Below are 57,671 nucleotides of genomic sequence, written 5' to 3'. Positions count from 1 at the left end.
GAGGCGATACGTCCATTGAGCTAATAAATTTTTATGATGAGGAGCAGGCGCTGGTGAAGATCGAGCTCGATCCGCAGCTCACTCCATCGGATAACGCGCAACGCTATTTCAGAAGATATACGAAGCATAAGAACAGCTTGACAATCGTTGCTGAACAAATGGAGCTTGCCCGTGCAGAAATTCATTATTTCGAAGGCTTATTGCAGCAGATTGACAACGCGTCTATATCCGATATCGGTGAAATTCGCGATGAGCTGGTTGAGCAAGGCTATATGAAAGAACGAACAAGACGCGGGCCGAAGAAGAAAAAGGTGCTCAAGCCGACGCTGCTCAGCTACACCTCCTCTGAGGGAGTAACTATTTTTGTCGGGAAGAACAACACACAGAACGAATATCTCACGAACCGATTAGCTGCTGCATCCGATACATGGCTGCATACGAAGGACATTCCCGGGTCTCATGTCGTTATCCGCGGCGGCTCCTTCGGGGAAGCAACGCTCGAGGAGGCGGCTATGCTGGCGGCACACTTCAGTCAAGCACGTGATTCGAGCTCGATACCTGTCGATTATACAATCATCCGTCACGTTCGTAAGCCAAGCGGGGCGAAGCCAGGCTTCGTCATTTACGATAATCAGAAAACGCTGTACATCACCCCGAATGAACAACGTCTCAAATCATTACCGTCTGAAATGAAATAAACGCATAGCATCACATACAAAAAGCCTGACTTCTTAGCAAAGAGGTCGGGCTTTTTTAATCTAGATTATTTTCGTCTCAACTCAAATTCAGCGCTTGATTACATGAAACCCCACGCGGACGGGGCGGGGCCGAACTGGAACGAAAACTCGATTGATATCTATGCGTTTGAATGGAAAAGATCCAATCTAATAGGAAGCTAATTACCTTTTGTCTGCGGAACAGACGATTAGCTTGGATGAAATGCAGTCTGAGGGCAAACATGACGCTTTAATGTAAAATTGATTGTACGATATACAGTCAAACACTACAAAAGAAGATTAAACTTTTCAAGCTATCAGTCAACCGTTCTGTCAACCGCTGATTTCAGTTTTGAGCCTTATTTCCATGTTGGCATCAGCTGCTGCAAAATCTTCGCATCCACCGTTCGATTGCCTATCGCACCGTGAAATATTTGACCTTGTCGTTCACCATGAAAATCAGATCCACCGGTAACAATTCGATTAAATCGAGTAGCTAGCGCGCCATAGCGCTGCTCCTCTTCAGGTCCGTGATCGGAATGAAAAACTTCGATTCCTTGCACACCATAACGAATAATATCTTCAACAAGCTCGTCATTTCCGTATAAACCAGGATGTGCGATTACACTCGTCCCTCCTGCCTCCTTAATCCAATCGATTGCTTCATAAGGATGCAGTCGAGGCGGGTTCACATAAGCGGCTGCACCAGATGCCAAATAACGATCGAAAGCCTCTTTCATGCTAACTACGACACCTTTGCGGATAAGCAGCTCCGCTATATGAGGCCGACCAATGCTGGCAGCACTATTTTCCGATGTAACCTTATCGTTATCTCCATTTGCGGCAGCCCGCACCTCATCCATCGTAATCGGAATTCCAAAAGAGCGCAGCTTTTCTACAATCATGTCATTCCTCTGGTCTCGTACACCCCGGAGGCTCGCCAGACGCTTCAACCATTCCTCATTCTGATTATTTGTATAATAACCAAGAATATGTATATCGACACCGTTTGAAACCGTACTAACTTCTACCCCGGGTACAACCGAAATCCCGATTCTATCCCCTTCCAAAAGTGCCTCATCCACACCCGCCACGGTGTCATGATCAGTAATTGCAATCGCCGCAAGACCAGCCGCCTTCGCCAGTCTTACGTTCTCGGAAGGTGACTGCATGCCGTCAGATGCCGTTGTATGCGTATGCAAATCCGCCAGTCCATGAATTAGAGCCATTGCTGCAGGTCCCTCTCTCTCAAAAAAGTTAAAAACGTAACCGCCGAAATAGGCAACAATGCGGATTTCAAATAAATGGAGTAAAAATGCCGTTGGAATTTGGAGTCCGATACTTTAATCATTCGAATTAGATCCAATGCCACCTCATGCTTAACGGAAGAGGCAGAAACAAACGAGACACCGAGACCCGCTTCAACTGCTGATTTTACTGCACCAGTACTGCCCAGCTCCATTACGACCTTCATAGACGCAGGATCAATTTTCTTCTTCCTCAGTTGCTCCTCCATGACGAGCCGAGTCCCCGAGCCTTGCTCACGCAGTACAAAAGGATATTCCATCACTTCGTCCAGCGTAACCGATGGACGATCCGCAAGTGGGTGGTTTCTGGAAACGATCAGTCTTAGCTCATCACTCATCACGGCTTCCATATGCATGTCGGGATGATTTACAGGAGCCTCGATCAAACCAAAATTAAGCTGATGATTTAATATGTCCTCCATAATCTGCGAAGTATTCATAACCTTCATACTTATCGAAATATGCGGGTACTCTTGGCCAAATGGCCCAAGCAACCTCGGAAGAATGTATTCCCCTATCGTTAAGCTTGAACCCAGCTGCAGCCTTCCTTTTAGCTGTGTAGTGAAAGTGGACATCGCTTGGTCTGTATCACGGATAAGATCAATGCTTCGCTGAGCGTAAGGCATTAATGCCCGCCCTGCTTCAGTCAGCTCGATACGTTTCGTTGAACGCTGTAAGAGCTTCGTCCCAAAATAGTCCTCCAATGTTTGCACCTGCATCGTTACGGCTGGCTGGGTCATATGTAAGGATTGCGCTGCGGCTGAAAAGCTTCCTCGTTCGGCCACTGTATAAAAAATATGCAGCTGATGAAAATTAAGAGCCACTTTCTAACCACCCTTTCTTTTGTAGATATTATACAACAAACCTTATCGAGAATTGCATGATCCATAATAAAAAAGCATGCAATCTGATCAGATCACACGCTTTTTGTATCATTTCGTTCCTAGAATCCTTATTTGCGTTTCCTGCTGTTTTTTACGAGAGTCATTCTTCGAGAGTGACGCAACCACGAATAATAGGACTTTAGATCCCTAAGCTCTATCGTCTCCGACATACGCCCTAGGAAAGTGACCACTATCATTTTATGTAAAGGCTCCCCCGTTATATCCGTTTCTGTAAGTGACTCCGAAAATTCAGCGACAAACACGAGATCATCATCAATTAAATATACATCCTGTTCATTGCGATAATAAGGCTCGATCCGGCCTTTCTTCAAGCATTCCCATAAAAAATCAGCAATGTCATCAAATCCGGTATTCTCGCTTTCGATTCGATCTAACCAGCGGCTTTTCGCATGGTTCGTTATGATGATATCCGCTACTTTCTTATCACCCAAATCGATATAAAACGACTCGTATGTACTCCACCTTCTCGTCATTTTATCTTTCATTTCGCAACCTACTCCTCCCAAGGAACCAGGGCTATTTTACTATGAATTTAATTCCATTCTACCATGTCTTTCCGATATTACAACAATAAATTAAAGACAGACCATATATGTAAATTTATGGTTTTAATATACAAAAAAAGACGCTCCTCGGCGTCAATTTCCTACCAAGAAGCGTTTTCATTCATTTAAACACTATAAAATCTTGTTTTGTCTTCAGTGTCTTTACTGTATTCCGTCTTTATTTCATTACGATAAGAACGTTCAATATTGCGAACATATGGCAGCTTGCCCATTTGTCTGACTGATTCTTCAACCTTATCGGAATTCATATACAGAACAACATAATGCATTTTGCGCGACATATAATGAACCGTCCCGAATCTTTCCAGTGACCTTGCCGCTTTCAAATCACTCACCCATATAATATAACCCGTTCGCTCCGGTAACATTTCTTCCCTCCCAAAGGTTTGCGAAGCAAACCTAACTTCGTAAGCATTTACTTAGGTTTGCGAAGCAAACCTAACTTCGTAAGCATCCACTTAGGTTTGCGAAGCAAACCTAACTTCGTAAGCTGAATTATTTAACCGCAACCGCCGCTGCCACAGCTGCATGAACCGCCGCTGCCACAACTGCCGCCGCCGGACTTTTTCTCGTTGCTAGGTACTTTAATATTGTCCGATACCGACTCCGCGATCAGACGAGAAACATCATACAGCATCTCATCGACTACTTGTTCAGCATATTTAAAGCGGCGAACACTCTCGATCGCGTCAAGCTCTCGTTCAATCTTCTTAACTTTATCTTTTGCTTCGTTGTAATCGGGATGAAATCGACCGAATCGTTCACATTCAACAAACAGTTCCTTCGCTTTATCGAACTGTCTTGTCATTTGCTTCACTTCTTCGTCTACACTCACTTCCGACTTCCAATATAAATATTCGGCAACTTCCGCCGATTGATTAATCCAATCACCTAATTCATAAGCACAAAGCAGAAGCGAGGCCATGTCAAACGAAGAAACGCCTCCTTGCAATTGCTCTGACCGAGCAGTCATCAATCCTTCAGCAGTAGGCATTAAGCCACCCCATTTCTATACGCTAACTTCTACATTATCATATTATATAAACTTAGCCAATAGAAAGAACTTATAATGGATCTGGTTGTCCTGGAATAACTAGCCTCATCTCGTCCCACATATCAGGTGTAAGTCGAATGGGCTCGCTTTCCTCTTCATCCCGCAGCAATCCAATAACCGCCCAACTATCGTTCAATCGTTCTAGCTTCTCAGGCACAAACGCTCTTATGCCGTTATTTATTCGCAATTGAACAAGAGCTTGACATTGTAAGGCTTGCTCTATCAGCTCTCTCCTTGTCGAGTGATGGTATACGCGAAGCTGCTTTGTCCACATCGCAGGTACAAGCTCCCATAGCGGAGTACTGTTCACCTTCTGTTGAGGAGACTTGATTATTAATTCATATTGCTGCAGTGTGAATGGTTCATAAATAAACGAATAATTCGATTTAATCGCTCTAGTAAGCGGCAGCTCTATAAGACTTGGATCAATATTTGCTATACCCAGCATAGGATATTGATTTACATCCATCGAATCTGCTGTTTGAACAGCCTTCCGCGGCGGATACCCCGCTTGCAGCAGCAAGTTTCGGAGCGGTTTAATATATTCCTTGTCCACGATAAAATCAAGTGGACCGATCCGCTCCAGCACTAACTTCGCAATTGCTTCATTATTTTGCACAACGGCCGCCATCTGCTCACTATCACAGCGCAGTAATACGACCTCTGCAAAAGCAGTTCGGCACGCACGGTTAGTCCATTCTAACAGCATATCTGCAACAGTAGCTGGAATTGCTAACCCGCCAGCTGCATTTTCCAAAAAAGCTTGAATGGAAGCTCGCGTTCTTCCTAACTCTAATGATTGAGTTACCGAGGACATCTCCAATCGATATACGGATACCATTTCGTCCGAAACTCTCTCAGCTATGAGCTCCAATTCCCAACGGATTGTAAACGGACAATGAGGCTCCAAAATAATCTCACCATTTGGTTGAATAGATAAGGCACGATTCGCTAGACTCTCAGCATTCCCTTCATTGTCCCCCGCTGCCGAAGGCATTTTCCAGCGTATGAGCATCTCCTCTTCTATTCCCTCTCCGAACTCCACTACATCCATCCAGCCAAAGCTATGTAACAGTCCGTACCAATTACGGTTTTTGATTTCTGGTCTCACCGCTGCCACAGTTTGACTTAAACGATTATAGGCTAGCCATTGTTGAATCGGTTGAACAGCATACCATTGACCATCATTCAATAAATCTAGAGCTGCAGCAACATGAGCGCTGCTACCGCTTGCTGGCAGCAATAATTCAAAGCACCATTGCAGTAATTGCCGTTCCCGTTTCTCTTCCGTAAGCATTAACCACGCAATTAACTTCTCCTTATCCCATCTCAACGTTTGATCAGTGATATACAAAAGACCAAAAGCAGAGCCCACCTCCAAAACAAAAGCTGCTGGTAGTGAATAATGCTCTCGATGCGGCCATTTTAAATCAAAACCTTGCAGCCATTGCTCGTCAAAATCTACAGCTTGTACAACTTTAGCAATCGTCTTCTTTGAAAGCACGCCTTTCGTTGTCAGTTCCAATCCACAACTCGCCAATGTGGTAAAGGCTGTTAACAATTGTCTGCCGAGCGGTCTATTTCCTTCTCTAACCGTTCCGATGAGCAATCCTTCTCTTACAGTGGATGTGTCTCGAGTCATTTCAAGTGGAAACAATACCTGCTGCCAGACTGTAAAACAATCGTACGGCAAAAAATAGATCCGCTCTCCCCACACTTTGCTTACCGCAAATAGGATGCCGGCATCCTCCAATTCATCCAGTCCAAGCTGGCATTCAGCACCTGATAATGTTGTGTTTCTTTGCAAATCTCTCACTAAATGCTCCGCATTTACTGGCTCCGCTCCATATATACGAAGCATCTCCCTCAGGACAGATGCTGCGAGCACCGACATTAATGAGACAGCTTCAAGTACAGCTTGTCGGTCTACAACAGCTTCTTGCCATGATAACCCTCTCCGCACAGCCTCCCGCCATATGGCTGTATCCATATAACCTGCAAGCCTTTCTGCAGACAGCTTCTCAATTAAAGCTGGGATCTTCATTGAACTGCGACCTCCTTTAGAGCGTTAGGGATTGGCATTTCGCTCCTTCTTTCATATTGATAGCCCTGCTCAAGCATGAATAGCTGCCTTCTTATAGCAAATTCCGTTTCCTTCGTTTCATCTGTAACAATCGTGTAAAACCACGCCTGATTACATTCCTTCTTCGGTCTTAGCAGCCTTCCAATCCGCTGTGCTTCCTCCTGCCTTGAGCCGTAACTTCCCGATAGCTGGATCGCCACAGCAGCGTCAGGCAAATCGACCGCAAAATTCGCCACCTTAGATACGATGAGGACGGAAATCTCTCCGGCCTTAAATTGCTCATATAAACGCTGCCGATCCTGCTGAGGAACCTCACCTGTAAGCAGAGGTGCCTTTAAAATCTCAGCAATTGCATGCAGCTGATTTAAATACTGTCCGATTATCAGTGTTGGCTTGCCCGAATGCTCCCGCAACAACTGCTGCATAATGCGAATTTTCTCAGGATTTTCAGCTGCAAGACGTATTTTTGATCGTGCGCTCGCATCACGGTATAACATCTCCATTTCCTTATCCATAGGCACTCTTATTTCCATGCATGACACAGAAGCTATATAATCTCCCGCTTCAGCATCCTTCCATTGCATATCGTACTGCTTAGGCCCAATTAAAGAATATACGTCCTCAGCACAGCCATCCTCACGAACGAGTGTCGCAGTTAATCCGAGTCTTCTTGTCGCTTGTATATCGGCTGTCATTCGAAATACCGGGGCTGGCAGCAAATGAACCTCATCATAAATGATAAGACCCCAGTCCCTCTCCGAAAATAGCTTCATATGAGAAAAAGGAGCAGCCTTGGATTTCCGATGTGTCAAAATGTTATAAGTCGCAATGGTCACCGGTCGAACTTGCTTGTGTACTCCACAATATTGACCAACATCCGCATCCGTCAGTGACGTTTTATCCAGCAGCTCATCCTTCCACTGCTTTACAGAGGTGCTGTTAGACGTCAATATCAATGTTGCTTTCATAAGTCTCGAAATAGCAGCGATACCTACAATTGTCTTGCCGGTTCCGCATGGCAGCACGATAACTCCGCTTCCGCCCTGTACAGTCCCTTCTCTATAAAACAAATCTACAGCCTTACTCTGATACTCTCTTAAACGAAACCTTTCATTACCTGCTGTCATATCCTTTAAAACAACCGACAGCTCTTCACCCGCGTGGTAGCCAGCGAAATCAATAACTGGATATCCAAGACGCGTCAGCTCTTGTTTGAGCATGCCTCTTCCGTTCACTTTAAGCAGCCATTCATCAGGCTTCAGCTGCTCTTCAATCCATTCCATTACTGTTTCATATTCCGCCAATTCCTTCATTAGCCTTGCATCGCCGCGCAGCAATAACTTATCCAAGCTCGTGGAAAGCTGGAGCTTGCCATATCTATCCATTAGCTTTCTTACTTTAGCCTCTACTTGAAAGGGAAGCTCATATCTTCCGTAAACGGATAGCCATTTTACAATGTCGTCTGATTTTATTTCAAAGGCCGCTGCATTCCACAGTGATAATGGTGTGATACGGTACGTATGTATCGTTCCAGCTCTTCTTACCGTATCTGCAAAGAGCATCAGCTTCTCGTGCGCTTCTTGCGCGCCAGACCTGCTCTCATCGAGCAGCACAGTCATATCCGTCTGTACGATTAGTGGTCCATCCTGATCATATAACATGCGGATTCCTCCCTTTTCAGAATATGCCTTTTATTCAGTATGAAGATTTTTGACTATTTTTATGCCCACGATTAAGGACGATCGCTATTTTCAATATCATTTTGTGTTATAATAAAATGATCATTCTTTAGACCATCTACCAGCTGGAGGTATCGCATCAATGAAAAAGAACTTTATTATTCTCCTGCTGCTTTTTTGCTTGCCTATGGCCGGTTGTTCGGCAATGTCCGAGCTATCCTCGAATTTCATCCAAACGAATCAGTGGTACACCGTTTCTGATTATGTCGACGGAGACACATTCAAAATAAAAACAGGCAGTAATGTAACGACCGTTCGTCTTCTTAATGTCGATACACCGGAAACAGTAAAACCGAATACTGAAATCGAGCCATTTGGGCCAGAAGCGTCTGCCTTTTCAAAAAAGCTTCTTTCCGAGTCGGGTGAAGTAAGGTTAACGTTTGACAAAGAGATGACTGATAAATTCGGGCGGACTTTAGCGATCGTTGAATTAAAGGACGGACATATTTTAAATGAGCTGCTCCTTGAGCAAGGCCTAGCTAAAGTATTAATCATCGAACCTAACGTAAAAATGGAAAACGTTTACAAGAAAATCGAACAACAGGCTAAGCAAAATAAGCAAGGCATTTGGAGTAATGCTTCTGAGGTAAGCCGTAGTGATTTACCTGCTAAGAAAGCACCTTTATCAGGTATTACAATCGAAGTCGACAAACGAGCGGAGATTGCTACAATTACCAATACCACCGAAGAGGCTTTTAACTTAACGGGCTGGAAGCTTGTGAGCGTGCGAGGAAATCAGATCTATTCATTCAAAGATTTCACTTTAAATCCACTTCAAAAGGTTATCGTCTCCTCATCGGAGGAGCCAATCAGCTCTTCATCCACCGTATTCCAATGGGGCGAGGAAAACATTTGGAACAACGGAGAGTCAGATCCGGCAGAGTTGTATAATACATTTAACGAGTTGGTTTCGGTTTGGGAAAATTGATTCGTTGATTAAACTAGACCACACTAAAAAGGACTGTCCAAAGTGCTCCTAAGCACTTCGGACAGTCCTTTTTGTTATTTGCTTATTAATGCAGCTGCGAATGCTCTTGCTCGGATATAGCGCTAAGCGCTTCACCCGCTTCATTCACAAAAATTTCCCGTACCGCTAAATCACCGATAGCGAGCACTCCTATTAATTCTCCATTATCTACTACCGGAAGCCTTCTAATCTGCTTTATCGCCATTAGGTTAGCCGCTTCATCAGTAGTCGTTGTGGATGTAATCGTATCGACATCCGACGTCATCACATCTGCCACTGCTGTAGAGCCAGAATGCTTCTCCGCATATCCGCGAACGACCAAATCTCTATCCGTCACGACTCCGATCAGTTTTTTTCCATCAATAATAGGAATAAAACCGATGTCATATTGTTTCATTTTTACAGCAAGCTCGTACAGATTGTCCTTAAGTGTAGCTGTCACGCAATCTGTCGACATGATTTGCTTCACTGTCTTCGCTTGATTATTCATACTCATTATAACGACCTCCTCGATGTTTGATCCGAGGATTAGTCTATCCCAGCGCTTAACCGTTCATTCACTTCGTCACTTATGAACCTGAAGCATGCTCCCAAGCATAATCTTCAGCCATTGCGATTAAAAGTCGCGCAGACTGAAGCATGGAGCTCTCATCGATATCGAACTGAGGATGATGATGAGAAAAAGAAGCACCGCAGTGCTCATTGCCCGCACCAACAAACATGAAGCAGCCTGGTACCCGTTCCAAATAATAAGAAAAATCCTCAGCCACTGTTATTGCTTCTGAATGCGTGACTGCCGCTTCTCCGAACAATGCTGCCCCAACTTTAAAGAAACGCTTCGCTTCTATTGCATCGTTTACAACAGGCGGATAACCAATACGCATTTGGTAATCGAATTTTGCTCCATGCATCATACATGTATTTGTAACAAGAGCTTTCAGACGATCATGGATCATCATTCTTGTCTTCTCATCAAATGATCTTACAGTTCCTTTTAGTCTGCATCTTTCTGCAATTACATTGTTTGTAGTGCCGGCCTGGAAAGAACCAATTGTGACGACTGCCGGATGCAGTGGATTTACATTGCGGCTAACAATGGTTTGAACCGATTGAACAAGCGAGGCTCCGATCATAATCGCATCAGTACTCTGATGCGGCAAACCACCATGGCCGCCTTGGCCGATGATGTCAATAACGAACTCATCTGCTGCGGACATAAAAGCCCCCGCCTTCGATGCAACCAATCCACTGGCAAGAGGAGTCCATAGATGTACACCGTATATGGCATCTACACCATCAAGGGCGCCGTCCTCGATCATCGGCATAGCTCCGCCTGGTGTAACCTCTTCCGCAGGCTGAAACAGCAGTCTGCGTTCTCCGGATATTTCGAAATGATTGGCACTATAGTAAGCCGCTATGGCCAGCAATGAAGCAGTATGAGCATCATGGCCGCAAGCGTGCATGACATTTGGAACCTTCGAGGCATAGTCGCAGCTCTTCTCGTCCTGTATGGGTAATGCATCAATGTCCGCTCTTAGAGCGACAACGGGTCCTGGCTTTCCTCCCTTAATCGTAGCAATTAAGCCGTGTCCACCTACATCTGTCCGAACCGAGCAACCCATATCCAGCAGTTGACTCTTGATCCAGCTTGAAGTTACTCTCTCATGAAAAGACAATTCTGGATATTGATGAAGATGCCTGCGCCAACGGATCATATCCGGATAAATCTGACGTAATTTTTGATCCACGATATCTTCTGTCTGCATATCGCAAGCCTCCTAACGTTTTATCTGAAAAATGCACTCTTGAATATACGTATCTAAAAAGTGAAGCTGCTCTGCATATAGTTTACCAGATTTACGCTATATTAAGGAAGTACAATAAGAATGGAATCCATGCATCCTATACATTTCTTTAAAATGTCACTTTTATTAGCTGTCCAAGGCTGGAGTAAGGGTTGCGCTGGCTGGGGAAACATACTATCATGAGTAAAGAATGTACAACTCTGTCTTTTGAATTGGAAGCATGTGCTGAAGAAGTAAGATTTGCTTCACTAAACCTTGGGAGGAACTACCATGATTATTGAAAATACCGGATTAAACGGTGTTAAAAGCGATTTAGAGCATTTAGACGAGTCCGCTGAACAAGTTGGGTTTGTCCGTTGGCAATGGGAATATTATCGCGCTACATACGATCTGAAACTAGAGGACCGCGCTAGCGGCTCTGACTATTATTTGCGGATTTCGACTCGTGCAATCGAAGGCAAGCTTGAATCGCCGCACGCTGTGCTTGTTATTGAATCTGTATATATTGGTCGCTCAACGTTCCCTCATGGGCTTGAATATGAATCTCCGGTTCCTCAGCCTATATTAACTACAGCAACGCAAAGACTTCAGCAGTTGAAACAACTACTCGCGTAACGGGGGCGGGCTATGAAAGCTACGCAGAACGGTAGTCGTGGAAGACCGGACTTTCTGCTGCTCATTTTAACGTTGCTGCTCGTCGGCTTTGGGCTTGTCATGGTGTTTAGCGCAAGCTCGAGCGTGGCGCTTGTACAGTATGACGATGCGCTTTATTTCACCAAACGCCAGTTCGTATGGGCTGGCCTCGGTGTATTGGTTATGTTATTTACGATGAATTTGCGTTATTTGGTATTTAAACGCTATTTCATGGTTTTTTTTCTACCTGTTGTCGTCATGCTTCTCCTCGTCCCTTTTGTAGGCAAAGAGATAAATGGTGCTAATAGTTGGTTTGGAATAGGGTCTCTCGGGATACAACCGACGGAGCCTGCTAAGCTAGCTATTATCTTATATCTTGGCGCTCTAATTGCAAAAAAAGGCGACAATTTCAGAAGCTTCAAAAAAGGTTTGCTTCCAGTTATAATAATCGTCGGCTTCATATGCGGCCTTATTATGTTGCAGCCCGATCTCGGTTCCTGCCTTGTTCTTGCAGCCAGCGCATCGATCATGATTTTTGCCGGCGGCGCGAATTTAAAGCAGGTATTCATGTCTGGAATGATTATTGCCATTATTGTTACTGTCGTATTCAGCATTTCAATGGCTATTTCACCGAAAGCATGGGAATATAGAATTGATCGATTGACCGTTTTTAGAGATCCGCTTAGCGACGCTCAGGATACTGGCTGGCATCTTGTCTCTTCGTTACAAGCACTTGGACATGGTGGTTTAACTGGTGCTGGGTTTGGCGAAAGCGTGCAGAAGCTGCATTATTTAAAATATCCTTATAATGATTTTATTTTTGCTGTCATTGCTGAGGAATTTGGATTTATCGGCAGTACTATCTTCCTGCTCTTCTATTTATTTTTCCTATGGCGAGGCCTAATAGTCGCGCTGCGATGTCCTGATCAATATGGTACTGTCGTTGGAGTAGGAATCGTAGGATTAATTGCGATTCAGGCCTTTGTTAACATTGGGGGAGTTACATCCGCTATACCTCTTACCGGTGTTACACTGCCATTTATCAGCTACGGCGGCTCGTCCTTGCTCTTTTGCCTCATGTCGATAGGCGTACTGCTAAGCATATCAAGGGAATCGAATAAAATAGAAAAGACAAGCAACCAAAGAACTCAAACAAAAAAGAACGGCATCTCTGTTTTATAAGAGATGCCGTTCTTTTTTTGAAAATCTCCGTGAAACGAATGCTTTTGCCGCAAGGACAGCGACATCCGTTTACGCTTTGCAACCTATTTCAATCTATGTTGCTGTTCCTCGATCTCGTCTTCTTTGAAAGCAACGCCTTCCACCTTCACATTCACTTCTACAACGTTCAGGCCAGTCATATTCTCTACCGATTCACGTACATTCAATTGAAGTTGACGGCAAACCTCTTGAATAGGAATACCATAATGGACAATAATACGAAGATCAATAGCTGCTTCTAGCTGACCTACCTCTACCGAAACGCCCTTTTGTACGTTTTTTCCGCTTAAACGCTTGGCCAGACCTTCGGATATGCCACCAGACATTGCTGCTATACCTGGAGTCTCAAGCGCTGCTAGACCAGCTATCGTTGCTACTACATCATCTGAAATTCGGATAAGACCTGTTTGAAGTTCTTCGGTCATGTGACTCACTCCTCATTTTGCCATATATGTTTATTGTAATTGATGGAAAGCCTTGAAGCAAGAAGCTGTCATTGATTAGAATAATGAATACCTAAATAAATGGTTAAGTTTACACATCCATCGATTTCCTATATAGTATTAACAGGTTTTCAGCAAATTAAAAAGAGGTGAAATTATTGAACAACAAAATGTTTTTTACCGGCCTATTGGTTATGTTTGCGCTCAGCGCGATCGGACATTTTGCACATTGGGACATGACCGTACAATTTATTATTTCGGCAATCGCCATTATTTTTGTGGCGGGTTTTCTTGGGAAAGCGACAGAGAGTGTTGCTCATTATGCGGGTCAACGCTTAGGTGGATTCTTAAATGCGACCTTCGGCAACGCTGCTGAGCTTATTATTGCGATTTTCTTGATAAGAGCGCAGCAATACGAGATGGTTAAGGCCAGCTTAACAGGAGCTATTATAGGTAACCTGCTGCTCGTGCTTGGTCTTAGTATTTTGCTCGGGGGACTGAAATACAAGGAGCAGACCTTTAACGGCCGCTTGGCTACACACAATTCAACGCTGATGATCATGGCAGTCATTGGTCTTTTCGTACCTGCTGTATTCGTTGTTTCTCAAAACTTCACGTTTGAGAAAGATCAGTTTTTGAGTCTTGCGGTAGCCGGCATTCTGATTTTAGCATATATATTGTGGTTGATCTTCTCCATGATTACACACAAGGATATGCTTTCTGATGAAGTAATGAACGCCGATCATGGCGAAGAACCAGCTTGGTCCAAAAGGAATTCAGTCATATTCCTCTTTGTTGCCACAGTGATGGTTGCATTTGTCAGTGAATGGCTAGTCAATACGCTTGATACATTCAGTGCCAAATTTGGCTTGTCTGAATTGTTCATTGGGGCCTTCGTCATTGCAATCGTCGGGAATGCGGCTGAGCATAGCGCAGCTATTATGCTGGCAATGAAGAACAAGATCGGCGCAGCTGTCGAAATTGCTATCGGCAGCAGCCTACAAATCGCATTGTTTGTAGCTCCTGTTCTTATCATCATAAGCGCGTTTATGGGCAACACGATGGATATTGTATTTACTCCCATTGAATTAACAGCTATAGGTGTTTCCGTCTTTATTGCAAAATCAGTTTCACGTGACGGACGTACCAATTGGTATGAAGGCGTATTGCTGCTCATGGTATATATCATACTCGGCATCGCATTCTATCTGGTGTAGTTTTGGCATCAGTTCTAAAAAAACATGTTTTAGTATAAAAAAAGGAGTAGTCTCCAACTGGAGGCTACTCTTTTCTATCCAATGCTTCGTATAACAGAGCTAAATTCCGCTCTAAACTGCTCACAATCTCTTTGCCTGCCTGCTCAACAATTAATCCAGCACGAACGGCAAAGTCAACCTCCCGCGAAAAACCGTACATTTGCGTATCTAGTACTTCTTCGTACAGCGGACATTGACGAGTGGTCAAGTTTTCCATCTGAACTTCAATTAGCTTCTCTATTTTACTCGCATCTTCCTGAAGGAGACGAAGCGCTTTCTCATGCAATTGAACAGTTACTTCCAATGAAGACATCGTTTCCCCCCCTATGCGCGTATCCGCAGTCTTCTATAACCTTTATATTAGACGAAAAAGAGGGAATATACAAGGACAAAACAGAAAGAGCACTCCTTGCTTTCGCAAGGGGTGCTCTTTCTTAAAATCAATCACTACTAATCAGTAATAACAGTAACGTTAAGGTTATGCTTAGCAAATACATCAGCCATAGCTGTTTTTGCTTCTTCAGCGTCAGGACCGTGAACATGAAGCTCATATGCATGTCCGCCTATTAGAGTAGTGAATAGACCGAGAATACTTTTTACATCGATATATTTGCTCTCGGCTTGTAGTACGATAGATGAAGTGAATTGGCTAGCCGTTTGTGAAATTTCTACGATAGCTGCATTGTTAGACATGGGATATCCCTCCAGTTTTTTAATTGAAGCCTTGCTTGACATCATGATAACCTGAAATGTAACATCCAGCAAGAGGAAATATTAAAAACGCTTCTATTTCATTTACTTCAAGTTTTCGGAATTTAATGCTTCCAGCTCAGGAATAACAAATATTCCATCTTTTCGAATCAGGACATCATCAAAATAGATTTCTCCCCCGCCATATTCCGGACGTTGAATAAGTACTAAGTCCCAGTGAACGGAGGAACGATTTCCGTTATCTGTCTCTTCATATGCTTGACCAGGCGTAAAATGCAGGCTTCCGGCAATCTTCTCATCAAACAAAATATCGTTCATCGGATGTAAAATATGCGGATTAAATCCAATTGCAAATTCACCAATGTAACGTGATCCTTCATCCATATCCAATATTTCGTTAAGCTTTGCAGTGTCATTGCTTTCTGCTTTAACGATCTTGCCATTTTCAAACGTGAAGGATATATTTTGGAACGTTACTCCCGAATAAACGCTTGGCGCATTGTAGGTAATTGTTCCTTGTACGGAATCTCGCACTGGAGCTGAGAAAACTTCGCCATCAGGGATGTTGCGATGACCCGAGCATTTTTTCGCGCCTATTCCTTTTATTGAAAAGGCTAAATCGGTGCCCGGCGACACAATTCGAACGCGGTCCGTTCTGCTCATTAATGCTTGAAGCGGATCCATCGCTCTGTCCATTTTGGCATAATCTAAATTACATACATCGAAGTAGAAGTCCTCAAATGCCTCTGTGCTCATATTGGCAAGCTGCGCCATTGAAGCATTCGGATAACGCAGCACAACCCACTTTGTACGTTTAACACGCTGCTCCATATGTACAGGGTTTCTGTAAATCTGCTCGTACAATCGCATGTTTGCATCAGGCACGCCCGCAAGCTCATTCACGTTTTCGCCTGCCCGAACTCCAATGTAGCCCTGCATATTTTTCATACGCTCCAAATCAAGCGCTGACCACAGCTCTATTTGCTCCTTCGATGCGTTCTTGAGCAAGGCACGGAGTATTGTTCGGTCGCTTGTTTCTACGAATGGTCTTCCTCCACGCTTTGCTACCTCTTCAATTAAACATTTAACGAGCTCACGTTCAGAGCCAATCATATCAATTAATACATTTTCTCCAGGCTGAACGTCAATTGAGTATTGAACTAAATTTTTTGCTAACTTTTCTAATCTTGAATCGCGCATGAGTATTCCTCTCCTTCAACCCTCTTTGGCTTACCATTTAATCGTAACATGATCAAACTCTATTGAAAAGTATGGCTCAAAGAGCCATCGAAGGATTGAAAGCGGACTGTCGCATGCCTTGTCTCAGTTGCCAATTGATTGCCATGCTTATAATTAAAGGTCGTCTTCTCGTCCATTTTCAAAGGCAGCAGCCTATTTCTATCAATAACTAGTTCATAATTGGTAATTACTTGCATGGATGAGAGCATATCGTCTAGCTGCTTCCGAGAACGAGTTAGCTCTCGCTCCCACTCTTCCTTGTATTTCCCTTCCTTCGCGGGTTTGTTTAACGCCAATTGATCGACCTGCTGAACGAGCAGCTGCTCCCATCTGCTTTTAGAGACAGATTCATCCTCAGTGATTAGTAAAGTCACCGTTTCCTTATTAGCTGACTCGCTTGCGATGACCACCTTTTTATTCGCGCGGTTCAAGGCTTCTAACACCTGCACTGGATTCCAATGCAGCGGATCCTGACTATCTGTCTGGACAGTTAGCTGCTTATGGTCTACAACCTTGCCCTCAAAAGTTTTTGGCTTCAGCTCCGTGCCTCCAGCGGCTTTGATGCTTAGAGACCCCGTAAACTCATATTGATCCATTGCTGCCAATCCTGAATAGGCTAGTGATAACCACTTCTCCGGCGTTCTGTGATCAGCCATATAGCCGCAGCTGGATAGCAGAATCAAAAAAATAATCATCACACTAAATTTCAATCTTGCTCGTCTACGATTCACAATCATTCCTCCTGTACCTTCGGCTTCTTTTGTCTATCGTCCCCTTTCATACCCGTTCTTTATTCCAATATGTTCGCAAAAAGAAAAGGACATCACAGTAGATGTCCTTTCGTTACGCTAGGTTATGCGAATAATATCGTTCATTTAATCTTTACCTACTAGATGTCCTTTCGTTACGCTAGGTTATGCGAATAATATCGTTCATTTAATCTTTACCTACAAATATGCAATTTCTTCCGTTGTTTTTCGCTTCATAAAGCGCCATGTCTGCGCGATAAAATAGCGATTCAACGCTAATCCTCTCATCCTCGAATGTCCATTCCGATACACCGCATGAGACGGTCACAACGGGATCCGTTTCCTTCTCGACTTCCATTCTAATCCGTTCCGCGATACGGTAGGCTTGTTCCATTCGAATACCTGGCAAATAAACCGCCAGCTCTTCGCCGCCCCAACGTGCAGCAATGTCGCCAGACCTGATTGTTGCTCGAATAATTTGACTGACCTGTATCAAAATTCGATCTCCAACCTGATGGCCAAATGAATCGTTCACTCGTTTAAAGTAATCAATATCAACAAGTATGAGTGAACCAAATGGGTCTTTGCGTTGACGATCATGAATTTGTTCATTCAAATAATGACGAGCATGCAGTCCTGTAAGGTTATCGGTTATTACCATCCTTCTAACTTCAGCATGCAGAGAGGCGTTCGTAACCGCTAGCCCAATATGTGTGCTCATAACCTGCAAGAGCTTGTAATTATCATAAGAAAAGTAATTAGCCGTTTTGTGCGTCACGAGGATGACACCAACAGCCTCTTCACTGACTATGATTGGTGCCGCTATTAATGACCTTGAGCCTGTATTATCCATTAGCTTTGATGTTACGACTCGCGCATTCCAATAGTCCGATATAATTAAAGGCTCCTTCGTTCGGTAAACCATACCGCAAAAGCCGTACTCTGCTGTAAATTCCTCACTCATTATTGATGGCAAATTGCTGGACATGACTACAAACTGATTTGTGTCCTTATTCAACTGCAATACGCAACAATAATCAGCATCAAATATGGTCAAAAACTCGCTAGTTGCAAATTGAAATATTTCTTTCAGTTTCAGTGACTGATTTAATCGTTTTGTAAGCTCATTAATTAATCGAAGCTCATTAATAAGTAAATTCGATTGCTCGTATAGCTTGGCGTTTTCGAAAGCAGACCCCGCAGTGTCTGCTAACAGCAGAAAAACGGGTAAATTCGCTTCATCCCAGTTATCAGAATCTATTGACATGCAAAGCACTCCGTATGCAGCCTGCTTGCCCGTCATCGGCACAGCTAGGCGAATGGTACCATCACGCGCTTTCTCTGAAGCCGTCTTCCCGTTCAAGAACGCTCTTGCTACAAGATCATTCTCTGCGTTTTTGAACACAAGCGGCTTCACGCGAGGATCTCCATTCAAATGATCCTGCGACAAGTACAGATGTACTTCCGAGCTTGGATACAACTCCTCAAGACTGTGCAGCAATTCAGAGAGCAATGAAGCAACGTCGTTTTGATCGAAAAGACGTTTAGCCGCATGAAATAATGCTTCTCTCCTTGCAGCTTCCTTCTCTGTGCGTTGTTCTTGAATCAACAGATCCTTCACAAACAACTGTTCAAAGCTTCGATAGAAAAAACTGCGATAATGATATGCGTATATTTGCAGCTGTTCTATAGAATGTTCAGACCGTGCGTCTGTTATATAAACAAGAACGCAAAATACTGCCTGATCCTTCCGCCTTTGTATAGGGACAGCCGACGTAGTTACACCATTATAATCATAAGAGATGGCAAAATTATTGATCAGAACCGACGGAACTACTTCATGAAAAATAGCCTCCCGCTCATGGCGCTGTACATTCGCTTTCTGGCCTGCAGACGCTATTTCACTTCCATCTTTGTTTATTAAAATAAACTCTCCTATTTCAAACGATGCTAGCCCAGCAGCCTCAATTGCCCAAAGATCAAAACTTTCCAACATGAGAGACGGCAGCAATGGCTCGTCCGCATCACGAATATCTTCATTAGCAAACCAAACCGATTGTATTTCTGCCGATGCTTTCACGTCTGTTGATGATTTACGACGCGTAACATCGCTATTCATTCGATCAACCATGCAGCTCCCAACCCTTCCATCTATAAATCAAGGAGATGAGCCTATAATTTTCAAATAATGTTACAAACATCATACTTCATATTTGAGAACTTTGCACTAGTTAATCCACATAATGCAGGACTTTAGACTCCTCTTCTCATTGCTTATTATTCTCTTATATTACTTGACAAGTTAGGTGCTTTTCATATAATATTTATTGTTGAATAGATGGGCGTACGGTTTTGTGTCACCCTCAGGAAATACGTTCACTGGAGGCCAGCGGCTGACTAGCTTCTCAGGGACGAGCATGCTCGGACATTGAACGTATTCGGCGAAACACAACCCCATTCACAAATTTATTTGATGAAGGAGTTAACAATACTCATGTCACGTTATACAGGCCCTAAATTTAAATTAAGCCGCCGCCTTGGAATTTCCCTAAGCGGAACAGGTAAAGAACTTGCAAAACGCCCATTCCCACCAGGTCAGCACGGAAATAACCAACGCAGAAAGATCAGTGGTTATGGTCTTCAATTGCAAGAGAAGCAAAAGCTTCGTCACATGTACGGTTTGAACGAAAAACAATTCCGCAACTTGTTTGACAAAGCGGCAAAAATGAAAGGTATCGCCGGTGAAAACTTCATGGGTCTCCTTGAAAGCCGTCTTGACAACCTTGTTTACCGTCTTGGCCTTTCCAACTCACGTGCAGGCGCGCGTCAGTTAGTATCTCATGGTCACGTACTTGTAAACGGCAAGAAAGTGGATATCGCTTCTTTCAGCGTTTCTATTGGCGATGTAATTGGCTTGCGTGAGCGCAGCCGCAGCCTTAAAACAATTAAAGAAGCTATGGAAGGCCGTCATCACCTTCCAAACTACTTGGAATTTGATGCGAATGCAATGGAAGGTAAATTCGTTCGTATGCCAGATCGCGGCGAGCTTTCCCAAGAAATCGACGAGAAACAAATCGTCGAATTTTACAGCCGTTAATAATCAGAAAACCCTTGAACCTATCGGTTCAAGGGTTTTTTATTAGAAAAACAATAATAAACTATATTATGTCCGGGAGCTTAGGGGACACCGTCATTGCTTCAGGAGCTTTACTTGCAGCCACAGGGGCTGGAATCGCTCTGGAGGTCAAGCCTTTTATTAATGCATTCACATCGAGACCGGATACACTCTTGAGCATCTCTGGCGCAGTAGACATAAGTGAAGTGACGTAATTGCTTAGACGAGCCGCTCCCTCGCCATTACCTGTATCAACAACGGTAAGCTTGTCAATGTTACCGATCGGTGCTGCTACCTGAGCAGCAAGTTCAGGCAACATTTTAACGATAATATCAAGTATAGCAGCCTCACCGAATTTCTCGAACGCTTCCGCTAGCTTCTCCTTCGCTTCTGCTTCCGCTAAACCGCGTAACCGAATAACATCCGCATCGGCGGTACCTTTCGCTCTCTCAGCTTCTGCAACAGCCAAACCGTCCAGTCGCTTCTGAGTCGCGTGCGCCTTCGCTTCCGCTTCGATCTTGTACTGCAAGGCATCCGCTTCACGAAGCATCTTCGCTTTATTAGCCTCTGCCGCCTGCTCAACAGCATAACGATCCGCGTCAGCTTTCTTCTTCACTTCCGAATCATATTGCTTCTCACGACGCAAAATCTCTTTCGCCTCGAGATCAATTTCACGATCCTTGCGAACGATCTCAACCTTCATTTGTTCCTCGACTACATTTTGCTTAGCGCGAGCCTCATGGATGGAATAAGCCTGATCCGCCTCTGCTCTAGCTGTATCCTGGTCACGCTTAAACGATGCGACCTTCATTTCTTTGTCCTTCTCCGCTTCTGCAATGTTCGTGTCACGAAGAAGCTCTGCTTTCTGTCCTGCCTCTGCCGCAAGTGCCTTCTGAATTCTAGCATCTCTAATCGCTTCAGCCTCGGCAATATCCGCATCACGCTTGACAGCAGCAATACGTGGCTTACCTAGCGCATCTAAGTAACCATGCTTATCACGCAAATCCTTTATCGTGAAAGAAACAATTGAAAGTCCCATCTTCTTCAAATCCTTAGCCGCAACTCCCTGCACCTCTTGAGCAAATTTATCACGATTGCGGTAAACCTCCTCGACAGTCATTGAGCCGAGTATTGCCCGCAAATGCCCTTCGAGAACCTCCTGCGCTTCACTTTTCAAAGCTTCTGTCGGTTTGCCAAGAAACTGTTCTGCTGCTGTTGCTACATCTTCTATAGCGCCGCCAATCTTAATAATCGCGACACCATCCGCCATTACGGGCACACCTTGTTCCGTATAAACCTCAGGAGTAGAAACATCGAGCTTATGAGACAGTAAAGACAAATACTCCGCTTTCTGGAATATAGGAAGGATAAATGCGCCCCCGCCTCGAATAATTTTCACTTTCCGTCCCGAGTCATCCGTTTGCGCGTTCCGGGTTCCAAGGAATGAACCAGTTACAAGCATCGCTTCATCTGGACTCACCGTTTTGAAGCGTGCCCAAAACGCAAGGCCCAACACAACAATTACTCCGACAACAATAGAAGGTATAACAAGAAAAGCTGGCATAAATATTTTTCCTCCCGTCTGATTGAGTTAATTAAAGCTTACCTCGGATACATAAAGCGTGCTGTCCTTCACTTCTACAACTACTACCTTTGTACCACCGGCTATCGCTACTCCATCGAAACTCGCAGCGATCTGATTCGTAATCCCTGCCCCAACTTTCACCATCACCTCACCGTAGCCAGAGGCTGGTATAGGTACGAGAACCTCAGCAAGCATACCGGATAGACTCTGCATCGAAAATGCAATTGAATTCTCACTTTCCTCCATCGGCTTGACGTACAGAAAAAAAATAGCAGCGGCTAAAATGATAGCTATTAGCAGCGCGATAACGATAATACCTATCGCGCCAAACGCAGTGTAACGAAGAAGTAGAAGTCCTGCTCCTCCGAACACAGTAACACCGCCTACTATTGTAGTAGGCTGAAACCAGGAGTGACCCTCCAGCGATAAAAAATCGAGAGCTCCGTCCAATGCGACACTAAGCCAATCTCCAAATAATACGCTGACGAGAGCATACAATATACCACCGATGAGACAGGCTAAAAAAAGTGTCTCCAACTTCCTCCTCCTTTCTTTTTATCCAGAACTTTCTTACGCTTCCGATATTTATTACGTTTGTAAATGATTAATGTTTCTAAATAAAAGTCCGCATGCTGAAATATTTTGTTTTTCAGCAGAAGCCGAGGTATGTATGAAACGCATTTTTTTATTCTCCAGCCCCTTTTGGAAGATCAAATTTCGCTAATTTCCTACTTCCTTTGGTGTTTTATGTTATAATAGATCTGCTATTTGGAGGAGGAATCATAAGGATGCAAGAAGATAGTCAACCATCAAAGGCCAAACGGAGCAAATGGCGAACATTCGGAATTGTAACTTTTATAACAGTAAAATGGATGGTTTATTTCGGCATTTTCATTGGATTGCTAGCCGGCGGTGCAGTAACAGGCTACGTTGCCTCGCTCGTGAAAAATGAAGAAGTTAGACCGCGCACAATTATTGAAGAAAAGGTTAGTGAAAATGCAATAACAGGATATGTCTATTTTAATAATGAATCGCTAATCGGCCAGCTTCGTACATCCGAGGACCGTATGATTATTACATACGACGAATTGCCGCCCCAAGTAATCAATGCTGTTCTTGGTATCGAGGACAATAATTTTTTCGAGCATAAGGGTGTTGACATTAACGGTCTGGGACGCGCAGTAAAGCAAAAGTTATTAAATGAAGAAACGCAAACAGGCGGCAGCACACTAACCCAGCAGCTCGCTCGTCGCGTATTTCTAAGTCTAGACAAGACAGATAGCCGTAAAATAAAAGAAATCTTTTTATCTCTTCGTATGGAACGGTATTTAACGAAGGAAGAAATATTAGCAGCCTATCTGAACAAGGTTCCTTTCGGAAACGGTTCAAGCGGGTATAATCTATTTGGCATCAAGGCAGCTTCCAAAGGACTATTCAATATTACTGATTTGAATAAGCTTAACATTGCCCAATCAGCCTACTTAGCAGGCTTGCCGCAGCGCCCTTCCGCCTATACTGCTTTTACAGGCAAGGGTCAATTCAATCAAGAGGGCTTCGATCTAGCGATGCAGCGTCAACAAACAGTATTAAAACGGATGTTTGAGACGGGCCGCATAACAAAGCAGGAGTATGATGAGGCTCTTAGCTTCGATATTCGAGCTACTCTCGCAGCGCCAAGCGAGAAAGCCTATACGACCTATCCATATTTGATGCTGGAGGCAGAACGTCAGGCTGCCGAAATTTTACTGATGCAGCAAGATCCTACCTTGAAGAAAGAAGATTTGCGCAAGAAAGAAAATGCCGCGCTAATCGAGGATGCTCGCGAACAATTGCTGCGAGGCGGTTATAAGGTTTACACGACGATTGATAAAGAGGTTTATCAATTGATGAGGGAAGTCGGCACTAATGATGATAACTTTAGCCCCTATAGTGAAACAAAAGGGCTAGAGCAAATAGCCGCGATTATGCTTGATCATAAAACCGGCGCTATTGTAGGTATGCTGGAAGGCCGTGACTTCTATGAAGAGCAGCTTAACTATGCCACCCAAATGACTAGGCAGCCTGGTTCGACAATGAAAACCATCGCAGCTTATTTACCGGCAATCGAGCAAGGACTCATTCAACCTGCCAGCATTATCGATGATTCACCAATCGTTATGAAGGACGGTCAAAAAGGGTTCCATATCCCAATGAACGTGACCAAAAAGTTTCTTGGTCTCGTTACAGCTCGCGAAGCATTAAATCGCTCATTAAATTTGCCTGCATTGAAAATTTTCAATGAGCAACTCAAAATCGAAAACGCATGGGATTTCGTGAAAAAGCTCGGTATTACGACGCTACAACCTGAAGATTCCTATGCGCAAACAGGTGTAATTGGTGGACTTAGCATCGGCGTATCCGTTGAGGAGCTGACTAATGCATATGGCTCCATTCCAAACAAAGGTGTATTCAATGATGCTTATATGATTGAACGCATTACTGATACAAATGGAAAAATCGTCTATGAACACAAAGCAGAACCAAAACGCGTATTTTCGGAACAAAGCGCATTTCTGATGACAGATATGCTTCAATCGGTTATTTCCAGCAGAAGCGGTTCCGGTCATTCCATTACTTCGGAATTCAATCAGTATGGTAAAATTCCCGTCGCTGGTAAAACTGGATCTACGCAAAGCTACGGAGATGTATGGTTTATGGGCTTCTCTCCAGACGTTACTCTCGGCGTGTGGGCCGGATATGAGGAGCAAGTAAACTCCTTGTCCAATAAAGGAAAAACTAGAGCTCGCTCGATTTGGGCTCTCATTATGAATGAATTAGCAGAGAAAAAACCAGAGCTGTTTGTTACTAATTCTTTCGAACGACCTGATGGTATCGTTAAGGCAACCGTTTCAAGCGCAAGCGGTATGCTGCCAAGCCAATTAACGAAGGAAGCAGGCATGCTTGTAACCGATTGGTTTAACAAAAAATATTTACCGAAAACTACAGACGATACGTTAGTAAAGATGGCTTATGTCACGTATAATGGCGTCAACTATGTACCAAATCAGGCAACTCCTTCCGATATGGTCAAGGAACAAATCGTAATCAAACGGAAAAAGCCGCTCGACGCCCTGATGGATGAAATAAAAGAGGCACAAGCAAAATTGCCAGCCAAAAGTCGGCGTCCAATGGCAGTATACTTACCTGCCGACGCGTCAAAGGATGCACCGTCGAAAACTGATCCGCGTGTTGACGATGGCGCTGCGCCTCCACCACCAACGGGCTTGAAGCTTCAAGCAGCAAATGACGGTAATCTCACATTGACATTCAACCCTAAAGCTGCTGCTGCTGCTGATATTGTAGGGTATCGTATTTACAGATCAGAAAACCAAGCCGCTTTCCAGAAATTCGGTTCTTCGATACTGGTAGGTGAAGAAACTAAAGCTAGTTTTAAATCCTCCAATACGCAAAGCTACACCGTTTACGTTACGGCTGTAGACGTCGCAGGTAAAGAATCGGCTCCAAGCGAGCTCGTACAATACGGTAAGGCTCCGATCATTCCAGAATCGCCTACTGAAGGCGGCAATGAGAATGGCAATGAAAATGGCCTGTCCGTGCCATCGGCTCCCACTGGATTACAGGCTGAGAGTTCCACAGTTAGCATTAAGCTTAGCTGGGCGTCAAATACTGTTTCTGAACAAGTAACACAATATCATCTATATTTCAGCCCTAACAGTGACGGACAATACTCAAGAATTGCTTCGACCTCTGAAACGAGCTTTGAATATGTCGCGCCTCTTGTATCCGGAATGTTTTATGTTACTTCCGAGAACAGGCAAGGTGAGTCTGGCGCTTCAGAGCGTATAACAGTAAATAATAATTAACTGCTGCACGATGGCAGCTTAAGCCAAAAGAAAAGAGGATGCTCTCCTAAATGGGAAGCATCCTCTTTGTTTTATAACTATGATTAGAACATATTTTATTTCATTTAATCTTCAATAGTAGACAAATCTCCAGTAGGCAAGTTTAGCTCCCATGCTTTAAGTACTCTGCGCATAATTTTGCCGCTGCGAGTTTTTGGAAGCTTATCCTTGAATTCAATTTCTCTTGGTGCAGCATGTGCGGATAAGCCTACCTTTACAAACTGTGAAATTTCCTGCTTAAGCTCATCGGAAGGTGTAAAGCCTTCTCTCAAAGCAATAAAAGCTTTTATAATTTCACCGCGCATCGGATCAGGCTTACCTATTACGCCCGCTTCTGCTACTGCAGGATGTTCAACGAGCTTACTTTCAACCTCGAAAGGCCCTACTCGCTCACCGGCAGTATTGATTACGTCATCTATACGGCCTTGGAACCAGAAGTAGCCATCCTCATCCATATAAGCAGAATCACCAGATACATACCATCCATTAAGATAAAAATATTCAGCATATTTCGAAGGGTTGTTCCAAACCTTCCGCATCATTGATGGCCAAGGAGTACGAACTGCTAAATTACCCATACGATACGGAGGCACCTCGTTACCGCTATCATCAATGATTGCAGCCGTTACGCCTGGCAACGGTTTCCCCATCGACCCTGGCTTTATATCCATGCTCGGATAGTTGCATATGAGCTGAGCTCCCGTTTCCGTCATCCACCATGTATCATGTATGCGTTGACCATATACTTTAAGACCCCATCTTACAACCTCTGGATTTAACGGCTCTCCTACGCTAAGCACATGACGCAGGCTTGATAGATCAAATTGCTGAGTTACATCATCTCCTGCTCCCATAAGCATACGGAACGCTGTAGGAGCGCTATACCATACCGTTACGCCATACTTTTGAATAACACCATACCAATCACTAGGACTGAATCGTCCACCGCGTATGACGCTTGTAGCCCCGTTTAACCAAGGTGCGAAAATACCATACGAGGTTCCTGTAACCCAACCTGGGTCAGCTGTACACCAATAAATATCATCCTCTTTCAAATCGAGAACGATTTGGCCCGTATACAAATGCTGTACCATCGCATTTTGAACATGGAACACGCCCTTAGGTTTACCAGTAGAACCAGATGTATAGTGCAAGATAAGCCCATCTTCACGATCCAGCCACTCGATTTCCGCTTCTTCTGAAGCAAGCTTCATCTCTTCAGCAAAATCAAGAATGCCTTCTTCCTTCACGATATCTTTGCCAACTACAATGATGTGTTTAAGTAGTGGAAGCTCATCGCGCTTAATTCGGTGAAACAAAGCAGGAGTCGTTATAATCGCAGTTGCTTCACTGTCCTGCAATCTATCCTTTACTGCTGTTTCCATAAATGCTTCAAATAAAGGACCTACAACAGCACCGATCTTCCAAGCGCCGAGTGCGCTGATATAAAGTTCTGGAGTACGTGGCATAAATATAAATATGCGCTCGCCCTTTGAAATGCCTAGCTTGCGTAAGACGTTTGCAAATCGATTGGATTGCTTGCTTAGCTGTTCGAATGTATAGGTTTCATCCCGTTCATTGTCACTGTAAAGAAGCGCAGCTTTGTCGCCTTTGCCGTTCTCGACATGACGATCGATTGCCTCGTAAGCCATATTTACTTTTCCAGTTGTGTACCAGCTGAACTGGCTCTCAATTTGTTGCCAGTCAAAACTTGCTCTTGATTCCTCATAGTTAGTTAAATTCGGGTGCGTCGCTGATGCTGGAATACGTTCTTGATGCAAGTTGATCATTCTATCACTCTCCCATCAAATCTGTCTGTCATTTTTTTACTAGAATACGCTTACAATAAGATTATAAAATTAGTACAAACAAGCTGAGCAATGAATAGCGCTTCCACTTGATTTCAACCGCCACAATTATTATAGCACAACCAAATTTCTTCGACTACGATTTTCCTATTATTCGATCCTATTATAATGCTTGCTTTATACATGATGAATAATTATGTGTAACTTGCGGAGAATAAACTGGTATCCAAAAAATAGGAGGTCAAAATGAAACAACTTGTACTTACAGCAGCGCTGCTGCTCTTCTCACTAGCCGCTAGCACACAAGTAACAAACGCAAAATCCAGCGAGCCGACAGTTACTATCAATGTAATAAACAGCAATGGAATAAAAATTGGAAAGGCGACACTAAGCCAGCAGGCAGATATTGTGAAACTGAGAATCGAAGCGCAAATGCTGCCTCCGGGAACGCATGGCATTCATTTTCATGAAGCCGGCCGCTGTGATGCTCCGGATTTTACAACCTCTGGCGCGCATTTCAACCCTACGAGCAAGGAGCATGGCTTTCATAATCCGAAAGGCTTTCACTCAGGGGATTTGCTAAATATCGAAGTAGGTAGTGATGGTAAGGTTATAACGGAGCTTGAGAGCAAGACAGTAACGTTGAGAAAAGGACAACCTAACTCCTTGCTGCAAAAAAGCGGAACTTCACTCATTATTCATGAGAAGGCCGATGATTACATAACTGACCCTGCTGGCAATTCAGGAAAGCGGATTGCTTGTGGTGTGATTAAATAACGAGGTTGCTGGAAATTCAAGAAGATGATCAGCAAGATACAGCTACGTTTTTCCCAGTCTGCTGATAAACTGTGAACACGAAAAGTGCATTACAGTATCGAATTCCCCCAATAGGAAGCTGTACACGCCTAAACTGCGCCTACAGCTTCCTTTTTTGTAACCACATTACTTACTGTGCTTACTTAGCTACTGGCTCGTTTTAAGCATGAGTATCCTGCTTGCAGCCCAAAAAACTAACGAAGTAAAAGCTATAAGCGTACCGAATCTTTTACAGCTTTTTCTGATAGATAACCAGAACAACGTAAACTTCATTTGTCGTATTTGACTGTATTCCATACAATCAAATACGACATTATAACGTGGTGTTTGTCCTCAGACTGTATTTCATCCAACCAAATCGACCTATCCGCTCATAAAGAGTTTCTATCTTCCTATTTGATTGTATCTTTTCCATTCAAATACAAAAAAATGAATTTTATCAGGTTTTTGAATGTACAATATCCACTCTCCTCGCCCGCACCATTACTCGTAATGCAACATGGTATCTGCATGCAATGCTTTACCGGCCTCTCCCTACATCGTTCGTATTGGTGTTCATGTACTTCATATACTGAATTTTTTGGGGAGTGCTCCCCCTTTTATTCGAATCCAACTCCTCCAAACATATTTTCATAATTTGCTCCAAGGAAAACAGACTTTCTTGTCGAATAAGATACAACGAGTATTTATCTTTACAACCAATCGTACAGTCATATCATCAATGTAAGATGAGTTTACGATAGGAAGATGTATTTCATTTGAAGCATATACCATCTTACTTTAGAGATAAGCAGGTAACACCTAACATCAAAGGGGGGTTTGCCTTGGAACATCGAAAACGGTTACAGCGAGAGCGTATCGAACTGGAAGGCAACCGTGAGCTCGTTATGGAAGGACCTGTCCCTCCTGCTCAGCTGTCTCAGCTAACGATGCACAAAGCACTGGATGCATTTCGAAGGCCCAACGATCAGCATGAAGCGATAGTAGAAATAGCAGGCTTAGACGAAGGTCGAATTATTATTGTACGCGAAGCGGACGTTATTGTCGGCTACGTCACCTTTCATTACGCTGACGAGCTTGAACGTTGGTCAGAGGGCGGAATGGTTGACTTAATTGAACTTGGAGCTATTGAGGTCGCTAATGAATATCGATCATACGGATTAGGAAAAAAGATGATACAGCTCGCTTTTGCGGAGGATCAGCTTGAAAATATGATCGTTTTTACGACGGAATATTATTGGCATTGGGATTTGGAAGGAACAAAGCTTACTGTGTGGGATTATCGTAAAATGATGGAAAATCTCATGAAGTCGGTAGGTATGGTATGGTTTGCTACCGATGACCCCGAAATATGCTCCCACCCTGCCAATTGTTTAATGGTTAAAATCGGTAAAGAGGTCCCGCTCAGCTCTGTCGAGCATTTCGATCGAGTTCGGTTCCGACAACGATTTATGTATTAGGACTGGAGGATATGAAGCGGAATGTCTGCTAATTCGATTTTCATACATCATTCAGATTCGGAAGGCTATAATTTTGGGGAGGAACATCCCTTTAGTCCGGTACGGCTTACCTTAACAATGGATCTGCTGAAGCGTCTCGGCGCTTTGACAGATGACCATATCGTAGAGCCCCATCTGGAAGCGGATGATGACCTGCTATCTCTTGTTCATCGGTCTGATTATATGAATGCGGTTAAACTATTGAGCTTGGACGCCGAAAGCAACGGCAGCGATTCTATTGCTGAGCAATTCGGATTTCATACTGAGGACACGCCCTACTTCCCAGGTATCCACAAAGCGGCGGCGGCGATTGTCAGCGGATCAGTAGCTGCCGCCGACGCCGTTATGCAAGGTAAGGCTCTGCATGCGTTTCATCTGGCAGGAGGCCTGCATCACGCCTTCCCTGATCGTGCGTCCGGCTTCTCTGTCTATAACGATGCGGCCGTTGCTATCAAGCATATTCGGAGAACTTACGGCTCCCGCGTCTTATATATTGATACGGATGTGCATCACGGAGACGGTGTACAGTGGGTCTTTTATGATGATCCCGCCGTATGCACCTATTCCATTCATGAAACAGGCAAATTTCTGTTCCCCGGAACGGGCTTCGTTTACGAAAAAGGGATAGACCAGGGCTTTGGCGCATGCTTTAACGTACCTCTTGAGCCATATACAGAGGATGATTCTTGGCTGGAGTGCTTTAACGTCACGCTGCGCAAAGTGACCGATGCATATAAGCCTGACGTCATTATCAGCCAGCATGGTTGCGATGCTCATGCATATGATCCACTCTCCCATACCCATTGCAGCATGCGGATTTATAAAGAAATTCCTGCAATTATTCATGAGCTGGCTCACACCTATACAGGTGGAAAATGGATCGCGTTAGGTGGAGGCGGATATGATATTTGGCGTGTTGTACCGAGAGCATGGTCGCTCGTCTGGCTCACGATGACTGATCACCCTATCGCCAGCGCATTAACAGATGACAAAATGAGCCAGTTGCCTGAGCGCTGGATTGAACGCTGGTCAAAGGAAAGTCCGGTTGACCTTCCAACCCAGTGGATGGATGATTTATCTAGCATACCTCCCATTCCAAGGCGTGAGGAAATCGAAATAAAAAACAAATCCATGCAGCAAATTGTCATTCAAGATATATAGGAAAATGACGTTCTTATGACGTACATGAAAAAGCACCCATTCGAATCTGCCGAAAGGCGATAAGAATGGGTGCTTTCTAAATATATCGTAAGCTTAAATATGCTTAATTATATCGTCAATAATTTGGTATGAGTTATTCGAGGCTTGGATCGTAAATTCAGCAAAATTCACATGTGCTGATCCGTCAGCTTTATCAGACATGGAGCGAATGATAACAAATGGTATTTCACTCATATCGCATACTTGGGCAACAGAAGCGCCTTCCATCTCCGCGCATGCTCCCTGCATTGTTTCATGAAGCAGCTTGACCATATCGCGGCTTGCAATGAACTGATCGCCCGATAATACTTTCCCTTTCAAGCTGCGTCCAGGAAAATGACGTTCACTTGCTGAAGCTGCAAGCTCGACAAGTGTTGCATCCGCCGGAAATTCCGAACGAATATGGTATGGGATTGTCCCTCGTTCATAGCCAAGCGGTGAGCAATCCATATCATGCTGCACGCAGCTTGTCGATACAACGATATCACCAATATTCAGCTGTGGATCAACCGCGCCTGCAACACCTGTAAATAACACGCAATCCGCACCAAGATCAAGCAATATTTGCGTGCAAACCGCGGCATTCACTTTTCCTACTCCAGACTTACAATAAATGATCGATTTTCCGTGGAGTGTTCCTTCATAATAAGTAATTCCCGCTTTAGTCAATTCGGACGCTACGTCCACATGCTCATGCAGCAATTCAATTTCTTCCGCCATAGCGCCAATGATTCCTATTTTATTAAACCGCATTTATTCTATATTCCTCCAACTGATTGACGCACAATGATTTCATGCGGCAGCACTACTTTGGATTGTTCGACATTTTCTTTTTTCATAAGCTTGGTAAGCAAACGCATGGACACCGCACCAATATCGTACATCGGTTGTGCTACTGTGGTCAGTAGCGGACGAACCATCGATGCCATTCTACTGTTATCCACACTAATTACTGAAATATCTTCAGGAACCTTCAATCCAGCATCCTGGATACTATGAATAGCTCCAATTGCCATTTCATCAGTAGCTGAGAATACTGCTGTAGGACGCTCGTCCAATTCAATGAAATACTTCATGGCTTCAGCACCGGATTCATAGCGATAGTTGCCTATACGTACTAATAGATCATCATAAGCAATTCCTGAAGCTTCCAGAGCACGTTTATAGCCTTGGAATCTCGCATAACCGTTAGAAGGATCCTGTAGCGTTCCACTTATCATCGCAATACGCTTGTGACCCTGTGAAATTAAATTCATAACAGCATCATAAGCAGCATCTTCGTGATTGATGTCAACTGACGGAATTTGCCCGCTTTCATCAGAGGTTGCGCAAAGTACAATTGGAACATTCGATGTTTTGAAAGCCTGCAAATGCTCTTCCGTTACTGCGCCGCCCATAAATAGCAACCCGTCAACCTGTTTCTCCAATAGTGTATTTATAACTCTTATTTCTTTATCTTTCTTCTTATCGGCATTACACAAAATAATATTATAATGATACATATTCGCAATATCTTCAATTCCGCGTGCTACTTCAGCAAAAATAGCATTGGAAATGTCGGGAATAACAACACCAACCGTAGTTGTTTTCTTGCTTGCCAGTCCACGAGCTACCGCATTTGGACGATATCCGAGCCGTTCAATTGCTTCAAAAACCTTTTTGCGAGTTGCAGGTTTCACATTCGGATTGTTATTTACAACCCGGGAAACCGTAGCCATGGATACTCCTGCTTCTCTTGCCACATCATAAATGGTTACCGTCACTATGCTTCTCTCCATTAGTTCAAATTTTATATTTACGCACGACGCATATTATGGTAATCATAGCATAAAGGGATTAGCAACGCAAAGTGTAACCGAGCAAAAAACGTGATGGTTCTACGTTTTCATGAGTTTTCATTACGTAATGGTGAGCAAAAAAGGTATCATATATCCTGCGCTATGTAATTAGTATATCGGATTATAGTGTTAGTAAATATTATACCCTTTCCAATAATTACATAGACAAATTTCACTGCACCTTCTGTCCACTAGCTTCCCGAAGTTAAAGAGTTATATCGGAGACTATCAGAAAACAGATAAACTCCCTTTATAGAAAAGGCGAGCCCAGGTGATTCACCCAGCTCGCCCTATTATGGATATATATCAAGGTATCTATGTATGAAGTTTCCGACGGCTAATTTGCTCTAACCGTTTATTAATGTCCGATATCCAAGACTCATCATTTAATGTTTGAGCCAGCAAGTATAGGTCAAGCAAAATATTAATTCGTTGTTCAATTAATAGCTCAACAGCGTTATTATCCCACTGTTTCTTACTCGCTTTTGCCTCTACTAATATATTGGCCCATTCGTTGCATTCGTTAAACATAAACGTCATTTTGTTCGTCTCTGAACCTATCTGTGCAATTAAACCGGTCAAGTCCGGCTTCACCTCAGGAATAACCTCGCTCCTGCTGCAAGCGGAACAGGAAAAAATAGGAACATTGTCGATTTCTACTTTTCCAGAATAAATGACAGTTCGCAGCTTCATCACCATGATGTCACCACAATGACACCGCTTTTGCAAAATAGACCACTCCTCTTTATAGCAGCGGCAGCCGCTAGTCATTGCTTTTTAAAGACAATAACTAGATTATTCGACCTATTTCGCAAAAACTCCTGCTTATGAATACTATGTAATTTTTACTATAGAACTGTATATGAAATGGTGTATAAAAGACTATTAAGTTGCTAGTTTTCGCCATATTTTACGGATAGGAGACCATGCTGCGAATACAGTCCAAAGCGCCGCACCGATAAGATCGTTACGTATATCGAATAGGTCTGGCATTCTCCCGCCAACGAATGATTGATGATATTCATCCGTAATTCCATATATTCCGCAAATAAGAACGATTAGCGCCTTTACCCAGAATCGATCAGCTTTAGCACCAATACCATAATCAATCGTCATAGCCAAAATAAAATAGGAAACAAAGTGTCCCCAATTAAAATCATCCATGAAAGGGAAAAACCTTTGCAGCAGTGGCAGCAGCGTATTAATTTCATCACTTGTTCGTGAAGATAATATAAAAATAACGGTCATCCAAGCAACAGCTGGCACAAACCTAAGTACACGCCGAAATAAAAAAGACTGATTCGTTTGCTTCATTGTTTCTCCTTCGTTACAATAATAGAGACTTTTACTAGATGGAGGGGAATTGCATGTCTTTACAAAACAAAACCGTCATCTGTTTGCTGGACGACGAATTTGAAGATTTGGAACTATGGTACCCAGTTTATCGTGCTCGTGAAGCTGGAGCTACCGTTCTTTACGCAGGTCCAGAAAAAGGTAAAAAGCATATCGGAAAATATGGCGTCCCTGCTATCGCCGATCTATCCTTCGACGAAGTAAATAGTGAGGATATTATTGGGATACTCGTACCTGGTGGCTGGGCGCCAGATAAGCTGCGCCGTTATCCTAAAGTATTGCAATTGATTCAAGAGTTGAATGCTGCAAACAAACCAATCGGTCAAATATGCCATGCGGGCTGGGTACTCATTTCAGCGAAAATTTTAGAAGGCCGAAAAGTAACCTCAACTCCTGGTATTCGCGATGATATGGAAAATGCGGGAGCCACATGGTATGACGAAGCGGTCGTGGTAGACGGAAATATTATATCTGCACGCCGACCGCCTGATCTTCCTGAATACGCAAAAGCTTTCGTAGACGCACTAGAACAGCGAATGGGTTAACCATTCACTGTTTTTTTGTCTATTCGCGCCATAAAGCCGTTCAGCAATGCCTTTATCTCAGTACTTGTCCTGCATTCATGCAATTGATGAAAAACTTCCTGACTCTCTTCTTGCGTAGTGATCAGCAGCCTTTCCTTTACATGCAAAATGGCATGTGAGGACATGCTCAGCTCATCAACATCTAGGCTCAGCCAGATCGGGAGCGCGCGCAAATCACCAGCTAGTTCCCCGCATACGCCAACCGTAATTCCATTCCGCTTTGCAGCATCAACCGTCATACGCAGCATACGCAGCAGCGCAGGATGATAAGGCTCATATAGGTGAGAAATTTCCTCATTCATTCGATCCACAGCTAATGTGAATTGTACCAAATCATTCGTTCCAATACTAAAGAAGTCAACTTCCTGCGCGAGCAGATCAGCAATCATAACGGCTGCAGGCACTTCAATCATAATGCCGATTTTCATACCTTTATCATAAGGCAGACCTTCTTGCTCCAGTTCAAGCTTAGCTTCGTTTACGATTGCATTTGCAGCCCGCACTTCATCAACAGAAGAAATTAACGGGTACATAAGCTTAACCTGACCATAGTGGCTCGCACGTAATATTGCACGAAGCTGCGTCTTAAACAGGTCTTGACGATCAAGTGAGATACGAATTGCTCGATAACCCAAAAATGGATTGTCCTCCTCAGGAAGCTCGAAATAATCAAGTTGTTTATCACCGCCAACATCTAGTGTTCGAATTACAAGCGGCTCACCATTAAGCTTCTCAGCAACACTGCGATAAATCTCGAATTGTTCTTGCTCCAGCGGAAAGCGATGCCGATCCATGTATAGAAACTCCGTACGGAACAATCCTACACCGTGCGCCCCGCTGCTAAGAGCTATTTCTAGTTCCTTAAAGGAGCTAATATTCGCTGCAAGTTCGAGCGTCTTGCCATCTGGCGTCACGGGAAGATGACCTGCGATACCATGCAGCTTCATCTTCGCTTCCGTTTGATGTCCGTGCAATGCTGTGTATGAATCTATAATATTTTGATCCGGATTAATGTGTAAACTTCCGTCACTTCCATCAATAATGATGGTTTGACCCGTTTGGATAGGTTCATCCAGCTTCCCCTCTACGCCAACCACAAGCGGAACGCCTAATGCGCGTGCCATTATCGCAGAATGCGAGGTGGCGCTGCCAACAAGCGTAACGATACCTAGCACATGCTGTGGGTTTATATGAGCAAGCTGTGAAGGAGATAATTCTTTTGCTATTAGAATAAAAGGCTGAGTATCTGATGGCATCTTAATCTCAGGTGCTCCTATTAAATGCTTAAGCAGTCGATTGCCAACATCTTTGATATCAAGCGCTCGTTCCTTCATATATTCATCATCAAGCAAATCGAACATCGTCACGAAATGGTCGATCGCTTCCTTTACCGCAACTTCCGCCCCTTTATATTGCCGCTGAATAATTCCTTGTACTTCATTCATAAAGACAGGATCGTCCAAAATAGCGAGATGCGCGTCGAAAATATGTGTTTCCTCAGAGCCTACAACATCCTTCAGCTCATCCTTAATCTGCTCGATTTCGGATTTAGAGGTACGAATACCTTCGTATACACGTTCGAACTCACGGGCGAAGTCGGCCACATCAATTTTTTGCTCCGGCAGCTCCCACTCCCAATTTGGCAAGACAAACGCTCTCCCGATCGCTATGCCTACCGACGCTCCTATTCCATGAATCATTGTGTTTCCCCTCCACTATTTCTCTCTTTAATTACAACTGACATTACTGAGGACTGTCCCTTTTTCACTGCTTTATATGGGGCGAATCTCCATGAATGAACAATATCTGAGTTGGTAATGACCATAGGCGTTGCGAGCGACTTGCTTTCCTTGCGAACGCGATTCAAATCAAATCGAATGAGCAGCATTCCTGGCGTTACTTCATCGCCTTCTTTTACGACTGCGTTAAAATATGATTTTCCGGCGAGTCTCGACGTGTCGATACCAATATGCAGCAACACTTCAAGACCTTCTGGTGTGCGAATGCCGATAGCATGCATCGTTGGATAAATATGAATGACCTCTCCTTTAACCGGTGACACAAGCTCACCTTTATCAGGAATGAATGCCACCCCTTGTCCAACAAGCTTCCCTGAAAATATAGGATCCGGCACATCATCAAGTGAAATCATTCGCCCTTGCATAGGAGAATGAAACAGCACTTGTGCTTGATCGCGATGGATGGTTTTGATCATTTCTTCACGAATGAGCTCCGAATAGGTCCCGAAAACAACCTGTACATGCCCTCCGCCAAGCTTAATGACACCTGCGGCACCTAAGTTACGCAAGGCGTTAATATCTAGAAGCTTTTCATTAGATACTTTAAGCCGAAGCCTTGTAATACATGATTCCATACGAACAATATTTTGCTTACCGCCAATTGCCTGCAAAATAAGAGGAGCACGGTAAGGAATATCACCAACCCACTCATCGAGCTGCGATCCTTCCTCACGCCCAGGCGTTGGTATTCGAAAACGTCTAATTGCCCAGCGGAACAAGAAGTAGTAAACAAGTCCGACGACTATGCCAATCGGAATCAACAGCCAGCCTCGCGTCGCTAAATGCGCGTTGAGAACATAATCGATTGCTCCAGCTGAGAAGGAGAAACCATGCTTAATTCCAAGCTCATATGTAACCCACATAATGATTCCTGAAAGAATTGAATGTACGACATACAAATATGGCGCTACAAACAAAAAAGCGAATTCAACAGGCTCTGTTACACCCGTTAAGAACGACGCCAAGGCGGCATAAAGAAACGTCTTCTGAATTTTCGGCTTCAAGTCCTCGCGGGCTTCATGAATAATGGCGAAAGCAATAGCTGGCAACGCAAACATCATCGTTGGATATAACCCCGCCATAAAGGACCCCGCAGTTGGATCTCCAGCAAAAAAACGCGGCAAATCGCCATAAACCATGTCACCGGTTGAAGTCTCAAAACCGCCTATTTGAAACCAGAATACATGACTTACTAAGTGATGCAAGCCAAACACAGTTAAGATACGATGAACGAACCCATACAAAAATACACCGAAGCCGCCGCCAGAAGCAACAATTTCACCTAGCTCAATAAGCATCCTTTGCAAATATGGCGCGATCTGAATCATGACAATCGAAAAAAGCAAAGAAATAAAACTTACAAATAAGGGAACAAAACGCGGCCCGCCAAAAAACTGAATATATTCCGGCAGCTTGAGATTTTTGAAGCGCTCGTGACTTACACCTGAGACTATGCCGATTAATGTACCAATAAGAACCGTAGGCTCAATTGTCACTTCAGCAGAGCCTGTAATGCCGCTGTAAATGATCATCCCTACAAGCGCCGCCATACCAGCTGCAAGCGCATTACCCGTTAACCCAAGTGAAATCCCAAGTGCAAATATATATGGCAAAAAGGTAAATATCGTTTCACTCGCTGTTAATAAATAACCTGCCATATTCGGCATTCCAATATAATCCCAAGGCAGCTTACTTAGACTCAAAAAAACTGCTGCCCCCGGCAGTACAATCATCGGCAGCATGACAGCCCTGCCGAGCTGCTGCAGGCTACCCATAAAAATCATCTTGCACCTCCTTAAAAGTTTTGCGAAGCAAAACTTACTTCGTAAGCATTAACCTAAAGTTTTGCGAAGCAAAACTTACTTCGTAAGCGTTAGCATTTCCCTAATATCTATTAAGATGTTAAGCGTTTGCTCCGTTTTTGTCAAAATAAAACGACGAGCCGTAATGGCCCGCCGCTGTTGATGATTCTCTCTTCTTAATTCTGCTTACTAATTATTAGCGTTGACCGCCATTGTATGGAGAGCCCACAGCGCTATTCGCTTGCCAGCCGTACTTAGCAATTACTGGGCCTGCTTGTTGATAAGCGTTAGTTGCTTGATATACGGGATGAAGCGACGTGTTTGAATGTGTCGGAGTCATACCACCATACTCATTTTGTGAATTCAACTGTGAATAATTGTTTTGGGAATTGAAATGCGAGTTATAAGAAGCATTTTGCGCATTTCCGCTGTAATTGGACATATTTTGCTGACCATACTGTGATCCCTGATTATACGAAGATGGCTGGTAGTGCGATTGTTGGCTGTCTGGACCAGCTTGATAACCATAATGAGCAATAACGGGACCAACATCACCAAATGCTGTTGCGGGCGACTGGGCATAGCTTTGTACTGGCTGATGTGAATTGTACGTATTGTACGACCCTGAAGACTGTGACGATGCCCCATAGCCAGTAGGCGCAAAATGTTGTGTGCCTTGGTTATATTGATTAGACGATTGATACCCTACTGGCTGATTCGAAACAATTGAATTTGTTTGTCTGCCAAAAGTCGGTTGGCTTAGTTGGCCTTGGTAGTGTGACTGTACGTAACCTACCGGTTGAAAGTCTGAGTACTGGTTTTGATAACCTTGTTGACCTTGATAATTACCCGACTGTTGCGACATTTGATTCACGTCGTATCCTCCTTGGATTACATTCAGAAAGTCTTCAGGTAACTACATCGCTTATAACAAGCGCAGTAATCGCTCTTGAAGCCTTACTTATTGTGCAGGAGTCAGCCTTTTATTATTACTGTTATGATTTGGATTTTCCACCAGGAAGCAATATGGAATCCTCTACCTTGATACAACGGTCCATAATAACTTCCATACCGCCTTTTTTTGCGATTTCTGCTGCTTCATCGTTGGCTATGCCTAGCTGCAGCCACAATGTTTTCGCACCAATCGCTACCGCTTCCTCAGCAACAGGCGGCGTATGCTCACTTCTACGGAATACATTCACGATATCCACTTTTACAGGAATATCTTGGAGGGACGCATAGCTTTTCTCTCCCAAAATCATATCGGCGTTAGGATTAACTGGAATTATCGTATATCCTTTCGCTTGCATAGCTTCAGATACCATATAGGAAACACGATCCGGTTTGTCTGACAACCCTACAACAGCAACCGTAGTGCTTTGTTGCAAAATACTTTTAATATGTTCGCGAGAAGGATTTTCAAATGCCAATATTAACGCCTCCATTTAAAATGATAGGTTTATACCTTATCCTTCAATCCATTCGACATTTGCTCCTAATGCTTGTAAATGGTCGAAGTATATCGGATACGACTTAGCCACGTGATGCGCATCACGAATCCGTATTGGTTGTTTAGAGCGTAAACCTACAATAGTCAAAGCCATAATAACGCGATGGTCATAATGCGCATTGATTTCCACGCCACCCTCAACGCCTTCTGGTCTGCCATGTACAATAATTTCAGCTTGACGCTCTTCTACTTTCGCTCCCGCTTTACGCAGCTCGTTCAAGTAATCCGTAATACGATCACACTCTTTGTAACGCAGGTTTTCCACATTATAAAATCTGGAGGTGCCTTCAGCGAATACAGCTGCCGCGACCATAGCCAATACCGCATCCGTAGCATGATCACCATCGAATTCTACAGCCTTTAGCTTACCGTTGCCTTTAACATGCACAATTCCATTTTCATGAGTTAGAGGAACATTCATCATTTGGAGCACATCGATGATTGCACGCTCACCCTGCTTGCTTTTCTCTTCCAAACGGTGGACAATCACATTTGATTCCGTTACTGCCGCCGCAGCTAGAATTGCGGCTGATCCTGGGTAGTCGCCTTGAACGGAATAGGTTTTGGCTTCATAGCTTTGACGACCTGGCACACGGAAGCGCATATAATCCTCATCGGCATGAATAACGATGCCAGCTTGCTCAATAACTTCTAATGTTTGTCCTATGACTACTTTGGATTTCAAATCATGCAAGACCTCAATTTCACTATCCTCTTCCAGTAACGGCGTCAAAAACAAAAGCGCGCTTAAAAACTGTGAGCTGATGTTGCCCGATACTTGAATTTTTCCGCCTTTAGGCTGCCCTCCGCGTATAGTAATTGGAAGCTTGCCGTCATTATGCTCAATCGAAACTCCCATTGTGATTAATGACTCGATTAAATCACTATGAGGACGTTTGCCTAGAGAGTCTGGATAGCGGTTAATGAACGTAACATCAGGACAAAGTGCGGCAATTGCCATAAGAAAACGTAATACGGCGCCTGCATTACCTACATCTAATTGCTCGACAGCCTTCGGATGACGGCCAAAGCCGGTAATGACGATTTTTTCATCATCCTCTTCTACAATTGCTCCAAGATCACGAATACAGCGGCGCATAGCATCGCTATCCTCGCTGTGAGCAGGATAATAAATGGTGCTAGTTCCTTCAGCAAGAGCTGCCACCAGCAGGTAGCGAGTCGTGTAATTTTTGGAGGAAAGCGCTTGAAGCTCTCCTTCAAGCTTTGGAGTTGGTGTCACTAAAACGTCCATAGTTTGTATGATCTCCTTCTACTATAAAATATACGCATCATTAAGTTCGGTGCTATGCATCATGCCAAAGTTGGCGATGAATTCGAATTAAAGGCTTCCCATTGCTCCAGTATAACGGCGACAACCTCATCAGCAGTCAATTCTGACGTATCAACAGTTATATGAGCAAAATGATAAGCATCCTTACGCTTCTCCAGCAATAGCCTTACATTGTCTTCAGCATTGCCTTGCAGCAGCGGTCGTTCCGTATCAGCTTTTACCCTTGCAATAATTTGCTCTGAATTCGCTTTCAGTGCGACTACGAAACCTTTGCTGAGCATAAGCTCCTTATTAAAATCACTTAATACAGCTCCGCCACCCGTTGCAACAACCGCAGGCTCTTCCGCATCTAAGATGGCAGTTAGCACCTTGGTCTCAATAACACGAAAGCTAGCTTCTCCATCAACAGCAAAAATATCGAAAATTCGCCTTTTCTCATGCTTTTCAATTTCCTCATCGCCATCGACACGAGCCCAGTCCAGCTTCTTAGCAAGCAGCTTGCTGACGGTAGACTTTCCCGTTCCCATAAAACCGATTAATACTACTTTGTTAAATCGTTGCGTTTCCATCGAACCGTCTCACCCTTTTCATTCATCCTAAGCCTTAATTCCCCAACATCATATCATTTTTTTGTAAGACTAGGGTATAAAAAAGTTACTTATGTCGTATTGATGATAATGATGCATATTTGAAAATAGGAGTGACGTTAGCTATGACAACTGATCCTAACTACTTAACTGCTGCCCACAAAGCCGAGCAACGAATTAATCGCATATTGAATCCGGATCATCCCCTTTGCCGAGAGGATGTCGTATGGATGCTTGAATATATTAAAAAAAAGGTGGCTGACAGAGATCCAGCATTAATGGATCTCTCGCAGCCACGTTTAATACAAAACTTTCATTCCTTCTCCGAAGCAACAATGTCTTTAATCCACCGCAGACATCATTCCCACCAAGAGGCAGATCGACTGCGTACCTGGTTAAAGGAAGCGGCCTTCGGTCTTTATTAATACACTTCAGATGAATTGGGCTGATTCGATAACGTAATTTTCAATTACGATTGCATCCAGTTAAAGTGGAAGCTTCCTTCTTTGTCCAAGCGTTTGAAAGTATGAGCACCGAAATAGTCACGTTGAGCTTGAAGCAGGTTCGCAGGCAAACGCTCCGTACGGTAGCTGTCGAAATAGGCAATCGCGCTTGAGAAAGCAGGTACCGGCACACCGTTCGTTACTGCTAGTGCGATAACTTCACGCCAAGCGCCTTGGTAGGACTCAACAATGTTTTGGAAATAAGGATCTAGCAATAGGTTGCGTAGGTTGCCATCGCGATCGTATGCGTCTTTGATGTTTTGCAGGAAGCGTGCACGGATAATACAGCCGCCGCGGAAAATCATCGCGATTTCACCGTAGTTAAGATCCCAGTTAAATTCCTCGGATGCCGCGCGCATTTGAGCAAAGCCTTGTGCGTACGAGCAAATTTTACTTGCAAACAGCGCTTTGCGCACAGCTTCAATGAACGCCGCTCTGTCGCCTTGGTAAGGAGCTTTAGCTGGACCGCTAAGCACTTTGCTTGCTGCGACACGCTCTTCTTTCATTGCGGACAAGAAGCGTGTAAATACGGATTCTGTAATAATAGAAAGCGGTACTCCAAGATCCAAGGAGCTTTGGCTTGTCCACTTTCCAGTACCCTTTTGACCCGCGGAATCAAGGATAACGTCAACCATCGGCTTGCCTGTCTCAGGATCATATTTCGAGAAGATGTCTCTCGTAATTTCGATCAAGTAGCTGTCCAGCTCGCCTTTGTTCCACTCAGCGAAAATTTCGTGAAGCTCTTCAACGCTAACATCCAACACGTTTTTCAGAAGGTCATACGCTTCACAAATAAGCTGCATATCGCCATACTCGATTCCGTTATGTACCATTTTTACATAGTGACCGGCACCGTCTGGTCCGATGTATGTACAGCAAGCATCATCGCCAACTTTAGCGGAAATAGCAGTAAGGATTGGCTCTACTAGCTCATAAGCGGATTTTTGGCCGCCTGGCATGATCGAAGGACCTTTCAAAGCGCCTTCTTCACCACCGGAAACGCCAGTTCCGATAAAGCGGAAGCCTTTCGCTTCTAAATCTTTGCTGCGGCGCACGGTATCAGGGAAATATGCGTTACCGCCATCTATGATGATGTCGCCTTCAGCCAAATGAGGAACAAGGGAATCAATTGTAGCGTCTGTTCCAGCTCCAGCTTGAACCATAATCAAGATTTTGCGCGGAACTTCAAGCGATTGAACGAATTCTTCGATCGTGTAAGTTGGCACAAGATTTTTTCCTGCTGCTTCTTGGATAAGGTCATCCGTTTTCTCGCGAGAACGGTTAAATACCGAAACCGTGAAGCCTCTGCTTTCAATATTAAGGGCAAGGTTTTTACCCATTACTGCCAATCCGATAACACCGATTTGTTGTTTTGACATCTGGTTCTTCCATCCTTCATCTTCTATTTTGGGTCATAATAGTTTCATTTTACTCTTTTTGCAACGAGAAGAAAACTGTTTGCAGGGAAAATGTCGAATTAGGCACATTAGTTTTTTTGACCACTTTAGAAAGTTTACCTTATATTACGCCAAATTGCCAAAACAAAACGTTTAGCATATTCAAGTCTACGACGAGTCAAACAACATAAAAACGATCAAAAGCTGCTTACTAGCTCACAGCATGTGATCGCTTCTTATGTCTCATATGGGGGAAAACATTCATCATTAGAGCTCCAGTTGCAGCATTTCTGTGCGTAGTGTGGCGAGACGTTCCTTCGATTCCGTAACCGCTTCCTCAATTCCAGCTTGAAGTGCGTCAAACAGCATCGACAGCTCATAATCTAGTTCATAACGTAATACGACAGCGCGTTCCTCCGCGCGTTTCGATTGAAAAGCTTTAATCATCTCCTCAATTGTAACGAAAGGCTTCTTCTGATAAATAATCCGATGTTCCATACCGGACACCTCCACAAGTCGTATAATCTCACCGAACATAATACTCTCAATGACGATTTGACGATCTTTAATGCGCTTCACAACCGCATGTCCACGTGTGTCATTAATCAGCTTTTCAAGCAATTCCGACAGCTTCTCATCCTTAATAATATAATCGCCTACAATTTTGTAACGGTTCTTCATGCGTTGGAATCGAAGTTTGACAAGCTTACGACCCGTACGAATGGATACTAGAAACTGTCCGTCCGTCTCGCTCCAATACAAGGAGTACCCTTCCTGAATAAGATCACGGATGAGATTTTGGATTTGCCGGCGGTCAAATCGCAGCTCCAAATTGCAATATTCCACTTCGTGGCTCTTGTTCACGGCAATCCCTCCCTTACTTCAGTATAGTTGACGAAAAATTCTGATAATTTGTTCTTACGTTTATCTTATACTCCATCCTATGTTATGGCAACTTGGATTATTGACTAATTTTATGGATTAAATCAATGAAACTTAAAAAAAGGCATAAGCCCTCCTACTGAGCAGGATGGCTTATGCCCTATATTATTTATTATTCCACCTACAGCAGCGGAATTTAAAGCTTAGACGCAATAGAAATGGCTTCCTCCAGAGGGTAAGCTTGTGACTGTGGTTCGTTTCTCCATTTCAACTCCACAATTCCGTCCGCTGCTTGCTTTCCTACGACTATGCGCAGCGGTATGCCAATAAGATCAGAATCTTTAAATTTCACCCCAGGACGTTCATCGCGATCATCGAGCAGCGCTTCAATGCCGGCGTCGCTTAGTCGTGTTGATAAACGAGCAGCTAAATCCATCATGACTGGATCCTTTACGGAAATAGGAACAATATGAACATGGTAGGGAGCAATTGTAGCAGGCCATATGATTCCATTGCTATCAGAATGCTGTTCAAGCACCGCTGAGAGCAAACGAGACACACCAATCCCATAACAGCCCATAATGAAAGGCTGTTCTTTACCCGCAGCATCCAAGAAACGCGCATGTAATACTTCACTGTATTTCGTCCCAAGCTTAAACACATGTCCAACTTCAATTCCACGATTAAAGATTAATTGGCCTTGCTCACAGCGAGGGCACTTATCTCCAACAACCGCATTTCTGTAATCGCCCGCTTCAGCCATCTTAAAATGAACACCTGGCTGTACATTTCCGAAATGGTAGTCTTTCTCATTAGCTCCTGCTATACCCGTATCCATATTCAATACCGCATAGTCGACATAAATTGGAATCGTAAGTCCCACTGGTCCAGCAAAGCCCACCGGCGCTCCAGTTACCTGCTCCGTCGTTTCATGATCAGCTAATTCAAGCTGTTCAACAGCAAGCGCATTTTTAAGCTTGATTTCATTCCCTTCATGGTCTCCGCGTAATATGACAGCTATTGGCTTTCCATCTGCCATATAAATTAATGTCTTCATAAACCGCGATGCATCAAAGCCAAGTGCTTGAACAAGCTGTTCAATTTTTTTGCTATCCGGCGTATGAAGCCTCTCAAGTTCAACCTGTGGCAACAACCGCTCATCTGCTGCCTGCTGCAGGGCACCATATTCGGCCTTCTCTAAATTAGCCGCGTAATCACAACAATTACATGATGCTATTGTATCCTCGCCGATATCCGCCAGTGCCATAAATTCATGTGTGCCGCCCTCGCCGCCAATAGACCCTGCGTCCGCTTCCACGGCACGATAATTAAGACCGCATCTCGTGAAAATTCGGTTGTATGCATCGTACATGCTATTGTAGCTGCGATCTAAGCCTTCCCAGTCCGCATCGAAAGAATAGGCATCCTTCATTAGAAATTCCCTGCCGCGAAGCAAGCCGTAGCGTGGGCGCTTCTCGTCGCGGAATTTCGTTTGTATTTGATAAAGGGTGATAGGCAGCTGACGATAGGAATTGACTTCACCCCGTACTAAGGAAGTAATGACCTCCTCATGAGTAGGTCCTAGCGCAAACTCCCGTTCATGGCGATCCCGCAGACGAATAAGCTCAGGACCGTATACCTCGTAACGACCGGATTGCTGCCACAGCTCTGCCGGCTGCATTGCAGGCATTAATAGTTCTTGACCGCCTGCACGATCCATTTCCTCGCGAACTATTTGTTCAAGCTTTCTAAGCACTCGTCTTCCTAACGGCAAATAAGTGTATATTCCTGCAGCAACTTGTCTAATTAAACCCGCGCGCAGCATAAGCTGATGGCTCGAAGCCTCTGCTTCAGATGGAGCCTCGCGTAATGTAGGCATTAATAATTGGCTTTGTCTCATTTTATCGTCCTCCAAATAAGTATGTTGCTGTGAAAATACAAAAAAACGCATTCGTAAGGGACGAATGCGTTCGTGGTACCACCCTAATATAGCTGTAAAAAAATACAGACAGCTCTCAAAAAATAACGGAATACTGATTCCGGCAGAAGATGCTGAAAATGGCGCATCGCTGCAGCTCACAAGATAGGGATATTCAATCGTTCATAGAAGCCTTACAGCCTGGGGCTTCCTCTCTGCCAGGAACGTGTGTTGAATATTATGGCCTTGGTCAACGCTGTTGTTATGTTATTAACTTTTTGACAAATTTACAATACAATGTTCATTGAAGTCAAGCACTATCTTGTTAAGCAGCTAGAAAGCCGATTAACTTCTTTGATTAGGTTTAAGCACCACAGAACCAAAGGCTATCGTAACGGCTGCAAATAACATTAAAATAAATAATGGAAGACTGATATCACTCATGCTGCCGCCTCCGCCTAGACAATCAATTGCTCCAATTGTCCATTTCTGAGGAGTGAAGTTAGCTAGCTTTTGCATGAAATCAGGAAGCAAGGTTAGTGGGAAAAAGCAGCCGCTGATCATGCAGGTCGGTGTAATAATAATATTATTGATTTGGGACAGCTGCGTGCTGTTCCTCACCAGCCCAGCAAATGCAGACGCGAGCCCCACTGCGGCGAACAAGAAACATTCAATGACAAGCAGCATCTCCCCGAAAGAAACGCCTGGGGAATATCCGAACACATAATAAGTCAAACTCAACACAATAACCACTTGAAGAGTGCCTACAAGCACGCTTCCCAGAAAATTACCAAAGGCAATATCTATAGAGCGAAGCGGCGCGGTAAACATTCTAGCCATCGTACGCTGCTCGCGATCCTCCATAACAAATCCAATCGATTGACTGCAAAGCATCATGACAAACATGAGTATGAGTCCCACCATCATCGGATTCGAGACGATAGTGCCAAGCTTCATACCGATATTTTCTGCGATCGCTTTGGGTTTCATTTGAGAATCTAGCAGCATTTTGAGCTTACTAAGATCAGTATCACTTGCTCCTGAGCTATTAATTAACTTCACAGAAGAAGAAAGCTTATTAGCTTCCGTTACAAGCATCGTAGCTAGTGACACGTTCCACAGCTGCTCATTCATCCGATACATAGTTGCTTTGGGCTGTAAACCTTCTATCATTTTGTCGGTAAAATTAGCCGGGATATAAACAGAAGCATCCGCCTTCCCATCCATTACAGCGTCCTTCAACGACTTCTCCGAAGCAAGCGTATCTATGCGCACATCATATAGCGGTTCAGCTTCTAAAGATTTTGCAAGATAACCGCCAAGTATTCCTGTGTCATTATTACCTAGAACAATAACGGCCCTTTGACCTTCTAAACTTGCAAACAATCCTGCCATTATTGACAATATTATCGCGGGAATCATAACGTTCATGAGAAGTCCTCGCCGTGTGCCCATCGTTCTGCGAATAATGTTTGCCGCAATATGCAAGCTAGGCATGATTTTTCACCACCTTGGGAAGTCGTATGACCGCAAATGTAGAAAGAATGACTGCGATACATGCAAGTATACCGATACTGTTCCAAATCGTTAATGCGTCTGCTTCATTCATAATGCCTCTCAAACCTAGATTCGCCCAATGATTTATCGTCCATTTATTTGCGCCTCCAACCATATTTTCAATTCCAGGCATCATTCCGCCGCTTATAAAGGTCATACTGAAAGCAAAGATTGTAAATATGGTTTGCATCGTTTTTCTCGTTCTGGCGTAGGATGCGATAATAATGGAAAGTCCCGCTCCAGCAGATGTTGTTAGTAGACAGATAAGTGCAATCCAGTCAAAATGACCTCCCCAATCGACTCCATAAACATACTTAGTGAACGAAATGATAATAACGGATTGCAAAGCGGCAAGCATCACGCCACCGACGATAATACCGAATACGACAGCACTAAAAGAGGTCGGTATCGTATACAACCGTTGCAGCGTTCCGTTGCTTTTCTGATCCAAAAGCGCGATTGCAGCTGACATTCCTCCATATAATAGAAACATGATCAAGAGGGCAACTGAGTAATATTGTATAGCGGATGTCTCCCCAAACACCTTGTCTTTTCCCGATCCAAGCGTGCCCACGGTAACAGCGGATGAATCAGCAGCTTGATCCATTTCTGTTGCACCGGCCTGTTCTATGCCAAGTGTCGCAATAGCAGCTAGCTGCAGGTTAACATTGGCCAAAAAGCTGTTCACTGCTGCCTCTACCGCCAAATTTTTCTCTTCGTAGCGCCCGGAGTAGGTGTTCCATTTTGCAGCTTCTCCCTTAATTAGCTTAGCTGAGAAATCGGCAGGGACGAAGACACCGTAATCCGCGATCCCTTCACGCACAGAATCTTGAACTTCCTGCTGGGAGTTTGCATCAACAAGTGTGATGTATGTCTTCATCCTGTCATCGCTCCAAAAAGCATCCATGCTTGCTCGCAGATCACCTTGATCGGCCATAAATACCGCTACTTTAGCAGGCTTGAGCTCAGAGTTAAACGCGCTGCCGAGCAATAAGATCAGCAGTAAAGGCAACACAATCAAAATCATCAAAACCGAACGCATACGACTATATTTCAGCACTTCATAATAAGCGGTAATCAACCATTCTCGCATATTTGTTACCTCCTATTCATCACGTAAAGTGCGTCCGGTCATTTGCAAAAATAACGATTCCAAGTCCGGCTCAACACGCGTCAGCTTACGCAGTGTGATCCCATGCTTTTGAATGATAAACAGGAGATCCTGCAGAATGGATGGCGATTCCTTCACGGTAACTTCAACGAGCTTGCCATTATCCACCTCTTCTACCTGCTTAACGCCCGGGTGCTCCTTCATCTCAGTCAAGGCAGCTTCGTATCTGCGATCCACTTCAAACACTAGCTTCTCCGCTTGCCCTGCCTGACGCTTCAATTCTTCCTTCGTCCCGCAGGCAATCAGCTTTCCTTGATCGAGTATGCCGATTCTGGAGCAAATGGAGTCCACCTCTTCCATGTAGTGGCTTGTGTAAATAACGGTCGAACCAAGCCTGTTCAGCTCTCTGACTGACTCTAAAATATGATTTCTTGACTGCGGATCAATACCTACCGTTGGTTCATCCATAATAATGAGCTTCGGTCGATGCATAATGGCGCAAGCAATATTTAGCCGTCTTTTCATACCGCCAGAGAAGGTGGACGGTCTATCCCTCGCCTTTTCCAGCAATCCGACGAACTGCAGCGCCTCATCCACTCTTTCCTTCAGCAGCTTACCTCGAAGACCGTATAATTTCGCAAAAAAAGTAACGTTTTCTCGCGCTGTCAGCGTTTCATAAATAGCAAGCTCCTGCGGCACAAGACCGATTCTCCGCTTCACCTCAAGCGGCTGCTTGCGAATGGAATAGCCATCCACCGTTATGTCGCCAGCGCTCGGTTCAAGCAAGCCCGACAGCATGTTAATAGTAGTGCTTTTACCAGCGCCATTGGGCCCTAGCAGCCCGAATATTTCACCCTCGCCAATATTAAAAGTTAGATGATTTACCGTTAAAGTCGAATCATATTTTTTTACAACCTCACGAAATGTTACGAGACTCATATTTGTTCATCCTTCCGGTTCGTTGTTTGATTATAAACCAATTGTATTGCATTTATTTCCTTTCAACAGGTCTACAAAGTCACCTTCTGAATATGACAAAAGTCACCTCTTGAAAATTAACAGCTACATGAACGTTAGATGAAAAGGCACTTATCCAGTCGTTCGTCTCTATCAGATTATGCTATAATGAAGCAAATTCAGTTACGGGAGTTTGTCTGTATGAATATACTGCTTTACCGGATTAGAGTCTTGCTGGTAATAGTACCTGCTATTTTAAGTATCCAAAATGTTGAACCTGGTTCGTACGCCATATATATAACATTTGTACTGCTTGCTCTACTGATCATTAAAGCTGAAATCTTCTTCCCCCGTTCAATTAATATTTTGTTAGTATTAGAGCTGATTGGCTTTTCATGGCTATCGGCAACATTTGGTGGGATCCTCTTTCTACTCCCGTTTTCTACATTAATTGCTGTTTTCCGAACAAAACCTGCGCCATTAATCAGCACAGCTTGGACCTCAGCCGGTTTCACTTTATTATTAATAGGCATATTGGATAGAGAAAATGAATTGATCATGGCAGTTCTAGTGCTTTGGACAGCTAATGCAGTAATTCTATATACGGTTAATCAGTTTGAGGACAAACACCATCAGGTAGAAGAACTATATGAGGCATTAGCTTTAAGCCATGAGGAGCTGGAAGCGACTAGACGCAGAGTATTTGAGCATGCCTCGCAAATCGAACACTACGCCCAAGCTGAGGAACGAAATCGGATCGCCAAAGATATTCATGACGATTTGGGTCATCGGCTCATCCGCGTGAAGATGATGTCCGAAGCGGCGATTCACATATTTGATAGCGATGTGAATCGGGCTCGCGGTATTGTGGAGCAAATGCGTGACCAGCTGCAAGATAGTATGGAACGGATGCGCATCACGGTCCGAAAGCTTATTGCGCCGGATGAAGGTGAAGCCCGCCGCTACGCGTTAGATCGGATCGTCGCAGAATCCGCAGAGGCGCTCGGCATTGCGATTAGCTTTCAGGTCCATGGAATGCCTCGCCCTCTATATCCGAGCATGGAGCTTATTTTGTTCAAAAATGCGCAAGAAGCGATAACGAATGCCGTACGTCATGGACAAGCATCGGCTGTAATGGTCGATCTTGAATTTCTAAAGGACAGCATCGCTTTAAAAATATCCAATAACGGCGCTCTTCCTAAAGAGCCGATTGAAGCAGGTCTTGGTATGCGAGGCATGCGGGAGAGGATATCTCTCATTGGCGGCAAGCTTGAATGGCAGCGATCGGACCGTTTTACTATAACGACCATCCTTCCGTTGCTTGGTGAATAGGTTTTGTGTCGAGGCTTTAGAATGGGGGAATCGAGAGTTATGATTCAAGTCTTAGTAGTTGATGATGATCCTTTTATCCGAGAAAGCATGCAGGTTATTTTGGACTTAGACCAGGATTTACATGTAGCCGGAATCTGCAAGGATGGCAAAGAGGCAGCAGAATTCGTGCAGCAAAACCAGGTCGATGTTGTCCTTATGGATATTCGAATGCCTGGCTGCGATGGGGTTGAAGGTACTAAATTGATAAGGTCGCTCGATCATCCACCTGCCGTTTTAATATTAACGACTTTTGATGACGATGAATACATCGCACAGGCGATACGTAATGGCGCGAATGGCTATCTGCTCAAAAATGTACCGCCAAGCCGCATTATAAACGGCATTAAAACGGTGTACGAAGGTTCAATGCTCATACATCCTGATATCGCCCGCAAGCTTGCCGGCATGTTAGAAACACCAAGTGGAGGTTCTGTCCATTTACCCCCTCTCTCCTCATCAAGCGGCTTTGAACATTCGAGCAGCATGATTCCTGGACTTACACAAGCTGAAAGTCAAATTGTACGTCATATCGCTGATGGTCAATCCAATAAAGAGATTGCAGCTTCATTACATTTAAGTGAAGGCACCATTAAAAATTATATTACAGAAATACTAGGCAAGCTCGAGCTTCGAGACCGGACTCAAATCGCAATTTTTTATTTAAAACTCATTCATCGATGAATGGACTGGAGAGATTATATCTATGACAACAGTGACGACTTCACCCGGATTAACCGGTTTTACACAAGCGGACTTTGACGTGTTTCAATTAGAGGGTCTTGAAGAGCGAATGGCTGGCATTCAAGGGCTTATACAGCCTAAATTCCGCGCAATTGGAGAGCAGCTAAGCGCTGATGTTGCCGTTCACGCTGGAAATGAAATGTTTTTGCATGTTGCTAGACATGCAAGACGCAAAGTAAATCCGCCAAAGGATACTTGGCTTGCCATTTGCAGCAACAAACGAGGCTATAAATCACATCCGCATTTTCAGCTTGGATTATTTGACGACCATTTGTTTTTGTGGCTTGCGCTTATCTATGAAGTGCCAAATAAAAAAAATATTGCTGCAGCCTTTTTGGATCAAATTAATCAGGTTATCGCGACAGTTCCACATGACTATGTAGTCTCACTCGATCATATGAAAAAAGAATCTATCCCAGTTAACAGCATGACCAAACAGGATTGGACCGATGCTCTCACTCGCTTCCGCGATGTACAAAAAGCGGAGCTGCTGATTGGCCGTCATGTGCCGGCGGGAGATGCTCTCCTTCAAGATGGCGACGCGCTTCTCCAATTCGCTTCCACCACCTACGAGAAGCTAATGCCGCTCTATCGAATGGCAAATTTATAAAACAATAATAAAACAGAGAAGAGGTTATTCGAGTAGACAGTGATGCGATGAATTATGATAAGAGGCAAAATATGACTCCCAATAAGCAAACCGAGCCTCCGCAGTGAATCCAGAGGCTCGGTTTTATTTGATTAATCTGTAATCGAGAAAAGTTGACTCTTTTCCATGCCCCTACTAAGATATGAAGCTTTTACGCTTGAAGGTTGCCTAATTATCACTCGCCTTGACTAACTGAACATCATCAATGTAGACGACTTCTCCACTTGAAAAACCTATTAGCTCCAGTCCAATCATCAAGTTACGAACTGGCGTCCCGTTGAAGGCTTCTGGGATTTCTCCCTCCCATTTTAGCTGCTTCCACGTTCCCCTGCTTTCGGAGGCGTTCACAACTTCACTCGAGAATATGCCCAAATAGTAGTTGTTTCCATCCGGAATTAAATTTCCATTAGCATCCTTGCTATACACAAACAGCTTAACCGTCCCTTTCGTCTGCGAATGTTCCGGTGTAAAGATATAGGCCGTAAATGCGTAGCGCCCGTACTGCTGCAACTCCACGGTAACATTAGGCCAAGACAGATTCATGCCGACAGCCTTTAAGCTGAAGCTGCCGGTTCTCTGTTGCTCGCTGCTTCGCAGCAGAGCTGATCCCGGCTCCTGCGGCTCGGAAGTATACACCCATGGCAAGGCTTGCTCGCCTGTACTATAGCCGAATTCAAAAGATGGATTAGTGTTGATTGGTGCGCCTGAATCCGCATTGATGATCACGCTTCCGCTATCCGCCGGCGTTTGGTTTTTGTACACGACCCGATATGAGAAGCTCTGCTGAACAGCGGCTGCAGATACAGCCGGAACCGTTAATGAAGCCGTCCTTGTCGCCGCATTCCACGTCACGGCGCTTGGCTGCATCTCGACAGTTGCCACACCGTTAATGATCATTCGAAGGGTGAAATCGGATGCGACCGGCGGCACGCCGGGAGTTTTATTCAGCACCGCCTGCACCGTCCCATTCGACGCAACTAGATTCGAAATAACAATGTCATCCTGAGGAGGAGACAATTCGAATAGCTCAAAATCATCCACATAAACCCAGCCGGGGCCAAGATCGTTATAAATCACAAGCGTCGCATGAGAGAATTGGACAGGTGCCACAGTATGGACGACATACTGCTCATAATCATTTGTGTCTACCGTTACGTAATCGCCCAATAATCCAACGCCAGGAACATCCCAATAATTGATGCCGATCAAGTTTTTCTTCCCTGCCGATCCTGCGATTTTCCCATGAAATTTCAAAACATACGTCTTCCCTGGCTCTAGAGACAGGCTCTGCTCCCGGCTGCTTATGTTGACGCCAAGCGCCTTATCGCCGGAATGCGAATCGTCTGTCAGCTCTGCCAATGTGTTTCCGAAGAAGATATCCCAATCCTTCAGCCCTTCTTCAAATCCCGGGTTCTTGACGATATTCGAACCCGAAATATTGGCATCGGCTAGGGTCAGCATGAGCCGTGCCTTGCTTTTGATAGCAGCCAGCGGGGCATTCTGGGCCAAATCCTCCAGCCGTATATGAGCAGCTCCCCCGGCACCTTCCTGCTTCAGGTAAGCCACAATGGCATCGGTCTCTTCGCTTGTTATTCCAGACCAAACGCGGCCATATCCGCCAAGGGTATTGCCGTAAGCTATCGGCCCCCAAGGATGCTGTTTGACGGGATCGTCGGAGAATTGCTTAATCAGCTCCAGGCGCTTATCCGCCAGCGTCATCTGCTCGACTACCGACTGAATGAGCGACAGCGCCTCCGTCTCGTTGCCAGGCTGCGGAATTGCCGTATTTCGCGGGTAGCTGAGAGCGGACGCTTCGTAATATTCGAACATGTGCAGAAGGTCATTCGCCCGCTTCTTCTGCTTCGGCGTCTGTGCCTTGGTTGCAACAGCTTCCAGCAGGCGCCGGCTTTCGGCTATAGCGGCTTTCGAAACCTCCAGCATGTACGTATCATCGAATAGAGGTAAATAATTCATTCTCGGCAGTGAAGTCTTCCATCTTCTATACCAATCGCTGTCGAATATGTTGTCCTCCCAGAAATTTTCCCAGATGTCGTAATAGGCCCGCAATTCCGGCGCAGCAGCGGAACCGACCGCGCGTTCGTACCATTCGTCCAATAGATCGTCGACGTCTTGATTCGGGTTCCATTGCAGCTTGGTGGCCAGCCACGGCTTGGGTCCTTCTCCGAAATTAATAACGGACTCGCTGTAATAAGCTTTCACTCCATTTGCCTTGGCAAACTTATAATTTTCGGCCATGTTATGAAAATTGGTGCGCGGGACCATGTAAGGAGTGCCCCAGAAGTACTCATAGAAGGCAACTGTCGCTCCGGTATCCCTCCAGCCTTGCGTCAAGCTCCTTCCCTTGTCGCCCATCTCCGGATCATTCCAGGACAATCGCTCATCCGTGATATAGACAATAACACGAGGATCGATCTGCATCCCTGCCGGCGGATCGTAAAGATTAAAGTAAGCGAGCGTTCCCAGCTTCTTATCGGGATATTTCGCGAAGACTCCCGCCGCCACTTCATTCACCCAATTGAAGTAAATCTGGGACATATCCACCATGCCGATCGAATTGATTTTATTCGGATAATTCGGATGGGACGGGTTCGCCTCGCAAAATTTGACCGTGTCGTTCATGCTGAGCGAATAAGAGCCCGCCTCCGGATGAGCGGCAAAATAGGCCTTGATATTCGTAACCGCTTCGTCCACGATACCTTCCGCAGTGAAACATGGCTGCCATCCATTGGTCGGATTATGCGGATCCTCCAAGTCTGCCCCCGGCGGATAAAACTCCGGATGCGAGTCTTTATATTTAGAAGGAGGGAATAAATCATACAAATTATGACCGAACTGAGGAAAGTCACCCATCCGATTATTTCTTCTCCATGCATCTCTCACAGGCGTATTCGAAATGTAACCGTCGGACGTGCGAGAGAAAAATGCCGGTTCATCGCGCACATTATCGTTCGCAGGTATGGATAAGCTCGTGCTCTGAGGCACATCCTCCCAAGCATCGCCAGGCATAAGCCACCGCACGCCCACATAGCGCTCCAGAAACTCGCTGACGCCGAATTCGGTTCCCCACGAGGTAGGCCCTGCGATCGTAATACGATTGTTCTTCTGATGGATGACAAAGCCATCCCCGACCATGCCGGTAAGCAGGTCCGCCTGCTCTTGTTCCGTCAGCCACTCTTTGCCTATATAGATTTGCGTCTGTGGGGCGGTATTGGAATCGTTCAATGACCCCTGCTTCTTCGCTGACAGGCTTCCCACAGCCGGCTGCCCAGCGTGATCAGTAACTTTTCTTTCGTTATTCCCTTGCACAAATTGAGCGTCGTCAATATAGACGATCTCGCCTGACTCAAAGTTTAACAACTCCACCCCAATCTGCACGCGGCTTACTGGTTTTCCGTTGATTTCTTCTGGGAGCTCCCCCTTCAATATCAGTTGCTTCCATGCTCCTCCGCTTTCAGAAGCAATTACAAACTCGCTTTTGAATATACCAGAATAATACCCATTCCCATCTGGGAACAAGTTCCCCTCTGCATCTAGACTATACAAGTATAACCTGAGCTTTCCTCCGGTCTGAGAAGCTTTCGGCGTATAAAAGTATGCCGTAAATTCGAAATCGCCGTGCTGCGTCAACGCAATATCCTCATTAAGCCAAGCTAAACCGATGCCGCTAGCCTTTAAACTATGGCTCCCGCTTCTCGCTTGCTCGTTGCTTCGCAGCATCACCGTGCTTGCGTTCCGACCTTCATACCAATATCTCCAAGGTTTGGCATCCTCCTCTCCTGCATAACCGATGTCAAAAGAGGCGTTTAAATTTACCGGCGCTTGCGCATCCGCTTCTATGATCACATTTGCACTGTCCAATGAAGCTCTATTTTGGTACGCAACCCGGTAAGAGACGCTTTGCTGGACTGCCGCCGCAGCTATGGACGGCACCGTTAACTTCGCTGTTTTCTTCGCAGCATCCCACGTTACGGAGTCCGGGCGTACTGTCAAAGTCGCAACTCCATTAACGAAAGGAATGACAGTAAAATCCTCCAGGGTCGGAGCTGCTACAGGTTTATTGTAAAACGTAACATGAACGACGCCATTCTCCGCCGTTATTTTGTCAGATTTGGAATCATCGACAAGTAAAGTCAGCTCAGCGCCCGTCGATTTTTTCACATATTCAATCAGCCTGCGCGCCGCCTTCTTCGTCTGTTCATCCGCACTTCCAGAGACGATGACGGTTGCCGCCGGATTACCATCCTTCACAATCGCCAGCTCTTCCGGTTCCGTTGGCGGTGTTGGTGTTGGTGTTGGTGTTGGTGTTGGTGTTGGTGTTGGTGTTGGTGTTGGTGTTGGTGTTGGTGTTGGTGTTGGTGTTGGTGTTGGTGTTGGTGTTGGTGTTGGTGTTGGTGTTGGTGTTGGTGTTGGTGTTGGTGTTGGTGTTGGTGTTGGTGTTGGTGTTGGTGTTGGTGTTGGTGTTGGTGTTGGTGTTGGTGTTG

General features: G+C 44.5%; 50 protein-coding genes (1 of these 50 running past the window's edge). 15 read left to right on the top strand and 35 right to left on the bottom strand.

All coding sequences use genetic code 11. The features are described from left to right. Positions 1 to 698, top strand: partial view of an Rqc2 family fibronectin-binding protein gene (locus tag AC0YN7_RS24940; protein ID WP_475812736.1) — the 3' end only. It extends 1,069 nt beyond the left edge of the window; only the last 698 of its 1,767 coding nucleotides appear in the window; its start codon lies beyond the left edge, outside the window; it ends in the stop codon at positions 696 to 698. 377 nt (positions 699 to 1,075) lie between these two features. Here AC0YN7_RS24940 and AC0YN7_RS24935 read toward each other — a convergent pair whose 3' ends face one another. From AC0YN7_RS24935 to AC0YN7_RS24905, 7 genes are all read right to left on the bottom strand, one after another. Further along, entirely contained in the window at positions 1,076 to 1,945 is an 870-nt protein-coding gene (locus AC0YN7_RS24935; protein WP_475812735.1) for a PHP domain-containing protein, read from the bottom strand. Further along, complete coding sequence (locus AC0YN7_RS24930; RefSeq protein ID WP_475812734.1) at positions 1,936 to 2,847, bottom strand: selenium metabolism-associated LysR family transcriptional regulator; 912 nt, start codon at positions 2,845 to 2,847, stop codon at positions 1,936 to 1,938. The genes AC0YN7_RS24935 and AC0YN7_RS24930 overlap by 10 nt, the downstream gene beginning before the upstream one ends. Before the next feature lie 128 nt (positions 2,848 to 2,975). Beyond that, positions 2,976 to 3,413 (bottom strand): hypothetical protein, encoded by a 438-nt coding sequence (locus AC0YN7_RS24925; RefSeq protein WP_475812733.1) that lies wholly within the window; start codon positions 3,411 to 3,413, stop codon positions 2,976 to 2,978. Positions 3,414 to 3,598: 185 nt separating this feature from the next. Further along, complete coding sequence (locus tag AC0YN7_RS24920) at positions 3,599 to 3,862, bottom strand: YlbG family protein (RefSeq protein ID WP_475812732.1); 264 nt, start codon at positions 3,860 to 3,862, stop codon at positions 3,599 to 3,601. Positions 3,863 to 3,993: 131 nt separating this feature from the next. After that, complete coding sequence (locus AC0YN7_RS24915) at positions 3,994 to 4,488, bottom strand: YlbF/YmcA family competence regulator (RefSeq protein WP_475812731.1); 495 nt, start codon at positions 4,486 to 4,488, stop codon at positions 3,994 to 3,996. A 70-nt stretch (positions 4,489 to 4,558) separates the two neighbouring features. Beyond that, positions 4,559 to 6,592, bottom strand: a complete 2,034-nt coding sequence (locus AC0YN7_RS24910; protein ID WP_475812730.1) for a helicase-associated domain-containing protein — start codon at positions 6,590 to 6,592, stop codon at positions 4,559 to 4,561. After that, positions 6,589 to 8,292: a DNA repair helicase XPB gene (locus AC0YN7_RS24905; protein WP_475812729.1), complete on the bottom strand. Its 1,704-nt coding sequence runs from the start codon at positions 8,290 to 8,292 to the stop codon at positions 6,589 to 6,591. Before AC0YN7_RS24905 ends, AC0YN7_RS24910 begins: the two co-directional genes overlap by 4 nt. 160 nt (positions 8,293 to 8,452) lie before the next feature. Between AC0YN7_RS24905 and AC0YN7_RS24900 the strand changes: the two genes are divergently transcribed. Further along, entirely contained in the window at positions 8,453 to 9,298 is an 846-nt protein-coding gene (locus AC0YN7_RS24900) for a thermonuclease family protein (protein WP_475812728.1), read from the top strand. A gap of 85 nt (positions 9,299 to 9,383) precedes the next feature. On the opposite strand, the gene AC0YN7_RS24895 is transcribed toward AC0YN7_RS24900, so the two are convergent. After that, entirely contained in the window at positions 9,384 to 9,833 is a 450-nt protein-coding gene (locus AC0YN7_RS24895; RefSeq protein ID WP_475812727.1) for a CBS domain-containing protein, read from the bottom strand. Between the two features lie 73 nt (positions 9,834 to 9,906). After that, positions 9,907 to 11,103, bottom strand: a complete 1,197-nt coding sequence (locus AC0YN7_RS24890; RefSeq protein WP_475812726.1) for an amidohydrolase — start codon at positions 11,101 to 11,103, stop codon at positions 9,907 to 9,909. A gap of 309 nt (positions 11,104 to 11,412) precedes the next feature. Here AC0YN7_RS24890 and AC0YN7_RS24885 point away from each other — a divergent pair, with 309 nt between their 5' ends. Together AC0YN7_RS24885 and ftsW are read left to right on the top strand one after the other, a co-directional pair. Continuing rightward, positions 11,413 to 11,757, top strand: a complete 345-nt coding sequence (locus tag AC0YN7_RS24885) for a YugN family protein (RefSeq protein ID WP_475812725.1) — start codon at positions 11,413 to 11,415, stop codon at positions 11,755 to 11,757. 12 nt (positions 11,758 to 11,769) lie between these two features. Next, positions 11,770 to 12,957, top strand: a complete 1,188-nt coding sequence (ftsW, locus tag AC0YN7_RS24880) for a putative lipid II flippase FtsW (RefSeq protein WP_475812724.1) — start codon at positions 11,770 to 11,772, stop codon at positions 12,955 to 12,957. An 83-nt stretch (positions 12,958 to 13,040) separates the two neighbouring features. Here the strand turns inward: ftsW and AC0YN7_RS24875 are convergent, their stop codons facing one another. After that, positions 13,041 to 13,421: an Asp23/Gls24 family envelope stress response protein gene (locus AC0YN7_RS24875; RefSeq protein ID WP_475812723.1), complete on the bottom strand. Its 381-nt coding sequence runs from the start codon at positions 13,419 to 13,421 to the stop codon at positions 13,041 to 13,043. Positions 13,422 to 13,597: 176 nt separating this feature from the next. On the opposite strand from AC0YN7_RS24875, the gene cax reads away from it, so the two are divergent. Continuing rightward, a complete protein-coding gene (cax, locus tag AC0YN7_RS24870; RefSeq protein ID WP_475812722.1) occupies positions 13,598 to 14,656 on the top strand; it encodes a calcium/proton exchanger in 1,059 nt (352 codons plus the stop codon). Positions 14,657 to 14,720: 64 nt separating this feature from the next. Here cax and AC0YN7_RS24865 read toward each other — a convergent pair whose 3' ends face one another. From AC0YN7_RS24865 to AC0YN7_RS24845, 5 genes are all read right to left on the bottom strand, one after another. After that, on the bottom strand, positions 14,721 to 15,008 hold the full coding sequence (locus AC0YN7_RS24865; protein WP_475812721.1) for an Fpa/YlaN family protein: 288 nt from the start codon (positions 15,006 to 15,008) through the stop codon (positions 14,721 to 14,723). Positions 15,009 to 15,145: 137 nt separating this feature from the next. Continuing rightward, entirely contained in the window at positions 15,146 to 15,388 is a 243-nt protein-coding gene (locus AC0YN7_RS24860; RefSeq protein WP_475812720.1) for an HPr family phosphocarrier protein, read from the bottom strand. Between the two features lie 102 nt (positions 15,389 to 15,490). Next, complete coding sequence (locus AC0YN7_RS24855) at positions 15,491 to 16,606, bottom strand: aminopeptidase (RefSeq protein WP_475812719.1); 1,116 nt, start codon at positions 16,604 to 16,606, stop codon at positions 15,491 to 15,493. A 59-nt stretch (positions 16,607 to 16,665) separates the two neighbouring features. Further along, entirely contained in the window at positions 16,666 to 17,376 is a 711-nt protein-coding gene (locus AC0YN7_RS24850) for a hypothetical protein (RefSeq protein WP_475812718.1), read from the bottom strand. Between the two features lie 205 nt (positions 17,377 to 17,581). Beyond that, positions 17,582 to 19,525: a sensor domain-containing diguanylate cyclase gene (locus AC0YN7_RS24845; RefSeq protein ID WP_475812717.1), complete on the bottom strand. Its 1,944-nt coding sequence runs from the start codon at positions 19,523 to 19,525 to the stop codon at positions 17,582 to 17,584. A 363-nt stretch (positions 19,526 to 19,888) separates the two neighbouring features. Here AC0YN7_RS24845 and rpsD point away from each other — a divergent pair, with 363 nt between their 5' ends. Next, positions 19,889 to 20,491: a 30S ribosomal protein S4 gene (gene rpsD, locus AC0YN7_RS24840; RefSeq protein WP_475812716.1), complete on the top strand. Its 603-nt coding sequence runs from the start codon at positions 19,889 to 19,891 to the stop codon at positions 20,489 to 20,491. A 61-nt stretch (positions 20,492 to 20,552) separates the two neighbouring features. Here the strand turns inward: rpsD and AC0YN7_RS24835 are convergent, their stop codons facing one another. Then, on the bottom strand, positions 20,553 to 22,073 hold the full coding sequence (locus AC0YN7_RS24835) for a flotillin family protein (protein WP_475812715.1): 1,521 nt from the start codon (positions 22,071 to 22,073) through the stop codon (positions 20,553 to 20,555). A 27-nt stretch (positions 22,074 to 22,100) separates the two neighbouring features. Beyond that, on the bottom strand, positions 22,101 to 22,631 hold the full coding sequence (locus AC0YN7_RS24830; RefSeq protein WP_475812714.1) for an NfeD family membrane protein: 531 nt from the start codon (positions 22,629 to 22,631) through the stop codon (positions 22,101 to 22,103). 251 nt (positions 22,632 to 22,882) lie between these two features. On the opposite strand from AC0YN7_RS24830, the gene AC0YN7_RS24825 reads away from it, so the two are divergent. Continuing rightward, positions 22,883 to 25,957 (top strand): transglycosylase domain-containing protein, encoded by a 3,075-nt coding sequence (locus AC0YN7_RS24825; RefSeq protein ID WP_475812713.1) that lies wholly within the window; start codon positions 22,883 to 22,885, stop codon positions 25,955 to 25,957. A 104-nt stretch (positions 25,958 to 26,061) separates the two neighbouring features. Here the strand turns inward: AC0YN7_RS24825 and acsA are convergent, their stop codons facing one another. Beyond that, complete coding sequence (gene acsA / locus AC0YN7_RS24820; RefSeq protein WP_475812712.1) at positions 26,062 to 27,786, bottom strand: acetate--CoA ligase; 1,725 nt, start codon at positions 27,784 to 27,786, stop codon at positions 26,062 to 26,064. Positions 27,787 to 28,050: 264 nt separating this feature from the next. On the opposite strand from acsA, the gene AC0YN7_RS24815 reads away from it, so the two are divergent. From AC0YN7_RS24815 to AC0YN7_RS24805, 3 genes are all read left to right on the top strand, one after another. Beyond that, the gene (locus AC0YN7_RS24815) at positions 28,051 to 28,581 is read left to right on the top strand and encodes a superoxide dismutase family protein (protein WP_475812711.1); all 531 of its coding nucleotides are present in this window, start codon (positions 28,051 to 28,053) and stop codon (positions 28,579 to 28,581) included. Positions 28,582 to 29,444: 863 nt separating this feature from the next. Then, positions 29,445 to 30,080, top strand: coding sequence for a GNAT family N-acetyltransferase (locus AC0YN7_RS24810; protein WP_475812710.1), 636 nt, complete (start codon positions 29,445 to 29,447; stop codon positions 30,078 to 30,080). Positions 30,081 to 30,101: 21 nt separating this feature from the next. After that, a complete protein-coding gene (locus AC0YN7_RS24805; RefSeq protein WP_475812709.1) occupies positions 30,102 to 31,280 on the top strand; it encodes an acetoin utilization protein AcuC in 1,179 nt (392 codons plus the stop codon). Positions 31,281 to 31,373: 93 nt separating this feature from the next. Here AC0YN7_RS24805 and AC0YN7_RS24800 read toward each other — a convergent pair whose 3' ends face one another. The 4 genes from AC0YN7_RS24800 to AC0YN7_RS24785 all read right to left on the bottom strand — a co-directional run bounded on the left by AC0YN7_RS24800 (position 31,374) and on the right by AC0YN7_RS24785 (position 34,471). Next, the gene (locus AC0YN7_RS24800; protein WP_475812708.1) at positions 31,374 to 32,072 is read right to left on the bottom strand and encodes a 5'-methylthioadenosine/adenosylhomocysteine nucleosidase; all 699 of its coding nucleotides are present in this window, start codon (positions 32,070 to 32,072) and stop codon (positions 31,374 to 31,376) included. Between the two features lie 5 nt (positions 32,073 to 32,077). Then, positions 32,078 to 33,082 carry a catabolite control protein A gene (gene ccpA / locus AC0YN7_RS24795; protein ID WP_475812707.1) on the bottom strand — a complete coding sequence of 335 codons (1,005 nt, stop codon included), beginning with the start codon at positions 33,080 to 33,082 and terminating at the stop codon, positions 32,078 to 32,080. A 390-nt stretch (positions 33,083 to 33,472) separates the two neighbouring features. Beyond that, entirely contained in the window at positions 33,473 to 33,886 is a 414-nt protein-coding gene (locus tag AC0YN7_RS24790; RefSeq protein ID WP_475812706.1) for a hypothetical protein, read from the bottom strand. A gap of 156 nt (positions 33,887 to 34,042) precedes the next feature. Further along, positions 34,043 to 34,471: a VanZ family protein gene (locus tag AC0YN7_RS24785; protein ID WP_475812705.1), complete on the bottom strand. Its 429-nt coding sequence runs from the start codon at positions 34,469 to 34,471 to the stop codon at positions 34,043 to 34,045. 53 nt (positions 34,472 to 34,524) lie between these two features. On the opposite strand from AC0YN7_RS24785, the gene AC0YN7_RS24780 reads away from it, so the two are divergent. After that, a complete protein-coding gene (locus tag AC0YN7_RS24780) occupies positions 34,525 to 35,055 on the top strand; it encodes a type 1 glutamine amidotransferase domain-containing protein (protein ID WP_475812704.1) in 531 nt (176 codons plus the stop codon). Here AC0YN7_RS24780 and ptsP read toward each other — a convergent pair. The 6 genes from ptsP to AC0YN7_RS24750 form a co-directional block, all read right to left on the bottom strand. Then, complete coding sequence (ptsP, locus tag AC0YN7_RS24775; RefSeq protein WP_475812703.1) at positions 35,052 to 36,794, bottom strand: phosphoenolpyruvate--protein phosphotransferase; 1,743 nt, start codon at positions 36,792 to 36,794, stop codon at positions 35,052 to 35,054. The genes AC0YN7_RS24780 and ptsP overlap by 4 nt on opposite strands. Next, positions 36,791 to 38,677 carry a glucose PTS transporter subunit IIA gene (locus AC0YN7_RS24770; RefSeq protein ID WP_475812702.1) on the bottom strand — a complete coding sequence of 629 codons (1,887 nt, stop codon included), beginning with the start codon at positions 38,675 to 38,677 and terminating at the stop codon, positions 36,791 to 36,793. The genes ptsP and AC0YN7_RS24770 overlap by 4 nt, the downstream gene beginning before the upstream one ends. 214 nt (positions 38,678 to 38,891) lie before the next feature. Next, positions 38,892 to 39,569, bottom strand: coding sequence for a hypothetical protein (locus AC0YN7_RS24765; RefSeq protein WP_475812701.1), 678 nt, complete (start codon positions 39,567 to 39,569; stop codon positions 38,892 to 38,894). 121 nt (positions 39,570 to 39,690) lie between these two features. After that, positions 39,691 to 40,125: a CoA-binding protein gene (locus AC0YN7_RS24760; RefSeq protein ID WP_475812700.1), complete on the bottom strand. Its 435-nt coding sequence runs from the start codon at positions 40,123 to 40,125 to the stop codon at positions 39,691 to 39,693. 36 nt (positions 40,126 to 40,161) lie between these two features. After that, positions 40,162 to 41,457: a 3-phosphoshikimate 1-carboxyvinyltransferase gene (gene aroA, locus AC0YN7_RS24755; protein WP_475812699.1), complete on the bottom strand. Its 1,296-nt coding sequence runs from the start codon at positions 41,455 to 41,457 to the stop codon at positions 40,162 to 40,164. Between the two features lie 59 nt (positions 41,458 to 41,516). Next, entirely contained in the window at positions 41,517 to 42,065 is a 549-nt protein-coding gene (locus AC0YN7_RS24750) for a shikimate kinase (protein WP_475812698.1), read from the bottom strand. A 143-nt stretch (positions 42,066 to 42,208) separates the two neighbouring features. Here AC0YN7_RS24750 and AC0YN7_RS24745 point away from each other — a divergent pair, with 143 nt between their 5' ends. Then, entirely contained in the window at positions 42,209 to 42,508 is a 300-nt protein-coding gene (locus tag AC0YN7_RS24745) for a hypothetical protein (protein ID WP_475812697.1), read from the top strand. 44 nt (positions 42,509 to 42,552) lie between these two features. Here AC0YN7_RS24745 and gndA read toward each other — a convergent pair whose 3' ends face one another. The 6 genes from gndA to AC0YN7_RS24715 form a co-directional block, all read right to left on the bottom strand. Next, positions 42,553 to 43,965: an NADP-dependent phosphogluconate dehydrogenase gene (gndA, locus tag AC0YN7_RS24740; RefSeq protein WP_475812696.1), complete on the bottom strand. Its 1,413-nt coding sequence runs from the start codon at positions 43,963 to 43,965 to the stop codon at positions 42,553 to 42,555. 285 nt (positions 43,966 to 44,250) lie between these two features. Then, positions 44,251 to 44,847, bottom strand: a complete 597-nt coding sequence (locus AC0YN7_RS24735; RefSeq protein ID WP_475812695.1) for a hypothetical protein — start codon at positions 44,845 to 44,847, stop codon at positions 44,251 to 44,253. Between the two features lie 214 nt (positions 44,848 to 45,061). Continuing rightward, a complete protein-coding gene (locus tag AC0YN7_RS24730) occupies positions 45,062 to 46,765 on the bottom strand; it encodes a proline--tRNA ligase (protein ID WP_475812694.1) in 1,704 nt (567 codons plus the stop codon). Positions 46,766 to 47,128: 363 nt separating this feature from the next. Next, on the bottom strand, positions 47,129 to 48,280 hold the full coding sequence (locus AC0YN7_RS24725) for an ABC transporter permease (protein WP_475812693.1): 1,152 nt from the start codon (positions 48,278 to 48,280) through the stop codon (positions 47,129 to 47,131). Then, the gene (locus tag AC0YN7_RS24720) at positions 48,273 to 49,433 is read right to left on the bottom strand and encodes an ABC transporter permease (protein WP_475812692.1); all 1,161 of its coding nucleotides are present in this window, start codon (positions 49,431 to 49,433) and stop codon (positions 48,273 to 48,275) included. The genes AC0YN7_RS24725 and AC0YN7_RS24720 overlap by 8 nt, the downstream gene beginning before the upstream one ends. 12 nt (positions 49,434 to 49,445) lie before the next feature. Then, positions 49,446 to 50,390 carry an ABC transporter ATP-binding protein gene (locus tag AC0YN7_RS24715; protein ID WP_475812691.1) on the bottom strand — a complete coding sequence of 315 codons (945 nt, stop codon included), beginning with the start codon at positions 50,388 to 50,390 and terminating at the stop codon, positions 49,446 to 49,448. Between the two features lie 219 nt (positions 50,391 to 50,609). On the opposite strand from AC0YN7_RS24715, the gene AC0YN7_RS24710 reads away from it, so the two are divergent. Genes AC0YN7_RS24710 through AC0YN7_RS24700 form a run of 3 tightly spaced genes read left to right on the top strand, consistent with a single transcriptional unit; the run spans position 50,610 to position 53,130 of the window. Beyond that, the gene (locus AC0YN7_RS24710; protein WP_475812690.1) at positions 50,610 to 51,740 is read left to right on the top strand and encodes a sensor histidine kinase; all 1,131 of its coding nucleotides are present in this window, start codon (positions 50,610 to 50,612) and stop codon (positions 51,738 to 51,740) included. A gap of 39 nt (positions 51,741 to 51,779) precedes the next feature. Next, positions 51,780 to 52,460, top strand: coding sequence for a response regulator transcription factor (locus AC0YN7_RS24705; RefSeq protein ID WP_475812689.1), 681 nt, complete (start codon positions 51,780 to 51,782; stop codon positions 52,458 to 52,460). Between the two features lie 22 nt (positions 52,461 to 52,482). Then, positions 52,483 to 53,130 carry a DUF1054 domain-containing protein gene (locus AC0YN7_RS24700; RefSeq protein WP_475812688.1) on the top strand — a complete coding sequence of 216 codons (648 nt, stop codon included), beginning with the start codon at positions 52,483 to 52,485 and terminating at the stop codon, positions 53,128 to 53,130. Between the two features lie 207 nt (positions 53,131 to 53,337). Here AC0YN7_RS24700 and AC0YN7_RS24695 read toward each other — a convergent pair. After that, positions 53,338 to 57,671: DUF4838 domain-containing protein (locus AC0YN7_RS24695; RefSeq protein WP_475812687.1), on the bottom strand; the 4,334-nt coding region annotated here is incomplete at its 5' end.

It is taken from the genome of Paenibacillus sp. J31R122 (assembly GCF_056269185.1).
Note: the sequence above shows the minus strand (reverse complement) of the source record. Positions and strands in the feature narration are given on the sequence as shown.

What these genes read in the sequence shown, in the direction of transcription:
- AC0YN7_RS24915 (WP_475812731.1), bottom strand. Translation starts at nt 4,488, where the DNA reads ATGCCTACTGCTGAAGGATTGATGACTGCTCGGTCAGAGCAATTGCAA.
- AC0YN7_RS24705 (WP_475812689.1), top strand. Translation starts at nt 51,780, where the DNA reads ATGATTCAAGTCTTAGTAGTTGATGATGATCCTTTTATCCGAGAAAGC.
- AC0YN7_RS24700 (WP_475812688.1), top strand. Translation starts at nt 52,483, where the DNA reads ATGACAACAGTGACGACTTCACCCGGATTAACCGGTTTTACACAAGCG.
- AC0YN7_RS24860 (WP_475812720.1), bottom strand. Translation starts at nt 15,388, where the DNA reads ATGTCTAACAATGCAGCTATCGTAGAAATTTCACAAACGGCTAGCCAA.
- AC0YN7_RS24710 (WP_475812690.1), top strand. Translation starts at nt 50,610, where the DNA reads ATGAATATACTGCTTTACCGGATTAGAGTCTTGCTGGTAATAGTACCT.
- AC0YN7_RS24750 (WP_475812698.1), bottom strand. Translation starts at nt 42,065, where the DNA reads ATGGAAACGCAACGATTTAACAAAGTAGTATTAATCGGTTTTATGGGA.
- AC0YN7_RS24905 (WP_475812729.1), bottom strand. Translation starts at nt 8,292, where the DNA reads ATGTTATATGATCAGGATGGACCACTAATCGTACAGACGGATATGACT.
- AC0YN7_RS24720 (WP_475812692.1), bottom strand. Translation starts at nt 49,433, where the DNA reads ATGCGAGAATGGTTGATTACCGCTTATTATGAAGTGCTGAAATATAGT.
- AC0YN7_RS24785 (WP_475812705.1), bottom strand. Translation starts at nt 34,471, where the DNA reads ATGAAGCAAACGAATCAGTCTTTTTTATTTCGGCGTGTACTTAGGTTT.
- gndA (WP_475812696.1), bottom strand. Translation starts at nt 43,965, where the DNA reads ATGTCAAAACAACAAATCGGTGTTATCGGATTGGCAGTAATGGGTAAA.
- AC0YN7_RS24805 (WP_475812709.1), top strand. Translation starts at nt 30,102, where the DNA reads ATGTCTGCTAATTCGATTTTCATACATCATTCAGATTCGGAAGGCTAT.
- ftsW (WP_475812724.1), top strand. Translation starts at nt 11,770, where the DNA reads ATGAAAGCTACGCAGAACGGTAGTCGTGGAAGACCGGACTTTCTGCTG.
- AC0YN7_RS24925 (WP_475812733.1), bottom strand. Translation starts at nt 3,413, where the DNA reads ATGAAAGATAAAATGACGAGAAGGTGGAGTACATACGAGTCGTTTTAT.
- AC0YN7_RS24715 (WP_475812691.1), bottom strand. Translation starts at nt 50,390, where the DNA reads ATGAGTCTCGTAACATTTCGTGAGGTTGTAAAAAAATATGATTCGACT.
- AC0YN7_RS24800 (WP_475812708.1), bottom strand. Translation starts at nt 32,072, where the DNA reads ATGCGGTTTAATAAAATAGGAATCATTGGCGCTATGGCGGAAGAAATT.
- ptsP (WP_475812703.1), bottom strand. Translation starts at nt 36,794, where the DNA reads ATGATTCATGGAATAGGAGCGTCGGTAGGCATAGCGATCGGGAGAGCG.
- AC0YN7_RS24835 (WP_475812715.1), bottom strand. Translation starts at nt 22,073, where the DNA reads ATGCCAGCTTTTCTTGTTATACCTTCTATTGTTGTCGGAGTAATTGTT.
- aroA (WP_475812699.1), bottom strand. Translation starts at nt 41,457, where the DNA reads ATGGACGTTTTAGTGACACCAACTCCAAAGCTTGAAGGAGAGCTTCAA.
- AC0YN7_RS24730 (WP_475812694.1), bottom strand. Translation starts at nt 46,765, where the DNA reads ATGAGACAAAGCCAATTATTAATGCCTACATTACGCGAGGCTCCATCT.
- AC0YN7_RS24815 (WP_475812711.1), top strand. Translation starts at nt 28,051, where the DNA reads ATGAAACAACTTGTACTTACAGCAGCGCTGCTGCTCTTCTCACTAGCC.
- AC0YN7_RS24890 (WP_475812726.1), bottom strand. Translation starts at nt 11,103, where the DNA reads ATGCAGACAGAAGATATCGTGGATCAAAAATTACGTCAGATTTATCCG.
- rpsD (WP_475812716.1), top strand. Translation starts at nt 19,889, where the DNA reads ATGTCACGTTATACAGGCCCTAAATTTAAATTAAGCCGCCGCCTTGGA.
- AC0YN7_RS24900 (WP_475812728.1), top strand. Translation starts at nt 8,453, where the DNA reads ATGAAAAAGAACTTTATTATTCTCCTGCTGCTTTTTTGCTTGCCTATG.
- AC0YN7_RS24855 (WP_475812719.1), bottom strand. Translation starts at nt 16,606, where the DNA reads ATGCGCGATTCAAGATTAGAAAAGTTAGCAAAAAATTTAGTTCAATAC.
- AC0YN7_RS24935 (WP_475812735.1), bottom strand. Translation starts at nt 1,945, where the DNA reads ATGGCTCTAATTCATGGACTGGCGGATTTGCATACGCATACAACGGCA.
- AC0YN7_RS24745 (WP_475812697.1), top strand. Translation starts at nt 42,209, where the DNA reads ATGACAACTGATCCTAACTACTTAACTGCTGCCCACAAAGCCGAGCAA.
- AC0YN7_RS24780 (WP_475812704.1), top strand. Translation starts at nt 34,525, where the DNA reads ATGTCTTTACAAAACAAAACCGTCATCTGTTTGCTGGACGACGAATTT.
- AC0YN7_RS24910 (WP_475812730.1), bottom strand. Translation starts at nt 6,592, where the DNA reads ATGAAGATCCCAGCTTTAATTGAGAAGCTGTCTGCAGAAAGGCTTGCA.
- AC0YN7_RS24725 (WP_475812693.1), bottom strand. Translation starts at nt 48,280, where the DNA reads ATGCCTAGCTTGCATATTGCGGCAAACATTATTCGCAGAACGATGGGC.
- AC0YN7_RS24895 (WP_475812727.1), bottom strand. Translation starts at nt 9,833, where the DNA reads ATGAGTATGAATAATCAAGCGAAGACAGTGAAGCAAATCATGTCGACA.
- AC0YN7_RS24885 (WP_475812725.1), top strand. Translation starts at nt 11,413, where the DNA reads ATGATTATTGAAAATACCGGATTAAACGGTGTTAAAAGCGATTTAGAG.
- AC0YN7_RS24770 (WP_475812702.1), bottom strand. Translation starts at nt 38,677, where the DNA reads ATGATTTTTATGGGTAGCCTGCAGCAGCTCGGCAGGGCTGTCATGCTG.
- acsA (WP_475812712.1), bottom strand. Translation starts at nt 27,786, where the DNA reads ATGATCAACTTGCATCAAGAACGTATTCCAGCATCAGCGACGCACCCG.
- AC0YN7_RS24920 (WP_475812732.1), bottom strand. Translation starts at nt 3,862, where the DNA reads ATGTTACCGGAGCGAACGGGTTATATTATATGGGTGAGTGATTTGAAA.
- AC0YN7_RS24845 (WP_475812717.1), bottom strand. Translation starts at nt 19,525, where the DNA reads ATGGTTGATCGAATGAATAGCGATGTTACGCGTCGTAAATCATCAACA.
- AC0YN7_RS24865 (WP_475812721.1), bottom strand. Translation starts at nt 15,008, where the DNA reads ATGTCTTCATTGGAAGTAACTGTTCAATTGCATGAGAAAGCGCTTCGT.
- AC0YN7_RS24875 (WP_475812723.1), bottom strand. Translation starts at nt 13,421, where the DNA reads ATGACCGAAGAACTTCAAACAGGTCTTATCCGAATTTCAGATGATGTA.
- AC0YN7_RS24825 (WP_475812713.1), top strand. Translation starts at nt 22,883, where the DNA reads ATGCAAGAAGATAGTCAACCATCAAAGGCCAAACGGAGCAAATGGCGA.